This is a genomic window from Reyranella aquatilis (assembly GCF_020880995.1).
Lineage (GTDB): Bacteria > Pseudomonadota > Alphaproteobacteria > Reyranellales > Reyranellaceae > Reyranella > Reyranella aquatilis.
In genome coordinates this window covers 57672-113414 of the sequence record NZ_JAJISD010000011.1, presented here as the reverse complement: position 1 = coordinate 113414, position 55743 = coordinate 57672, and the positions used below count along the sequence as shown (strand labels likewise).

56 protein-coding genes (2 of these 56 running past the window's edge) are annotated in these 55743 nt (G+C 66.7%); 37 read left to right on the top strand and 19 right to left on the bottom strand.

Features of this window, described 5'->3' with window-relative positions; translation table 11 throughout:
- Nucleotides 1–201, top strand: partial view of a hypothetical protein gene (locus LJ725_RS22575; RefSeq protein ID WP_230553207.1) — the 3' portion only. The gene continues 393 nt to the left of window position 1, outside the view; 201 of the gene's 594 nt are visible here — the last part of the coding sequence; its start codon lies beyond the left edge, outside the window; the stop codon is at nucleotides 199–201.
- A 3-nt stretch (nucleotides 202–204) separates the two neighbouring features.
- On the opposite strand, the gene LJ725_RS22570 is transcribed toward LJ725_RS22575, so the two are convergent.
- The 4 genes from LJ725_RS22570 to LJ725_RS22555 all read right to left on the bottom strand — a co-directional run bounded on the left by LJ725_RS22570 (nucleotide 205) and on the right by LJ725_RS22555 (nucleotide 2735).
- Nucleotides 205–969 (bottom strand): glucose 1-dehydrogenase, encoded by a 765-nt coding sequence (locus tag LJ725_RS22570; protein WP_230553206.1) that lies wholly within the window; start codon nucleotides 967–969, stop codon nucleotides 205–207.
- 261 nt (nucleotides 970–1230) lie between these two features.
- A complete protein-coding gene (locus LJ725_RS22565; protein ID WP_230553205.1) occupies nucleotides 1231–1461 on the bottom strand; it encodes a NepR family anti-sigma factor in 231 nt (76 codons plus the stop codon).
- Between the two features lie 116 nt (nucleotides 1462–1577).
- On the bottom strand, nucleotides 1578–2228 hold the full coding sequence (locus tag LJ725_RS22560) for a sigma-70 family RNA polymerase sigma factor (RefSeq protein ID WP_230553204.1): 651 nt from the start codon (nucleotides 2226–2228) through the stop codon (nucleotides 1578–1580).
- A 42-nt stretch (nucleotides 2229–2270) separates the two neighbouring features.
- On the bottom strand, nucleotides 2271–2735 hold the full coding sequence (locus tag LJ725_RS22555; RefSeq protein WP_230553203.1) for a sigma-70 family RNA polymerase sigma factor: 465 nt from the start codon (nucleotides 2733–2735) through the stop codon (nucleotides 2271–2273).
- Between the two features lie 364 nt (nucleotides 2736–3099).
- Here LJ725_RS22555 and LJ725_RS22550 point away from each other — a divergent pair, with 364 nt between their 5' ends.
- The 9 genes from LJ725_RS22550 (at nucleotide 3100) to LJ725_RS22510 (ending at nucleotide 11892) form a co-directional block, all read left to right on the top strand.
- Nucleotides 3100–3243, top strand: a complete 144-nt coding sequence (locus tag LJ725_RS22550) for a YMGG-like glycine zipper-containing protein (protein ID WP_230553202.1) — start codon at nucleotides 3100–3102, stop codon at nucleotides 3241–3243.
- A 198-nt stretch (nucleotides 3244–3441) separates the two neighbouring features.
- Nucleotides 3442–4245, top strand: a complete 804-nt coding sequence (locus LJ725_RS22545) for a response regulator (protein WP_230553201.1) — start codon at nucleotides 3442–3444, stop codon at nucleotides 4243–4245.
- A gap of 13 nt (nucleotides 4246–4258) precedes the next feature.
- Nucleotides 4259–5980, top strand: coding sequence for a sensor histidine kinase (locus tag LJ725_RS29240; RefSeq protein ID WP_230553200.1), 1722 nt, complete (start codon nucleotides 4259–4261; stop codon nucleotides 5978–5980).
- Complete coding sequence (locus LJ725_RS22535) at nucleotides 5973–8537, top strand: response regulator (RefSeq protein WP_230553199.1); 2565 nt, start codon at nucleotides 5973–5975, stop codon at nucleotides 8535–8537. The genes LJ725_RS29240 and LJ725_RS22535 overlap by 8 nt, the downstream gene beginning before the upstream one ends.
- 102 nt (nucleotides 8538–8639) lie before the next feature.
- Nucleotides 8640–8789, top strand: coding sequence for a hypothetical protein (locus LJ725_RS22530; RefSeq protein ID WP_230553198.1), 150 nt, complete (start codon nucleotides 8640–8642; stop codon nucleotides 8787–8789).
- Between the two features lie 194 nt (nucleotides 8790–8983).
- Nucleotides 8984–9190, top strand: a complete 207-nt coding sequence (locus LJ725_RS22525; RefSeq protein ID WP_230553323.1) for a CsbD family protein — start codon at nucleotides 8984–8986, stop codon at nucleotides 9188–9190.
- A gap of 12 nt (nucleotides 9191–9202) precedes the next feature.
- A complete protein-coding gene (locus tag LJ725_RS22520) occupies nucleotides 9203–9793 on the top strand; it encodes a hypothetical protein (RefSeq protein WP_230553197.1) in 591 nt (196 codons plus the stop codon).
- 111 nt (nucleotides 9794–9904) lie between these two features.
- Nucleotides 9905–11476 (top strand): ABC transporter substrate-binding protein, encoded by a 1572-nt coding sequence (locus LJ725_RS22515; RefSeq protein WP_230553196.1) that lies wholly within the window; start codon nucleotides 9905–9907, stop codon nucleotides 11474–11476.
- A gap of 146 nt (nucleotides 11477–11622) precedes the next feature.
- Nucleotides 11623–11892, top strand: coding sequence for a GNAT family N-acetyltransferase (locus LJ725_RS22510; RefSeq protein ID WP_230553195.1), 270 nt, complete (start codon nucleotides 11623–11625; stop codon nucleotides 11890–11892).
- Here the strand turns inward: LJ725_RS22510 and LJ725_RS22505 are convergent, their stop codons facing one another.
- Both LJ725_RS22505 and LJ725_RS22500 read right to left on the bottom strand, forming a co-directional pair.
- On the bottom strand, nucleotides 11893–12288 hold the full coding sequence (locus LJ725_RS22505; RefSeq protein ID WP_230553194.1) for a DUF2177 family protein: 396 nt from the start codon (nucleotides 12286–12288) through the stop codon (nucleotides 11893–11895).
- 14 nt (nucleotides 12289–12302) lie between these two features.
- The gene (locus tag LJ725_RS22500) at nucleotides 12303–12440 is read right to left on the bottom strand and encodes a hypothetical protein (RefSeq protein WP_230553193.1); all 138 of its coding nucleotides are present in this window, start codon (nucleotides 12438–12440) and stop codon (nucleotides 12303–12305) included.
- A gap of 153 nt (nucleotides 12441–12593) precedes the next feature.
- Here LJ725_RS22500 and LJ725_RS22495 point away from each other — a divergent pair, with 153 nt between their 5' ends.
- A complete protein-coding gene (locus LJ725_RS22495) occupies nucleotides 12594–12761 on the top strand; it encodes a DUF1328 domain-containing protein (RefSeq protein WP_230553192.1) in 168 nt (55 codons plus the stop codon).
- A 12-nt stretch (nucleotides 12762–12773) separates the two neighbouring features.
- Here LJ725_RS22495 and LJ725_RS22490 read toward each other — a convergent pair whose 3' ends face one another.
- Nucleotides 12774–13676 carry a hypothetical protein gene (locus tag LJ725_RS22490; protein ID WP_230553191.1) on the bottom strand — a complete coding sequence of 301 codons (903 nt, stop codon included), beginning with the start codon at nucleotides 13674–13676 and terminating at the stop codon, nucleotides 12774–12776.
- A 102-nt stretch (nucleotides 13677–13778) separates the two neighbouring features.
- Here LJ725_RS22490 and egtB point away from each other — a divergent pair, with 102 nt between their 5' ends.
- Nucleotides 13779–14963 carry an ergothioneine biosynthesis protein EgtB gene (gene egtB, locus LJ725_RS22485; protein WP_230553190.1) on the top strand — a complete coding sequence of 395 codons (1185 nt, stop codon included), beginning with the start codon at nucleotides 13779–13781 and terminating at the stop codon, nucleotides 14961–14963.
- Nucleotides 14960–15919 carry an L-histidine N(alpha)-methyltransferase gene (gene egtD, locus LJ725_RS22480; RefSeq protein WP_230553189.1) on the top strand — a complete coding sequence of 320 codons (960 nt, stop codon included), beginning with the start codon at nucleotides 14960–14962 and terminating at the stop codon, nucleotides 15917–15919. Before egtB ends, egtD begins: the two co-directional genes overlap by 4 nt.
- A 223-nt stretch (nucleotides 15920–16142) precedes the next feature.
- Here egtD and LJ725_RS22475 read toward each other — a convergent pair whose 3' ends face one another.
- Complete coding sequence (locus LJ725_RS22475; RefSeq protein ID WP_230553188.1) at nucleotides 16143–17270, bottom strand: amidohydrolase/deacetylase family metallohydrolase; 1128 nt, start codon at nucleotides 17268–17270, stop codon at nucleotides 16143–16145.
- 25 nt (nucleotides 17271–17295) lie between these two features.
- Nucleotides 17296–18507, bottom strand: a complete 1212-nt coding sequence (locus LJ725_RS22470; RefSeq protein WP_230553187.1) for a winged helix-turn-helix domain-containing protein — start codon at nucleotides 18505–18507, stop codon at nucleotides 17296–17298.
- Between the two features lie 185 nt (nucleotides 18508–18692).
- On the opposite strand from LJ725_RS22470, the gene LJ725_RS22465 reads away from it, so the two are divergent.
- Nucleotides 18693–19088: a VOC family protein gene (locus LJ725_RS22465; protein ID WP_230553322.1), complete on the top strand. Its 396-nt coding sequence runs from the start codon at nucleotides 18693–18695 to the stop codon at nucleotides 19086–19088.
- Between the two features lie 2 nt (nucleotides 19089–19090).
- Here LJ725_RS22465 and LJ725_RS22460 read toward each other — a convergent pair whose 3' ends face one another.
- From LJ725_RS22460 to LJ725_RS22440, 5 genes are all read right to left on the bottom strand, one after another.
- Complete coding sequence (locus tag LJ725_RS22460) at nucleotides 19091–20146, bottom strand: SGNH/GDSL hydrolase family protein (protein WP_230553186.1); 1056 nt, start codon at nucleotides 20144–20146, stop codon at nucleotides 19091–19093.
- A gap of 77 nt (nucleotides 20147–20223) precedes the next feature.
- Nucleotides 20224–20484: a hypothetical protein gene (locus LJ725_RS22455; RefSeq protein WP_230553185.1), complete on the bottom strand. Its 261-nt coding sequence runs from the start codon at nucleotides 20482–20484 to the stop codon at nucleotides 20224–20226.
- Nucleotides 20475–21308 (bottom strand): aldo/keto reductase, encoded by an 834-nt coding sequence (locus LJ725_RS22450; protein ID WP_230553184.1) that lies wholly within the window; start codon nucleotides 21306–21308, stop codon nucleotides 20475–20477. The genes LJ725_RS22455 and LJ725_RS22450 overlap by 10 nt, the downstream gene beginning before the upstream one ends.
- Complete coding sequence (locus tag LJ725_RS22445) at nucleotides 21305–22195, bottom strand: hypothetical protein (RefSeq protein ID WP_230553183.1); 891 nt, start codon at nucleotides 22193–22195, stop codon at nucleotides 21305–21307. Before LJ725_RS22445 ends, LJ725_RS22450 begins: the two co-directional genes overlap by 4 nt.
- A 29-nt stretch (nucleotides 22196–22224) precedes the next feature.
- Nucleotides 22225–23595 (bottom strand): amidase, encoded by a 1371-nt coding sequence (locus tag LJ725_RS22440; protein WP_230553182.1) that lies wholly within the window; start codon nucleotides 23593–23595, stop codon nucleotides 22225–22227.
- 50 nt (nucleotides 23596–23645) lie between these two features.
- Here LJ725_RS22440 and LJ725_RS22435 point away from each other — a divergent pair, with 50 nt between their 5' ends.
- The gene (locus LJ725_RS22435; RefSeq protein WP_230553181.1) at nucleotides 23646–24296 is read left to right on the top strand and encodes a DUF2161 domain-containing phosphodiesterase; all 651 of its coding nucleotides are present in this window, start codon (nucleotides 23646–23648) and stop codon (nucleotides 24294–24296) included.
- Entirely contained in the window at nucleotides 24297–25094 is a 798-nt protein-coding gene (locus LJ725_RS22430; protein WP_230553180.1) for a phosphodiesterase, read from the top strand.
- Here LJ725_RS22430 and LJ725_RS22425 read toward each other — a convergent pair.
- Nucleotides 25079–26167, bottom strand: coding sequence for an amidohydrolase family protein (locus LJ725_RS22425; protein ID WP_230553179.1), 1089 nt, complete (start codon nucleotides 26165–26167; stop codon nucleotides 25079–25081). The genes LJ725_RS22430 and LJ725_RS22425 overlap by 16 nt on opposite strands.
- Nucleotides 26168–26246: 79 nt before the next feature.
- Between LJ725_RS22425 and LJ725_RS22420 the strand changes: the two genes are divergently transcribed.
- From LJ725_RS22420 to LJ725_RS22350, 15 genes are all read left to right on the top strand, one after another.
- Complete coding sequence (locus LJ725_RS22420) at nucleotides 26247–27305, top strand: transglutaminase family protein (protein WP_230553178.1); 1059 nt, start codon at nucleotides 26247–26249, stop codon at nucleotides 27303–27305.
- A gap of 93 nt (nucleotides 27306–27398) precedes the next feature.
- Complete coding sequence (locus tag LJ725_RS22415) at nucleotides 27399–28085, top strand: hypothetical protein (RefSeq protein WP_230553177.1); 687 nt, start codon at nucleotides 27399–27401, stop codon at nucleotides 28083–28085.
- Nucleotides 28082–29557 (top strand): O-antigen ligase family protein, encoded by a 1476-nt coding sequence (locus tag LJ725_RS22410; RefSeq protein WP_230553176.1) that lies wholly within the window; start codon nucleotides 28082–28084, stop codon nucleotides 29555–29557. Before LJ725_RS22415 ends, LJ725_RS22410 begins: the two co-directional genes overlap by 4 nt.
- 141 nt (nucleotides 29558–29698) lie before the next feature.
- Entirely contained in the window at nucleotides 29699–30982 is a 1284-nt protein-coding gene (locus LJ725_RS22405) for a sugar transferase (protein WP_230553175.1), read from the top strand.
- A 16-nt stretch (nucleotides 30983–30998) separates the two neighbouring features.
- Complete coding sequence (gene asnB, locus LJ725_RS22400; protein ID WP_230553174.1) at nucleotides 30999–32834, top strand: asparagine synthase (glutamine-hydrolyzing); 1836 nt, start codon at nucleotides 30999–31001, stop codon at nucleotides 32832–32834.
- A gap of 8 nt (nucleotides 32835–32842) precedes the next feature.
- The gene (locus LJ725_RS22395) at nucleotides 32843–33943 is read left to right on the top strand and encodes a glycosyltransferase family 4 protein (RefSeq protein ID WP_230553173.1); all 1101 of its coding nucleotides are present in this window, start codon (nucleotides 32843–32845) and stop codon (nucleotides 33941–33943) included.
- Nucleotides 33940–34782, top strand: coding sequence for an ABC transporter permease (locus LJ725_RS22390; protein ID WP_230553172.1), 843 nt, complete (start codon nucleotides 33940–33942; stop codon nucleotides 34780–34782). Before LJ725_RS22395 ends, LJ725_RS22390 begins: the two co-directional genes overlap by 4 nt.
- 2 nt (nucleotides 34783–34784) lie before the next feature.
- A complete protein-coding gene (locus tag LJ725_RS22385; RefSeq protein WP_230553171.1) occupies nucleotides 34785–36074 on the top strand; it encodes an ABC transporter ATP-binding protein in 1290 nt (429 codons plus the stop codon).
- An 11-nt stretch (nucleotides 36075–36085) separates the two neighbouring features.
- Entirely contained in the window at nucleotides 36086–37327 is a 1242-nt protein-coding gene (locus LJ725_RS22380; protein WP_230553170.1) for a glycosyltransferase family protein, read from the top strand.
- Nucleotides 37327–38379 carry a glycosyltransferase gene (locus LJ725_RS22375; RefSeq protein ID WP_230553169.1) on the top strand — a complete coding sequence of 351 codons (1053 nt, stop codon included), beginning with the start codon at nucleotides 37327–37329 and terminating at the stop codon, nucleotides 38377–38379. Before LJ725_RS22380 ends, LJ725_RS22375 begins: the two co-directional genes overlap by 1 nt.
- Nucleotides 38380–38389: 10 nt before the next feature.
- On the top strand, nucleotides 38390–39682 hold the full coding sequence (locus LJ725_RS22370) for a glycosyltransferase family protein (protein WP_230553168.1): 1293 nt from the start codon (nucleotides 38390–38392) through the stop codon (nucleotides 39680–39682).
- Nucleotides 39679–40848: a glycosyltransferase family 4 protein gene (locus LJ725_RS22365; RefSeq protein ID WP_230553167.1), complete on the top strand. Its 1170-nt coding sequence runs from the start codon at nucleotides 39679–39681 to the stop codon at nucleotides 40846–40848. Before LJ725_RS22370 ends, LJ725_RS22365 begins: the two co-directional genes overlap by 4 nt.
- Nucleotides 40849–40853: 5 nt before the next feature.
- Nucleotides 40854–41777 (top strand): glycosyltransferase family 2 protein, encoded by a 924-nt coding sequence (locus LJ725_RS22360; protein WP_230553166.1) that lies wholly within the window; start codon nucleotides 40854–40856, stop codon nucleotides 41775–41777.
- Nucleotides 41778–41827: 50 nt separating this feature from the next.
- Nucleotides 41828–43159, top strand: coding sequence for a glycosyltransferase (locus tag LJ725_RS22355; protein ID WP_230553165.1), 1332 nt, complete (start codon nucleotides 41828–41830; stop codon nucleotides 43157–43159).
- Between the two features lie 2 nt (nucleotides 43160–43161).
- Nucleotides 43162–44154, top strand: coding sequence for a glycosyltransferase family protein (locus LJ725_RS22350; protein ID WP_230553164.1), 993 nt, complete (start codon nucleotides 43162–43164; stop codon nucleotides 44152–44154).
- A 7-nt stretch (nucleotides 44155–44161) separates the two neighbouring features.
- On the opposite strand, the gene LJ725_RS22345 is transcribed toward LJ725_RS22350, so the two are convergent.
- Genes LJ725_RS22345 through LJ725_RS22335 form a run of 3 tightly spaced genes read right to left on the bottom strand, consistent with a single transcriptional unit; the run spans nucleotide 44162 to nucleotide 47117 of the window.
- The gene (locus LJ725_RS22345; protein ID WP_230553163.1) at nucleotides 44162–45274 is read right to left on the bottom strand and encodes a GNAT family N-acetyltransferase; all 1113 of its coding nucleotides are present in this window, start codon (nucleotides 45272–45274) and stop codon (nucleotides 44162–44164) included.
- Between the two features lie 2 nt (nucleotides 45275–45276).
- Nucleotides 45277–46077 carry a class I SAM-dependent methyltransferase gene (locus tag LJ725_RS22340; protein ID WP_230553162.1) on the bottom strand — a complete coding sequence of 267 codons (801 nt, stop codon included), beginning with the start codon at nucleotides 46075–46077 and terminating at the stop codon, nucleotides 45277–45279.
- Nucleotides 46074–47117: a PIG-L deacetylase family protein gene (locus LJ725_RS22335; protein WP_230553161.1), complete on the bottom strand. Its 1044-nt coding sequence runs from the start codon at nucleotides 47115–47117 to the stop codon at nucleotides 46074–46076. The genes LJ725_RS22340 and LJ725_RS22335 overlap by 4 nt, the downstream gene beginning before the upstream one ends.
- Nucleotides 47118–47200: 83 nt before the next feature.
- Here LJ725_RS22335 and LJ725_RS22330 point away from each other — a divergent pair, with 83 nt between their 5' ends.
- From LJ725_RS22330 to LJ725_RS22305, 6 genes are all read left to right on the top strand, one after another.
- Entirely contained in the window at nucleotides 47201–48385 is a 1185-nt protein-coding gene (locus tag LJ725_RS22330) for a glycosyltransferase (protein WP_230553160.1), read from the top strand.
- Entirely contained in the window at nucleotides 48382–49539 is a 1158-nt protein-coding gene (locus LJ725_RS22325; RefSeq protein ID WP_230553159.1) for a glycosyltransferase, read from the top strand. Before LJ725_RS22330 ends, LJ725_RS22325 begins: the two co-directional genes overlap by 4 nt.
- 413 nt (nucleotides 49540–49952) lie before the next feature.
- A complete protein-coding gene (locus LJ725_RS22320; protein WP_230553158.1) occupies nucleotides 49953–50615 on the top strand; it encodes a hypothetical protein in 663 nt (220 codons plus the stop codon).
- Nucleotides 50616–50688: 73 nt separating this feature from the next.
- Nucleotides 50689–52032: an outer membrane beta-barrel protein gene (locus tag LJ725_RS22315; RefSeq protein WP_230553157.1), complete on the top strand. Its 1344-nt coding sequence runs from the start codon at nucleotides 50689–50691 to the stop codon at nucleotides 52030–52032.
- A gap of 4 nt (nucleotides 52033–52036) precedes the next feature.
- Nucleotides 52037–52642: a polysaccharide biosynthesis/export family protein gene (locus LJ725_RS22310; protein WP_230553156.1), complete on the top strand. Its 606-nt coding sequence runs from the start codon at nucleotides 52037–52039 to the stop codon at nucleotides 52640–52642.
- Nucleotides 52643–52866: 224 nt separating this feature from the next.
- Complete coding sequence (locus LJ725_RS22305; protein WP_230553155.1) at nucleotides 52867–55203, top strand: GumC family protein; 2337 nt, start codon at nucleotides 52867–52869, stop codon at nucleotides 55201–55203.
- Between the two features lie 108 nt (nucleotides 55204–55311).
- On the opposite strand, the gene LJ725_RS22300 is transcribed toward LJ725_RS22305, so the two are convergent.
- On the bottom strand, nucleotides 55312–55743 hold the 3' portion of the coding sequence (locus LJ725_RS22300) for a nucleotide sugar dehydrogenase (protein ID WP_230553154.1). The gene runs 852 nt beyond the window's last position; 432 of the gene's 1284 nt are visible here — the last part of the coding sequence; its start codon lies off the right edge, out of view; it ends in the stop codon at nucleotides 55312–55314.

Here is a 55743-nt window from a genome sequence, read left to right as displayed (position 1 = left end):
GTGCTCTACGTCGACAACAACAGCGCGGGCACGCTGGCTCCGATGATCGATTGCCGCTTCACCAACGCCGGCAAGCTGGTCGAGGACACGCGGGTGCTGATGCCGGGCATCGGCGCGGGCGTGCGAGGCGGCATCACGATCTACGGGCCGAAGACCGACCTGTTCGTCGATCGCGCCAACTGCCGGATCGTCTCGCCCTGATGTCTATCCCTGGACCGAGTATCCGCCGTCGACCGTGATGGCGGCGCCGGTCACATAGTCCGATGCTTCGGCGGCCAGGAAAACGGCGATGCCGGCGAAATCCTCCGGCGTGCCCCACCGCCCGGCAGGCGTGCGCTTTAGCACCGAGTCATGCAGCGCCGGCACGTCGCGGCGCGCCCGCTGGGTCAGCGCGGTGTCGATCCAACCGGGCAGGATCGAGTTCACCTGGATGTTGTCCTTCGCCCAGGCGGTCGCCATGGCCTTGGTCATCTGCACGATCCCGCCCTTGCTGGCGGCATAGGCGGTGGTGAAGGAGGCGCCGAAGATCGACATCATCGAGCCGATGTTGATCATCTTTCCGCGCCCGCCCTTCTTCATCTCGGGATAGGCGGCATGGCTGCACAGGAAGGCGCTCGTCAGGTTGCTGTCGAGCACCTGGTGCCATTCGGACAGCGTGTATTCCTGAGGCTGCTTGCGGATGTTGATGCCCGCATTGTTGACCAGGATGTCGAGGCGTCCATGGGCCTTCACGGTGTTGGAAATGAGCGCGCGGCACGATGCCTCCTGGAGAACGTCGACCGCGATGGCGCTGGCCGCTGCGCCGAGCGCCTTCAACTCCGCGACGGCCGCGTCGTTCTTCTCGGCGTTGCGGCCCGCCACGACCACGGTCGCGCCGGCCAGTGCCATGCCCTTGGCCATGCCGAGACCGATCCCGCCATTGCCGCCGGTGACGATCGCCACCCGTCCCGAAAGATCGAACAGTTTCATCGCGTTGCCTCCCCTTTTCGTACCGCCTCTATAGCCGAGCAAAGGAACCGCCAACAGGTCAGCGCCGTTAGCCCGACGTCATGCTTACGAGTTCGCGGGACGCTGGCCGGGCTGACCGGCGTACTGCGGACAAGGGTGGCGGCGGTCGCGAGACCGCCGCCATTTTGTTTGCGCGTTCCGCGACCATTGCACTTCACCCAAAACAAAACCGCCCCGGGGCGGGGCGGTTTAAAGGCCGGCTGCGATACGATCCGTCTGCGGCTATTTCTTCGGGGGCTCGTCCGCAGAAGAGCCCTTCTTTCCACTCGTCGCCGCGTCCTTGTCGATCAGGTTGAGCAGATCCTCGGGCAGCGGCTCGCTGGCGATTTCGTCATACATCGCGTGCAGCTGCTTGTGCAGCCACATGTCGAAGGGGCGATCTGTTCCCTTGGGCTTGGCTCGCGCCGCTTTCTCGGCGCGACCGCCCTCCGGCTTGTCGTCATTGGTCGCCATAACACTCTCCCCGGAGGCGGCAATCCTCTCCGCGGGATCCTGTTCGACCCATCCAAATCTCCCCCTGGGACCGCTCATCACTATGTCGCACTCAAACGCGAGACTGAAAAGGGGCCTTAGTGGGCAGAAGCGTGCTTGTCTTCGTTGCGCCGCTCCACCGAAGCGCGAGCCGGTTCCGTTGGCCGCCGGGTCTCGCCCTCGAGAAGCAGGCGCTCGAGCGTATCGCGGGCGCGCGAGATGCGGCTCTTCACCGTGCCGACGGAGACGCCGGTATGTTCGGCGATCGTCTCATAGGGAAGACCTTCCAGGACGGCGAGGAGAAGAGCCTCACGCTGGGCGGCCGCGAGCTTACCGAATGCCGACATGAACTCGCGCATAACCAACCCGCTGTCCTGATGAGGGGGATGAGAGAGAGTCTCCGCGATCGCGGTGTCGACGGGAACGGTCGGACGGCGACGGCGCAGGCCGGAGATGAACTCGTTGCGTTGGATGCGGAACAGCCAGGCCGCCAGGTTGGTCCCGGGCTGAAAGCTGTTGCGGCCCGTGAGTGCCTTGATGACGGTATCATGGACCAGATCGTCCGCCTGGTCCCGGTCACGCGTCAGCGAAAGGGCATAGATACGCAGGCGGGGCAGGATCGTCTTCAGCTGTTCGTGGAAATCGCCGGCGTCCTGGGTCTGCGTGGTCATTTTGTTGTCTCCCGAGAAGTTGCGTCGTCTGGTGAACCAATGTCTGGCGGGCAGTTTGGTTACAGCAGGTTGTCGCAATTTTTATAACCCTTTGAAAAACAACGAAAAAAGATACGAATTTTATTGCAACTTCTCGGAAAGAAACTTGCGGGCGCGCGATACCCTGGCCTTGAGGGTTCCGACCGAACAACCACAAAGGCTGGCCGCCTCCTCGTAGGAGAAGCCGCCGGCGCCGACGAGGACCAGAGCCTCCCGCGATTGCGGGTTGAGCTTCCACAGTTCCGAAGACAGTTCCTTTAGGGCGAGGGTGGCCTCGGGGTTGTCGACGGCGGGCAGTGGCGTGGCGGCTTCATTGTCGATCGTCAGGGGACGCCGTCGCTGCGTACGCAGGTCCGAGTAGAACCTGTTGCGCATGATCGTGAACAGCCAACCCTTCAGGTTCGTGCCGGGTGTGAACTGTTGCTGCTTGTCGAGCGCGGCCAGGATGGTGTTCTGCACAAGGTCGTCGGCGGCCTCGCGTTCGCGGCACATGAAGCGTGCAAACGCACGCAGGTCAGGGAGAAGCGCGACGATCTCGTCCTTCATCACGCACTCACTTGGGGATCACGGCGCCAACCCGAAAGGGCAAATCGTCATCGATAACCACATATGGGAGCCGTACGTCGGGAATGCACACCGGGAATCGTTGCCGCAGGGAACCGAGCGTCCCGTCGAGCGTTGTTGGGCCGACCAATCCACCATCTTTTGCGACATGCGGGGAGGATCGTATGGGACGTGCAGCCATCCTGTGGTTTCTTGGCGTGCCAATACCCGTGCTTCTGCTGATGTGGGTACTGGGCTGGCTTCACTAGCGCTTGCTCGGGGAAACGGGGGAGTCATGAAACTACCAATATCGATAGCGTGTTTTTCGATGGTCGCGCTCGCGACGGCGGCGTGCGGCAATCGTCCCGTGGACAGGGCGTTGACGGGCGGCGCGATCGGCGCAGGCACCGGCGCCGTCGTGGGCTCTACGGTGGGCAATCCGGTCGCGGGGGCCGTGATCGGCGGCGCGGCGGGAGCAACGATCGGCGCGGTGACGGCTCCCGAGCGATAGCGTACGAGCCAGGCGGTCGGGCGGGGATGCGAGACCGCGCGGAGCGGCAATCCGACCCGTCCGCAGTCTAGTGCGGCCGATCTGCGCGGGCATTGCCTCTCCGTTGACGAGTTGTCTACGCGCCCACACGGCGTAGTGTAGGGGCTCCGACAGGACGGGCAGTCGGCGCGACGAATTTCGAGTGATGAGGAGAGCGAAGTGGCTGAAGAGCAGGTGGCATCGAAGAAAGTGTCGGAGGCGATCACCAGGACGCTTCCTTTCCTGCGTCGGTACGCCCGCGCCGTGACCGGCTCGCAGCAGCAGGGAGACGAATGGGTTCGCCTGTGCGCGGAGGTTGCGGTCCAGCAGCCCGAACTCATCGCTGCGGCCGAGGACACCAAGGTTGGCGTGTTCGCGCTCTTCCATCGGTTGCGCCAGCCGTTCGGGGAGATCGAAGAGGCGGCGTCCGGCGGCGAGAGCGTTCGCGGGCGCCTCAAGGAATCATTGACGGACATGGCACCCATGCAGCGCCAGGTGCTGCTCCTGACGGTGCTCGAGGGTTTCACCGTGGCAGATGCGGCCCACATCCTGGGCGTGAGTGCCGACGAAGCGGAGCGGAGCCTCGAGGAAGCCCGCCGCGAATTGCAGCGCGTCGCTTCCGTTCGCATCCTCGTGATCGAGGACGAGGCCGTCATCGCACTCGACGTCGCCGACATCGTTCGCAACGCCGGCCACGAGGTGGTGGGCATCGCCGCAACCGAAAAAACCGCCGTCGAGCTCGCCAAGAAGCACTCGCCGCATCTCGTGCTGGCGGACATCCAGCTTCGTGGCTCCGACAGCGGCATCTCTGCGGTCAACCAGATCATGAAGTCGATGTCCGTACCGGTGATTTTCGTCACGGGCTTCCCGGAACGGCTCCTCACGGGTAAGCAGGTCGAGCCGGCCTTCGTGATCTCCAAGCCGTTCGACCCCGATCTGCTTCGTGCGGCGATCGCCCAGGCGCTCGATACCGTATCGATCTGAAACGAGTCGGTTCGTGGCGCGATGGTCGCTTCGCTCCAAGCTCGTCACGCTCGTTGCGCTGGCGTTGCTGCCCGTCCTCGGGCTGGCGGCTTGGCAGGCTGAGAAGGAGGAGGCAGCCGGCATTGACCGACGGGCGGCTGCCCTCGGGGCGGTCGCTGACATGTCCGTAGCCCGCTACAGCGGCCTTTTCGAAGCCTCGCAGAGGATGCTCGCGGCGGCATGTGCCGACGAATCGATCGAGAGAGCGGCCAGTGGCGAGGCCGCAGCCGCCGGCCGATGCGACGGCTATCTGACCCGGATTCTTGCCGCCTATCCCGATCAGTATTCCACGGCGTTGGTGACCGACGATCAGGGTGTCGCGCGTTGCGCGACCGCTCCGACGGCCATAGGCATGAGCTTCGGCGACCGCGACGTCTTCCAGAAGGTCCGATCGGCCAAGGGCTTCGTCGCCGGCGACACAATCGTGGGCCGCGTCGCCTCCCGGGCGATCGTCCCCATTGCGTTGCCGGTCATGCGGGATGGCGCCTTCAGGGGCATGTGTGTGGTCGGCATCACGCTCAAGGCGCTGGCCGAGACTGCCGCCCAGGTGGGAGGCCCTTCGGGCATCGGCGTGGCGGTGGTCGACCGATCCGGTGCGGCGATCGGCGGCGACCCGCAGTCGATGCGGCGCTTGCCGGTGCCGGCGCGGCTTGCGGAAGTGCTGATCGGCGGCCGGGTTGCCTTCTCGGACGTGGGGCAGGACGCGTCCTTCTACGAGTTCCGGGTGAGACCTGTCGGTGGTAGCGCGCTTTTTGTCGTGGTGTCGGCGCCGAGCAAGGAAGGTGCGGTACCCTTGTCCGCGGCCTGGGCCAATTTCCTCCTTATTGTACTAGCGGCGATCGTCGTCCTGCTGGTGATCTGGTTCGGAGCGGACCGCTGGTGCGTGCAGCCGCTGCGCTACATCCAGGACTTCGCCGACAAGGTGGCGCGGGGAGAGAATATCGTGCTGTCGCCGTCGCGGCCCTGGTCGCCGGAGATGGCTTCGGTGGCCGCCGGTGTGAGCGCGATGGCGGAAGCGATCGCCAGCCGCGAGGCCGCGCTGCGCGCGAATGTCGAGCAGCGCGACCACATGCTTCGTGAGATCCATCACAGGGTGAAGAACAATCTCCAGATGATTTCGAGTCTGCTCAACCTGCAGGCCGGAGAGATCAGGTCTCCGCGCATCCGGCGCTTCTTCGGCGACGCACAGAACCGCGTGCTCACCCTGTCGATCCTGCATCGCCACCTGTACGAGCGGTCGAGTTGGTCGCTGGTCGACTTCCAGCAATTCATCAGCGACTTGGTGCGGCAGATCTCGGTGGGCCGCATTCCCCAGGGCCGCCAGGCACCGCGGTATCATATCCGTGCGCCCATCATGGCGGTGGGCCCGGATACGGCGATCCCGATTGGCCTGATCGTGACCGAGGCCGTGAGCATCGCCCTCAGCCACGATTTCAGCCGGACGCCGATGCCCGAGATTCGCATCGAAACCAGCGAGCATGGTGAGGAAGTCCAGCTGGTGATCGAGGACAATGGCGTGGCGCGCGACATCGGGATGCCCGTGCCCGAGGGAAGGGGCGGTTTCGCTCTCACGCTGATCCGCGGCCTGGCGATGCAGCTTGGCGGCGAGGTCAGCATCGAGCGCAAGCCCGATGGCGGCAACCGGGTCGTGGTGACGTTCCCGACACCGGCGGCGGACGATCCGGCCAATGCCTAGCCTTTTGCGATCCGCCCGATCGACCGGCGTGATCGCGGGCATCACGCTGGCGGTGCTGATAGCGACCGGCCTCATGCTGGCCTTCACCCACTCCAAGTCCGCCGCCCGCCAGCAGCGGCTCGTCGTCGCGAACTACGAGACGATGGGGCTGATGCGCGAGATGGTGATCGCGGTGCAGGACGCCGAGATCGGCATCCGCGGCTTTCTCCTGACCGGCGACGTCACCAGCCTCGAACCCTACGAGCGCGCGCGGCTGCGCATCGAATCGAACATGCGATTGCTCGAGGACATGGTGGCGGGGGACCCCGACACGACGCGCCAGTTCCAGGAGTTCCGCAGCGTCACGGCGCAGAAGTTCGAACAGCTCAACGCGACGGTCAACGCCCATCAGGTCAACGGCCGCGAAGCCGCGCTGGCGCTCGATCGTACCGGCGCGGGGCGGGCGATGCTCGGTCAGGTCCGGCTGCTGGGTGATGCATTGGTCGAAGGGCAACGGCTCCTGCTGGCCAGGCGCGTGACGGCGCTTCGGTCGGAGCAGGAACAGGCCGATATCGCTGGGCTGCTCGTCATGGGCGGCGCCTTCGTCTGCCTGATCGTGGGCATCTACATCGTCGTGAGCAGTGCGACGCGGCTGGAGCGCAGCCAGGTTGCCCTGGCGGGGCGCTCGCAGCTGCTTCAGGCGACCCTGGAGAGCTTGCGCGATCCGATTTTCGCAATCGACGACGAGCATCGGGTGGTGGCCTGGAACGAGGCCTTCGCCGGGCTGGCCCAGTGGGAGCCGGGCAAGCAGGCGCCGCCGACCCTCGATCAGCTCCTGTCGGACCGCTCGCCCGCGACGCAGGCGCTGCTGCGGCCGCTCGATCTCGGTGCAGCGTCGTCCAACGGCTCCGCGGTCATCCGCGTCGCGCATGGCGGCCACGACTACGAGATCTATCGCGGCGAGATGTCGGGCGGCGGTGCCGTGGTGCGTTGCGTCGACATCACCGAGAAGCTGCATGACGAGGCGGCGCTCCGTCAGGGCCAGAAGATGGAGGCCACCGGGCAGCTCACCGGCGGCATGGCGCACGACTTCAACAACATCCTCCAGGTGATCCGGGCCAACCTCGACCTGCTGAAGGGGGAGGTCGGAGACAACGCCGCCATGGCCTCGCGCGTTCAGAGCGCGACGGCCGCGGCCGACCGTGGCGCGCGTCTGACCCAGCAGCTGCTTGCCTTCGCGCGCCGCCAGCCCCTGACTCCGCAGCCGACGAACGTGGCACGGCTGGTCGGCGACCTGACCGATCTGATGCGACACTCACTGGGCGAGCGCATCGCCATCGAGCTCAGGGTCGCCGACGATCCGTGGAACGCGAAGATCGATGCGGGCCAGCTCGAGAACGCGATCCTCAACCTGTCCATCAATGCGCGGGACGCCATGCCCGATGGAGGTACTGTCCGGGTCGAGGTTTCGAACGCCACGCTCGACCGCCGCTATGCCGCGCTGCATCGCGACGTCACCCCGGGGCCCTACGTGCTGGTGGATGTAAGCGACACGGGCACCGGCATGCCGCCCGAGGTCGCCGCCCAGGCATTCGATCCCTTTTTCACGACCAAGGGAGACGGCAAGGGCACTGGCCTGGGGCTCAGCATGGTCTACGGCTTCGTGCGCCAGTCGAACGGTCATATCCGCATCGACAGCGCGATCGGCCAGGGGACGAGCGTCAAACTCTATCTTCCGAAGACCGAAGATCCGGTTGCCGAGGAAAGATCCGATCAGGGCAGTGCGGTGAGCGGCACCGAGCGGATTTTGGTCGTCGAGGACAGCGAGGACGTCCGGCGTGCGGTGGTCGACATGCTAACGGGCTGGGGCTACCGGGTCGAGGCGGCGGAGGATCCCGATGTCGCGGCGGCCATCCTGGAGAAGGACCCGGCCTTCGACCTGCTATTCACTGACATCGTGATGCCCGGAACGATAACCGCGGTCGAACTGGCGCAGCTGGCGCAACGACTGCAGCCTGGTATCGGCGTTCTCCTGACGTCCGGCTTCGCCCGCGGGCTCATCCCCGACCACACCCGTTCCGGCTATCCGATGATCGCCAAGCCCTACAGCAGCGACGCCCTTTCGGCAAAGTTGCGCGGTGTCCTGGCCAACCGGCGTCCGGTGCCGCCACCGCCGCTCCGGTCGCCGTCCGAGGAGGCCGGTTCGTCACCGGAACCGCACCGGCCGCGGCGCGTGCTCTTCGTCGAGGACGAGGTTGTGCTGCGCATGTCCACGACGGACATGCTGGAAAGACTTGGCTGCTCGGTGTCCGGCGTCGGCAGCGGGGAGGCGGCGCTGGACCTTCTTGCCCGCGAACCGGGCTTCGACCTGCTGCTGACGGATGTCGGGCTGCCCGGCATGAGTGGCGAAGAACTCGCAGCAAAAGTGAGGGAAGAGTATCCCGCGCTGCCGGTCGTCATCGCCAGCGGCTACGGACGCTCGGGGACGCAGGCCGAGCGCACGCAGTTCATCTCGAAGCCCTATTCCTCGGTGGACCTTCAACAGGCCCTGGACCACGCCGTCCGAAGCGCTTCCTGAAGTTCTCCACCGGCCTACTCGACGAATCACGCGCGACTGCTGCAACCGGGCACGATTTTGCGGCGTTCATCTGGCGAGCGTGGGGCAATCGTGGAGGGAAAGATGAAGTCCAAGCAGGTGCCCGAAGCGTCGAACATGGTTACGCCGGACCAGTCCGATCACAGTCCGCTGGCTGGCGAGCTGATGGATCTCTACGCGGCGATGCTGATCGTGATTCCGGTCGCATTCCTCCTGAAATCCTTCTGGGTCTAGCCGACCGACCGCCCCGTCGGTCGGCCGGCAACCTCCGCCGGCCGGGGTCGTTATCAGCTCCCATCCAGGAGGACATTCACATGCGTTCACTCGCCATGCTCGCGGCCTGCGCGGGCCTCACCGCCGTTTCCCTGCCACTGGTCGCCAGCGCGCAGACGACGGGCCAGACCACGACCCAGAGCGATGCCAAGACGATCTGGGAAAAATTCAAGGGCAGCTGGGGCCAGACAAAGGGCGCCGTGAAGGAGCAGTGGGGGAAGCTCACGGATGACGACCTGCTCGCCATCGAGGGCCGGCGCGATCAACTCGTAGGCAAGATCCAGACTCGCTACGGCATCTCCAAGGAGGAAGCCGAGGTCCAGGTCGGCCAGTGGGAGCAGCGTCGCTTCCGCGACATGTAGGGAGTGCTCACCATGATCAGAGCCTTCATCCTCGCTACTCTGGCCAGCGGCGCCGCAATGGCCTCTGCAACCGCGTTCGCGCAGGCGCCCGGAACCGTTGGTGCTGGCGTGTCCGCGAACGGCCTGACGCAGTTCAAGGACGAGCGCACCGGCAAGGTTTGGACGCCGGAGAACGTCAGCAAGGACAATCAGACCCTGCAGCAGCAGGCGGCAACGCCCCAGACGCCCGCCGACAAGGCCTTCGACCCGAACAGCCAGACGGTCGGCACACAGGTCGTCGTTCAGCGTCCGAGGGGTAGCCTGATGGGTACCGTCCCCATCACCGCAGGCCCGACGGTGCCGGTGATGGTAATCGACAGCCCCTGGCTGCAGGCCGTTCCGCAGCAGAATTGGCTGTCCGTCCTCTACGTGACGAACAACAGCGCCAATGTGGTCGAAGGCGTGGTGGGCTGCACGTTCACGAACGGCGGCCGGCCGGTGCAGGACACGCGGGTCGTGCTGCAGCCGTCGGGGCCGGGTGAACGTTGGGGCTTCCCCGTCTACGGTCCGCCGGTCACCACTTTCGTGGATCGTGTGACCTGCAGGCCTCTCTCACCCGGCTGACCGTCCTCCGTTTCGACTGTCGCGGGCCGGCCTTCCGAAAGGAGGGCCGGCCCGTTTCGCTTACAGTGAAAGACGGCTACGGTGCGCGTCCGGGGCTTAAGGGAACCTGACATGCGTAACACTGTATTGGGACGTCGGACGGCACTGGCAGGCGGTGTCGCCCTGGCGAGTGCGTCGTTGATTCGGCCGCGCGAGGCGAGGGCGGCCAAGGGGCTGACGGTCGTCCTCGAGTCCGAGGTGACGATCCTCGACCCGCACGCGACCACAGCGGCCATCACGCGGACCTTCGGCACGCACGTCTTTGACACGCTCTTCGCCATGAACGACAAGGGCGAGATCAAGCCGCAGATGGTCGAGAGTTTCGACAGCAGTCCCGACAAGCTGACCTGGACCTTCGTGCTGCGCGACGGGCTGAAGTGGCACGACGGCAACCCGGTGACGGCCGAGGATTGCGTCGCGTCCCTCAAGCGCTGGTCGGTGCGCGATCCGCTGGGCAAGATGCTGATGGCGGATACCGAGACGCTGGAGGCCAGCAATCCCAAGACCATCAAGTTCGTCCTGAAGCAGCCGTTTCCTCTCTTGCTGGACGTGCTGGGCAAGCCCAACGCGCCGCTTCCGGTGATGATGCCTGCCCGCCTGGCCGCAACGCCAGCCGACCAGCGCATTCCCGAGCCCATCGGCTCGGGCCCGTTCCGCTTCGTCAAGGACCAGTGGCGGCCCGGCAATGCCATGATCCTGGAGCGCAATGCCGCTTATGTGCCGCGCAGGGAGGCCCCGGATTTCCTGACGGGCGGCAAGAACGTGAAGATCGACCAGCTCACCTTGCGCGTGATGCCCGACCAGTCGACCGGCGCCAACGCGCTGATCGCCGGCGAGATCGATTACATGCAATACCTGCCGTTCGACATGCTGCCGGTCCTCGAGAAGGAGAAGAGCGTCAAGCTGCTGGGCCTGGGAGGCATACACCAGTTCCAGGGCAACTTCCGCCTGAACCATGCCTTCCCGCCGTTCGACAATCCGGCGGTGCGCAAGGTGATGTGGAAGCTGGTCGATCAGAACGCGACGCTCACTGCCATCGGCGTCCCCGACAAGTACCAGACCAAGGACTGCCCCTCCTTCTGGATGTGCGGCACGCCGCTCAGCACGGATGCCGGCGCCGGCGGGGCCAAGTTGGACCTGGCGGCGGCGCGCGCAGAGCTCAAGGCCGCCGGCTACAAGAACGAGCCGGTGATTGTGCTCGAGGTCGCCGGCTCGATCAGCCAGACCGCATCGCGCGTCCTGGTGCAGAACATGAAGGACGTCGGCTTCAACGTGGAGCAGCAGCCGCGCGACTGGCCAACTGTGCTCGCGCGCCGCGCCAAGAAGGACGGCTGGTCGATGTTCCCGGTCTACTCCAACGGCACGGACATGTACTCGCCGCTCACGCACTTCTATGTGGCCGCGACCTGCAACGACTTCCCCGGCTGGTCCTGCGACAACCGAATTCCCGAGCTGCTGAAATCCTACACGCGGGCGAGCACGCTGGAGGAGCGCAAGAAGATCGCGACGGAGATCCAGGTCATCGCGTATGAACTCGTGCCCTCGCTCATGTGGGGCCAGTTCACCATCCCGGCGGGCTTCCGCTCGGATCTGAAAGGACTGATCCAGTCGTCCTATCCCATGTTCTGGGAAGTCGACCGGTAGGCAACCTGACATGCGACCCGGCGTTACCCGCCAACGGGACCGGAGGGTGTCCGTCGGCCCTTCAACGCCGGGTCGTTTTGTGGATGACCGCCGCATGGCAGACCGGGAGCGCGATGCCCGGCTCCTGCTCGCCATTAGGAGAGGGAATGAGCGTCACTCATAACGCTGCCGAGAGCCGCTACGAGATGAAGGCGGATCATGGTCTCGCTATTGCGGTCTATCGCCAGCAGGGCGATGCGCGCATCTTCACCCATACCGAGGTTCCGCCCGAGGATGAGGGCAAGGGGTTGGGGGCCAAGCTGGTTAGGGCGGCACTCGACGATACCCGCAAGCAGGGTTTCAAGATCTTACCGGCCTGTAGCTTCGTCGTGGCCTACCTGCGCCGCCACCCCGAGTTCGACGACAGCCGGTCCTGATCAGGGCCTGACGACGAGATAGGTCACGAGCGTCGTCACGGCCGTCGCTACCGTACCCCATGCAAGGTCGACGGCGCTGACCGCCATCGGCCACCCGCGCAGGGTCGCCAGGTTGGTGATGTCGTAGGCTGCGTAGACGCAGAAGCCGAACAGCCCGCCATAAAGCAAGGCGCTGGTCCAGGTGCCCGCACTCAAGGCCGGGGGGACGGCAAAGACTGCGATGCCGGCAGCGTGAATCAGATAGAAGAGAATGGCGACGCTCCAGATCGGCTGATCGAGGAGCATGTGGCCGAGGCGCGCCTTGTAGAATTCGCGACTGACGACCCCCAGCCAGATTCCATCGACGATGGCCAGCACGACGAGCGCCACGAGATAGCTGACCGCCAGTGTTTTCATGGCACCAGTCTAGCCTATCCGTGCGGGATAATCAGGTACCAGGCGAGCGCCATCGCGGCGATGGCGCCGATCGAGGATAGGGCCAGAACGAGAAAGACGCGTCCGGTGACGACGCCGCTGCGGGCTTCGGTAGGGGTGACTTCGGGCGCCATGGTCATCTCCAGCGTGTACGGATACGGGCGAGGGCGACACCTCGTTGATCGCTTCACCAACGACATTCGGCGCAGCGGGGTTGCCCGCTGGAACCGAGGCTCTCTTTCCCGCGTTAGCTGCACGACAACTGCCAATGCCGAAGGAGCGCACACATGTTGTATTGGGCCCTGATGTTTCTCGTGATTGCCCTGGTGGCCGGAATCTTTGGCTTCGGCGGCATCGCCTCCACCGCGACCGGCATCGCGCAGATCCTGTTCGTGATCGCGCTGGTCCTCTTCGTCGTCAGCCTGCTGACGGGTTTCGTCCGCCGCAATTCCTAGGCGGCGCGCCTCTCAGGAGGCGAAGTGTTGGCGGAGCAGGGAACGGGCTTCGTTCCCTGCGTCGCGATCCCAGCAATTGATGATGGCCACACGGAAGCCGCCGGGGGGCATGGCATGGCGATCCGGCGCGATCTCTTCGTGAAAGGTAATCTGGACGCTCGATATGGCCGGCATGCACTCGACCCTCCGCAGCAGCGCCTGAGGCGGATGCCGGTAGCGCCCGCCATGCGGCATGAAGAGGACGACGCTGAAGCCGGTCCGTCGTTCGCGATCCGCGAAGTTCCACTGGCCGTTCCGGTAGAGCTCCACCAGCGCATCGACCCAGCCCTCACCGTAGAGATCGGGCCATTGGTCGGCGAAGCGCAGATGCACTTCGATGATGCGTCCGCCGATCGTCTCGAGGTTGGCCATGCCGCTGTAACCGGACAGATGTTGCCGGCACCAGTCGCCGGCCCAGTCTTCCACGCCCGGCTCCGACAGCGCGCCGATCTCCCAGTAGTCGAAGGTACCGTCGCCCGACGAGATACCGCGCGCGTGCCGCCACCAGCGCGGCACGCCGTCAACCAGCGCCACGTCGCTGCTGATGTGATCGCCTTCGAGCAACGGCATCCACATATGCCCCGGCTGGTACGCGGCTTCGTAGTCCTGTGACGATCGTAGAGTGCGGCTGCCCACGCCCATGCCCTTGAGGTTGTAGATGGGCTTGGAGAAGACGGGATAGGCGGAGGGTGCGATGCCATGCGGCGCAGCGTCGAGCCCCTGGCGGCACGCCACCGCGAGCTTGTCGTAGACCCAGCGATAATCGGGGTTCCAGAGCCACGCGTCCGAGTCCTCAGTCGGTATGAATACGTCGGCCGGACACACCACTCTCTCGAAATATTGTTTGCGCCAGGGGTCGATCTCGCAAATCGGCACTTGCTTGCCTCATGGAGACGGGCGGACCTTCACAGGGTGACCGCGGGGCGCCGACCTTGCAACCGATCCACGCGGCACCACGTTAGGCCGTGCGGAGGTCCAGTGCCCAATCTCACGTTGCCGTCCGTGCTGGCGCACGGCCTCGATCGGTTCCAGACAGTACGTTCGCGCACCGAGGAACTCGCCGCACCCTTGTCGGCCGAGGACCAGACGGTGCAGTCGATGCCCGATGCCAGCCCGACCAAATGGCATCTCGCGCACACGACATGGTTTTTCGAGACCTTCGTCCTGCGCCCGCACGCGACGGGTTACCGGCCATTCGATCCGGCCTTCGATTATCTCTTCAATTCTTACTACGAGGCCGTCGGCCCGCGACATCCTCGGCCGCAACGTGGGATGATCACCCGGCCGGGTGTTGAGGAGGTGATGGCCTATCGCCGGCACGTCACCGGCGCCATGCTGGAATTCCTCGCGGGTGAGCATGACGCTCATGGACTGATCGAACTCGGCCTGCAACACGAACAGCAGCATCAGGAACTGATCCTGATGGACATCAAGCATGCGCTGTCCATGAACCCTCTGCGGCCAGCCTATCGTCCGGCGAAGCCGCCGGACTTGCGGGCGGCTGAACCGCTGGCCTGGCGCGAGTTCGAAGGCGGGTTGGTGGAGATCGGCTATGACGGTCGAGGCTTCGCCTTCGACAACGAAGGGCCGCGTCATCGCTGCTGGCTGGATTCCTTTGCCATCGCGATGCGCCCCGTGAACTGCGGCGAGTATCTCGCCTTCATGAAAGAGGGCGGCTATCGCCGCGCCGAGTTCTGGCTGTCGGCCGGATGGGATTGCGTCAACCGTAATGGCTGGGAAGCGCCGCTCTACTGGGAGCAGAAGGACGGCGCCTGGTGCGTCTTCACCCTGTCGGGACTGGAGCCGGTCGATCCCGCGCGTCCGGTCTGTCACGTCAGCGCCTTCGAGGCGGCGGCCTTCGCCAAGTGGGCAGGCAAGCGGCTGCCACGCGAGGCCGAATGGGAGACCGCGGCCGATGCCCTGCCAGAATGCGGCGCAGTCTGGGAATGGACCGCCAGCCCCTACGTCGCCTATCCGGGTTATCGCGAGCCGCCCGGCGCGATCGGCGAATACAACGGCAAGTTCATGGCCAGCCAGATGGTGCTGCGCGGCGGCTGCAGCGCCACGCCCGAGGGGCATGTCCGGCCAACCTATCGCAACTTCTTCCCGCCCGACGCGCGCTGGATGTTCGGGGGAATTCGTCTGGCGGAGGACCTTCGATGAACGTGCCGCTTTTCGCACTCGACGACCGCATGCTGGCCGATCGCGAGGACTTTCGCCGCGCCGTTCTGACGGGTCTGGGTCGCGTGCCGCGCGCCATACCGGCGAAGTATCTCTACGATGCCCGCGGATCGGCCCTGTTCGACGAGATCTGCGACTTGCCCGAGTACTATCCGACGCGGACCGAGGCGGCGATTCTTCGCGAGTGCGCGGACGAGATCGCCCGGCTTGCCGGCCCGGGATGTGCACTGGTGGAGTACGGCAGCGGCTCCAGCGTCAAGACACGCATCCTGCTCGATGCGATGCGCGACCTGCACGCCTATGTGCCGATCGACATATCGCGGGAACATCTCGATGCGACGGCGGCTCGCCTGCGCAAGGATTATCCGGGACTTCGGGTCGATCCGGTGACCGGCGACTACATGCAACTCGCTTCGTTGCCGCCGGCGATCGACGGTGGCCGGCGGATCGGCTTCTTCCCCGGATCGACCATCGGCAACCTGATGCCGGAGGAGGCGGTACAGTTCCTCAGGCGCGCGCGTCGCGTCCTGAGGGGCGACGGCGCCTTGGTGCTCGGAGTGGATCTCAGGAAGGATCCGAAACGGCTGCACGACGCCTACAACGACTCCGCCGGCGTCACTGCCCGATTCACCCTCAACCTGCTGCGGCGCATGAACCGGGAACTGGATGCCACCTTCGACCTCTCCGCCTTCTCCCACGACGCGTTCTATAACGAGGCCGAGGGACGGATCGAGATCTATGCCCGCAGCCTGCGGTACCAGTCCGTGAGGGTGGCGGGCCAACGCTTCGCCTTCACCAAGGGCGAACGCATCCACACCGAGTATTCATACAAGTACGATGAGGCGGGTATCGCTGCCTTGGCGGATCAGGGAGGGTTCGCCATCCAGGCCCTCTGGAAGGATCCTGACGACCTCTTCGCGGTCGCGTTGCTGCGCTAGAGCCCGCAAACAGGCAGCCCGCCCCTGACGGATCAGGAGCGGGCTTGGAGTAGGGCCAGACGGGGAGAGAGGCACTGCTGAGCGGGGGCAGAGGCAGCGCCAGTTATCCGGCCATGAAAATTGAACGCCGTCGCCCGGCGAAAGTTGCAAGCCGCCGGGAAAGAATTTTGTCGGCAGTTAAGTCCTTGATTTCCTTGAAAATCAGGGAGCGTCGCCGAGCCGTTCAGGTGGGATGCCACCATCGACCGCCCAGCACGACGCCGGCCGACAGGAGCCGCTTGTCGCCGATCAGTGTTTCGCCGATCGAATCGGCATAGTCGAAGCGGCCGGTCGCCTGATCGATGACCGTGGCGTCGCCCACGGCACCGACCTTCAGGGTCCCGAGTTCCGGCCGCTTGATCGCGGCCGCGGCATTCACGGTCGCGAGCTTGATGACAGTCGCCAGATCGACACCTAGGCACAGGAACTTCGACATGGTCGTCAGCAGGTCGAAGGCCGGGCCCTCGATCGAGATCGCGTGCACGTCGGACGAGATCACGTCGGGCAGGAAGCCGCCCGCCAGCATCTTGCGCGTCGTGCCGAAGCCGAAAGAGCCGCCACCATGGCCGATGTCGAAAATGACGCCACGCGCGCGCGCCGCGAGGATCTCCTCACGCACATCCCCGCCGGGTGTGACCGGGGCGTTGGGGAAGGGGCGAAAGCAATGTGTGAGAATGTCGCCTGGACGCAGGCGGCTCACGACCTCGAGACGCGACGGCGGCGGCGAGTCGAGATGCGCCATCAGCGGCAGCCCGGTCTCCTCGGCGACGTCGAGGGCGATGTCGAGCGGCATGATCCCTGAATCGCCGCTCGCCGACTTGCCGACGCGCACCTTCACGCCGAGCACGAGGTCCTTGTGCTCGCGCGCCACGCGCACGGCCTCGCGCGCGTTGAGCAGCCTCATGTCTGCCGCTTCCCCCACCATCACCGTCTTGGAGAAGGCGAAGATGCCCGGGAAGGAGATGTTGAGGAACGGCAGGATGCGGACCGGCGAGGTCTCGATCACGTGCCGGCGGAAGCCATGGAAGTTGCCGGGCCCGGCACTCCCGGCATCGATGAACGTCGTGACGCCGCCGGTGCGGGCGACCAGTTCGGCTTCGACACCGAGCGAGGTGCCGCCCCAGTAGACATGCGTGTGCAGGTCGATCAGGCCGGGGGAGACGATCCTGCCGGAGACGTCGCGCGTGTCCTTGCCCGCGAGGCCGTCTCCAATGGCGGCGACCGTGTCGCCGGCGAATGCGATGTCGGTCACCCGGTCGATCCCCTGCGAGGGATCGATCACGCGGCCCCCCTTGAGCACCAGATCGTTCATTTGCGTTTCTTCCTTCCGACGCGTGTCACTTCTTCATCCTAGCCCACTCGCGGCCCAATGCCCCGGCGGTCGGCAATTCCAGCCCGTCTAGTCCGAGCCAGTCGGCCATCAGCCGGAGTTCCTCGCGCATCGGCGCCGCGACCTCACGCGCCTCGATCCCCTGTTCGAGATGGGCGGCCGGCACCACCAGTTTCGAGCGGGCGCGGTCGGATTTCAGGTCGACGCGGCCGACCAGCCGGTCGTCCAGCAGGAAGGGCAGCACGTAGTAGCCGTGCTTGCGCTTGGCGACGGGCGTGTAGATTTCGATGCGATAGAAGAAGTCGAAGATCCGCTCGGTACGGTCGCGCTCCCAGATCAGCGGGTCGAAGGGCGCCAGCAGCGCCCGCGCCTCGATGCGCCGCGGTTGACGTGCCGTGGGGTCGAGATAGGCGGGTCGGTTCCAGCCTTCGACCTCGACCGGCAGCAGGTCGCCCGCCTCGACGAGTTCAGCGAGCCGGGCCTTCGTATCGGCGACGGGCAGCCTGAAATAGTCGCGCAGGTCGAATTCGGTGGCGACTCCCAGAGCGCGGGCTGCGATGCGCAGCAGCTCGCGCTGCGCTTCCTCGGGCGACGGCGTGGGCAGAGCCTGGATCTCCGCCGGCAGGACGCGTTCGGTGAGGTCGTAGACCCGCTCGAAGGTGCCGCGCCGCGTCGCCGTGGTGACGACGCCGGCAAAGAAGAGCCATTCGAGCGCGAGCTTGCCGTCGTTCCATCCCCACCAGGGCCCGCGCCGGGGCCCGCCATCGGCAAGCTCGGAGGCTGCGATCGCTCCGCGGTCCTCGACCTCGCGGCGGACCTCCTCGATGTACGCGGCCTTCTCTCGGCCGAACCTCTGCAGGCTGCCCTTGCTGGCGCCCTCGGCGGCGCGCGCCATGCGCCAGCGCAGCAGCGGCTGCGAGGCGAGCGGAAGCAGCGACGCTTCGTGCGCCCAGAACTCGAACAGCCCGCGACGGCTCTTGCGGCCCCAGGCGAGGCCGTCGAGTTGCGCGCTGTCGTAGTTTCCGAGCCGTGAGAAGAGCGGCAGATAGTGCGCCCGAGCGAGCACGTTGACGGAGTCGATCTGCAGCAGGCCGAGCCGGTCGATGACACGCTTAAGATGCCCGAGATTGCCGGAGCCATCGGGCCGCTGGCTGCCGAACCCCTGTCCCGCCAGTGCGATGCGCCGCGCCGCGGCCGCCGAAACTCTCTGACGCTTCACGGAGCTGCCTCTAATGCTTGGACACCGGTTTACCGAGTCCGGCCGGCGTCTCCTACTGCTTCGTGGCGAAGGTTATCAACCGGCCGCGCGAGCGGTGCCAGCCATGCCAGCACGCGCGGTTCGACGGCGAGCAACGGCGGAGCGCCGGGGGCGTTTACGGCGGCTCTGGAATGGGAGGGCAGGTTATGAATATTCATCGCGGCCGGCTGATCGATCACCTCCACCTGAAAGTAAACGATCTCGATGCGTCCAAGCGCTTCTACAAGGCGGCGCTCGCGGCCCTCGAAATTCCCCTCGTCGAGGGGGACGGTCACTTCTTTGCCGATGAGTTGTGGGTCGATGTCGGTCCCGCGATCGCTCACGTGCACTTCGCCTTCCAGGCGAAGGACCGCGCCATGGTCGATCGCTTCCATGCAGCGGTTCTTGCGGCCGGCGGGCGGGACAACGGCGCGCCAGGGGAGCGGCACTACCATCCGGGCTACTACGCGGCTTTTGCGCTTGATCCCGACGGCAACAATGTCGAAGCGGTGTATCACGGGCCGCACGAGCGCTCTGCCGCCAGCGTCCGCATCGCCTGGTAGGTTCAGTTCGGCTTGACCATCGCCTTCAGTGCCTGCTCGTCGATGAACTTGGCCAGCAGCTCGGCACCGAGCGCCGACCAGTGCGCGCCGGTGGGCGAGAAGAGGTCCGCCTTGTTGCCCTTGTAGCTGTTGACCAGGTCCATGGAGTCGATCACGGGCACGCCCATCTCGCGCGCCACGGCGGCCCCCTCGCGGGAGTACCGCAGCAGTAGCCGGTTCTGCCCGATCTCGTGGATGCCGCCCATGATCACGTACAGCGGCTTGGCGCCGTTCTTGCGGATCAGGTCGATGAATTCGCGCAGGGTGCGGTTGAAGTTTTCCCGGATCTCCGGAACGATCGGATACTCCGGCACCGGCGCGGGGTTGGGCGGCGGGGCGAACAGGTTCAGGTACTCGAAGTAGCGCACGATCATCGAGTTGCGCTTCAGCCAGCGCGATTGGTCGAGGTTGGTCGCGAACAGTCCGTGCCGGCCGGCATCGACCGCCTCCTTGAGGCTGATGCCTTCCTCGGCGAGGTGGCCGGCGTTGGCTTCCTCGTTGAGGCCCGAATAGATGATCACGACGTCGGGCTTCAGTCGCGGCAGGTCGCGCTTGGCGCGGGCCAGTTCCTGGCCGATCGACCAGACGATCGCTCCGGCATTGAGGACCTGCGACTTCGGACCGGCGTACTTCCGCAGCTCTTCCTGCAGGCGGATCGGCCAGGCCTGGTCGGTTTCGAGGTTGAAGCAGAAGGTGGTCGAGCCGCCATAGGCGATCACGCGGATCGAATTCGGCGGCTTGGGCTCGAACACGTCCTCCTTGTTGCGGAAGCCGTAGTTGTTCGTCTCGGAGTTCGAGTTGTAGGCGTTGGTCGAATGGATGGCGCCCAGCTCGGCATCGTAGCTCCACAGGCCGTAGGTCTTGCCCGGCACGCCATACTTGAAGTGCATCACCGCGTAACCGGCGCCTTCGATCGCCAGGACGATTGCGACGGGAAATCCGACGATCAGAATCAGGCTGAAGAGTATCTTCTTCCAGAGGGGCAAGTTGGCTGTCGTCGTCTTCGCCGTCTGCGTCATGCGCTTCGTCCCCACGCTCCCCCGATGCGTCGAGACTATCGGTTAGCGGCTGCCGGCATTCAACAAGCGATGCCGCGCTACTTGCCCTCGATCCGTTTCAGCGCCTTCTCCACCGCCTCGGCCTGCCGGTTGGAGACGTGTCCGTTGGCCTTGAACTCGAGAACGACCTTTTTCAGGAACGCACTGCGTTCGGTGTGAAGCTCGGCCCGCTTCATGAGGGCCTCGTGAATATGGGCAGGGCCGCGGGCGCGGGCATCGCGTCGCAGGCGAAACATCCGAACGACGATCGCGACGACCAGCGCCGTGACGATGACAATGAGAATTTCCGTCAGCTGCATGATTTCCAGGCGGCCACGTTGGCGGTGAGATGGTCGGCCCCGAACATCGAGCAGACGAGCGCCTCGCAGCGGCACGCGTCCCCGAGTGCGGGCAGAAGGGCGGCCAGGCTGGTCAACGGCGCGTCCGTCTCTTGCTGACGGCGCATGAAGCCGAAGGGCGAATGGGCAATGAACCGGACGCCGCGCCATTCCCGCGGCAGGTCGAGCAACGTCTGGCTGACGGGGACCTGCACGATCGCGTCGGCGAGCAGGCCCTCCGCGGCCAAATGTTCGAGTCCCCGCAGAAGATCGCCCTCCACCGAGAAGCCGAAGCGGCGGATCGTGCCGGCGCGCTGAAGATCCCTGAACCAGGCGCCGACTTCCTGCAGCCCCGGCCGGTCGGGCATGTAGTTGTGAAGCAGCAGATCGTCGATGTAGGAGACGCCCAGTTCGGCGAGGCTCGTCTTCAGGCTGCCGGCCAGACTCTCGATCTCGTAGGTCCGGACCGGCTGGAAGCTTCCCGAGCTGGCAACGCGGCGCACCTGCGCCTTGAGCCCGGGCGCAAAGGCAAGCAGCGACCGTGCAACGGACTTCGCGAGACCAAGCAAGGGCGTGTTGCGCACCGGCAGGATGCCGCACTTGGTGACGATGCGAAGGTTTTGGCGGCGATGGCCGCGCAGTGCCATGCCGACGACGCGCTCGGCCTCGCCCCAGCCGTAGGACCGGGCGGTGTCGAAATGACGGACGCCCGCGGCGAGCGCGCGTTCGAGCGCGGCGGTGCCGGCACGCCGGGAGACCCGTCCCATGATGGCGGCGGTGCCGAAGCCGAGGGCCGGGATGGTCATTGGTAGCGCAACTGCAGCATCAGCCGGTCGCCGTCTTCCGGCGGCAGCGCCTTGTGATAGCAGGACGCATCTTCGAGGAAGCCGAAGCCCGCCGGACCCTCCAGGGTGCGCTCCGATTCGGGCCCATAGGTTCGAAGCGCCTCGACATCGTCGAGGCGCGCACCGCCCAGCAGGTGGCTCGGGCGCTTGTGCCGGCTGCTGGCCGCGATCAACGCATGCGCCCCATTCCGCGCGGTCGTGTCGAGCAAATAGAAGTTCGCGTACATGAAGTTGAAGCCGTCGACATCGTAGTGATAGTCGATGGTTTGGGAGGCCTGCCGTCTCTGCGCGGCGGAAAGCTGATTGGCCAGGCTCCAGAAGAGCCAGCTCGATACCTGTCGCGGCCGGTAGCCCAGGAACAGCGACGCGGCTTCGTAGAGATAGGCGTCGCCGGCGATCACACGCACCAGCTCCAGCCTCGACGAGTCCTGCACCGTCACAATCGCGAACTTGCCCCGCGATTCGGAGAGCGTGGTGTAGGTGCCGACCGGCTTGTCGTTGACGTGAAGAGGCAGGCTCCGTGCCTGTTCCTGCAAGGTGGCCACGGCTGCACCATCGAGACGTGGCCCCAGCGAGTAGGACTGGCGCTGCATCTCCTCGACCTGCTCGGCGGCGCGCCGCGACGACAGGACATGATCGCAGCGAACGACGTCGATCGTCCCATGGGTCGGCTTGTAGAGATCGCCGATCCGCAGCGGCGTGGTCGGGACGATCACGTCCTTCAGGCGGTTGAGAGCCGAATAGGTGTCACGCACGGTCGCAAACCGGCCCAGAGCATAGTGGGGTTCGCGCACCACTTTGCCCGCCAGACGCCTGACGCGGTCGAACTGTGAGCCGAAACCTGCCATGCCGCTCACTATGGTCCCTGCGCCCGCCGTCAGGCGAGCGCCATCTCCGCGCGCTGGGCCATCGCCAGCAGCGGCCGGTCGTGCAGGCGAGGGGCGACGATCTGCATTCCGACCGGCAGGCCGTCGCGGCCGGTGCCGCAGGGTATGGAAATGCCGGGCACGAGGGCGAGGTTGAACAGCGGCGTGAAGGCGGCGTGACCGCGCGGCCCGACTTCCCGGTTCTCGATGACCTTGGGATAGACCTGTTCCACCGGCCAGGAGACGCAGGTCGTCGTCGGTGTCAGCAGATAGTCGTACTCGGTGAAGAACTGCGCCACCGAGCGGGCGCAGGCGTCGGCGAACCGGAAGGCGGCGACAACGTCGGTGCCCGGCACCGACCGCCCGCGTTCGATCAGGCCCGAGATGTTATCGCCGAACAACTCGCCGTCGGCGGCCTGGTGCCGACCATAGAGGAGGGCGGACGCCGAGCTGTTGACCGCCGCGAAGGCGGTCTCGCTGGTCTCTTCGGGCCAGGCGACGTCGGCTTCCTCGATCCGCCAGCCGGCGGCGCGCAGCCTGGCGACGGCTGCCTCGAACGCCGCCATCACGTCGGGATCGACGGCCACGCCGAGGCCGAGGCGCGGACTGACGGCGACGCGCGGGCTGGCGGGCGGCGGTATGTCGAGCAGCGCCACCGAATGGGGATCGCGGCGGTCGGGACCGGCCATCACTTCGAATGCCACCTTCGAATCGGCGACGGTGCGGCCCATCGGCGCCGTCACACCGTACAGCGGGCCGTAGGCGCCGCCGAAGCCGAAGGGCGAAGGGATGGCGCCGGCGGACGTCTTCAGTCCCACGACACCGCAATGCGAGGCTGGCCGGCGGCCCGAGCCGCCGCCGTCGGTGCCGAGTGCGATCGGCGAGAAGCCGGCCGCGAGCGCCGCGGCCGCACCGCCCGAGGAGCCGCCCGGCGTCAAGGCGGGGTTCATCGGATGGCGCGACGGTCCGTAGACCTTGTTCTCCGTATGGCCCTTGGCCGCCATCTCCGGCGTGTTGGTCATGCCGAGGAAGATGCCGCCCGCTGCCTTGAGCCGCTCGACCGCGACGGCGTCGCGTGGCGGCTTGAAGTCCTTATAGAGCAGCGAGCCGTTAGTGACGGTACGGCCCTGCACCCAGGTCGTGTCCTTCACCGTGTAGGGCACGCCGAGGATGGCGCCGTCGAACCCCTGCTTGCGCCGCGCATCGACGGCATCGGCAGAGGCGCGAGCCTCGGCGGGATCGAAGTCGACGATGGCGGTGAGCTGGCCGTTTCGCGCCTCGACGCGCGCGATGGCCATTTCCGCCACGTCGCGGGCCCTGGTCTTGCCCGTCCGCACGGCCGCGGCGATGGCGGCGGCGCCCTGATCCAGCAACTCGGTCATCTGCTTTTCCCCGAACCTTGAACTTCCTTAGCATGATAGCGTGCGCCGCCATGACGTTGGAGAGCGACCTCTATGCGCCGGTGAAGGCGCTCCTCGAAGGACAGGGCTATGTCGTCAAGGGCGAGGTGCGCGGTTGCGACGTGGTGGCGGTCCGCGGCAACGAGCCGCCCGTCGTCGTCGAGCTGAAGCGGACCTTCGGGCTGGGGCTGGTGCTGCAGGGCGTCGACCGGCTGGCGCTCACCGATCTCGTCTATCTGGCCGTCGGCCAATGGCCCAAGCAGATGAAGAACGTGAAGAAGCTCTGTCGACGCGTGGGACTGGGCTTCATCGTGGTCAGCCAGGACAAGGCCGACGTCGTTCTCGACCCCGCGCCCTACGTGCCGCGGCAGAACAAGCGCAAGGCGGGTCGCCTGCTGGGAGAACATGCGCGCCGCGTCGGCGATCCCAATCTCGGCGGCCAGGCGATGCGCGCGCCGTTGATGACCGCCTATCGCCAGGAGGCGCTGCGCTGTGCCGAACTGTTGGCGGCGAAGGGACCGATGAAGGTGGCGGCTTTGCGTGCGGCCTGCGACGCGCCGAAAGCGGCCCAGATCCTGCAACAGGATGTCTATGGCTGGTTCGAGAGAGTGGAGCGCGGTGTCTATGCGATCACGCCCAAGGGGCGGGAGGGGCTCGAGCGGTTCGACCGCAAGCCGGGCTGAATGCTGATCGCGCAGCTTTCCGATCCGCATGTGCGGCCGCGCGGCGAACTCTACCAGGGTGTGGTCGATTCGAACGCGCAGTTCGCGGCGGCGATCGCGCAGGTCAATGCGCTGGATCCACGACCCGACCTCGTGCTGTTGAGCGGCGATCTGGTCGATCACGGCCACGCCGACGAATATGCGATGCTCGGCCGGCTGCTGGCCGATCTCACGGTTCCGGTAAGGGCCATTCCGGGCAATCATGACGAGCGCGACGCCTTCAGGAGAGCCTTCGCCGGCCAGCGCTGGCTGCCGGCGAACGGTCCCGTCGACTACGTGTCCGGCGATCTCGGGCCCGTTCGGATCGTCGCCCTCGACGTCACCTTGCCCGGACTGCACCACGGCGTGGTGAGCGAGGAAGGCGCGGCCTGGCTGGATGGCGTACTGTCGGCCGAGCCCGCACGGCCCACCATCGTCATGATGCACCAGCCGCCGTTCGATACCGGCATTCCCTACATGGATCCCTATTCGTGCCGAGAGGGTCACCGGCTCGCCGAGGTGCTGGCGCGGCATCCGCAGGTCGAACGCCTCCTGTGCGGCCACGTCCATCGTGTCATGCAGCTTCGTTTCGGCGGCACCACGCTCTGCACCGCTCCTTCGACGACGACCGCGATCGCCCTGCAGCTGCGGGCCGATGCCAGGCCCGCCTCGCATGTCGAGCCGCCGGGGATGCTGCTGCACCATTGGCGGCAGGGGACCGGCCTGATCACACACTACGTGCCGATCGGGACATTCCCCGGGCCTTACCCCTTCGCCTGAGCCTTGCGGCGGCCTCCGAGCTTGAGAAGCTTCGCGGCGTTGCCGCCGAGGATCGCCTGCCTGTCGGCGGCGGTGAGCTTGGCGCCCGAAACGAACTCGATCGGTTGGTACATGCCCATGTCGAATGGATAGTCGGTGCCCATCAGGATGTGATCGCTGCCGTATGTCTTCACGAGGTACTCGAGCTGGCTCTCCTCGAACACGATCGTGTCGAAGTACATCTTCCTCAGGTACCAGCTCGGCTTCCGCTTGATGCAAAGCCGACAGTCGGAGCGTGCGCCATGGGCATGGTCCATGCGGCCGGCATAGGCCGGCAGGAAGCCGCCGCCATGCGCGACGCAGATCTTCAGCTTCGGATGCGCGTCGAGCACGCCTCCGAAGATGAGGTGGCTGACGGCCATGGTCGAATCGAGCGGATTGCCGATCACGTTGCTGAAATAATGCTCCGAGAACCGGCGGCCATCGGGGAAGCCGTTGGGGTGCAGGAAGACCAGGACACCGAGTTCTTCGGCCTTGGCGAAGACCGGCCGGAACCTCTCCTCGGAAAGATCGGCGCCGGCGACGTTGGTGCAGAGCTCGACGCCGCGCAGGCCGAGCGTCTTCACCGCGCGCTCCAGCTCCGCCACCGCAAATTCGGGGGCCTGCATCGGCACCGTGCCGAGGCCGACGAGTCGGTCGGGGTGCCTGGCGACCGTTGCGGCAATGTTGTCGTTGATCAGGCGCGCCGCGTCGCGGCCGAGCTCGGGCGGCGTCCAGTAGAAATACTGCGGCGGAGCGGGGGAGATCGCCTGGATGTCGACGCCCATGCGGTCCATGTCGGCGATGCGACGCTCGACCGAGGTGAGCATCGGCCGCACGGTTTCGGTCTGGGCCTTCTGGACCGCGCGCGTGGCCTCGTTGGAGAAACGGCCCATCGGCTCGTCTGGCGCGATGCCCGAGGCCGCCACCAGCGCAGCCGCCTCGGGCGAGACGATATGGCAATGAATGTCGATGACCGGACCCGACGTCTTTCTTGCGCCCCGCTTCGTTGCGGTGGCCTGGCGGTGTGGCTTCGGTGCGCAGGTGTAGAGCATGACGGCGATCCTCCGGTGCTGAGGCAACGATAGTCCCATCGGGACCAATCCGCGTCATCCGGGCAGGATGTCGACCGGCATGGATGCAACCCCGGGCCCGTTCGGGCATTATCCCGCCCTGATGCGCACCCTCGAGATCGTCCACCGCACTCGTTACGAGTATTCCGAGCCGGTCACCCTGGGGGATCACAGGCTGATGTTCCGGCCGCGCGACAGCCATGACCTGCGCCTGCTGCACACCGGCCTGGCCATCGAGCCGGCCGCGCAGGTGCGGTGGATTCACGACCCTTTCGGCAACTCCATCGCCATCGCATCGTTCGATGGTCCCACCCAGGTCCTCGAACTGGTCAGCACGATCCAGCTGGAGCATTTCGGCGTGCCGCCGGAGCTGCCGCCGATCGAGGAGTTCGCCCGCACACTGCCCTTCAGCTATGCCGCCGAGGAAGCGCCCGACCTCGCCCGCTATGTCGAGCGTTCCTATCCCGACCCCAGCTCGATCGTCGGTCCCTGGACGAAGCAGTTCATGGAGGGCGAGGGCGGCAACGACACATTCGAACTGCTGAAGCGGCTTTGCATGGGCATCCAGCAGAAGCTGAAGTATGCGATGCGCTTCGAGATCGGGACGCAGGTGCCGGCCGTAACCCTGGAATCCGGTGGCGGCACCTGCCGCGACTACGCGCTTCTCATGATCGAATGCTGCCGTTCGCTCGGTCTCGCGGCGCGGTTCATCACCGGCTACCTGTACGATCCCGCACTGGATGCGGCCCCGGGCGAGGCGACGACCCATGCCTATCCGCATGCCTGGATGGAAGTATATCTTCCCGGCGCGGGCTGGGTGGAATTCGACCCGACCAACGGCATCATCGGCAGCGAACGGCTGATCCGGGTGGCGGTGGGCCGCGATCCCGAGCAGGCCATGCCGATCAAGGGCACATTCACAGGGCCGCCGGAAGTCACCGTCAATGCGTCCGTCGACGTCCAGGTTCACACCCTGTCCCCGGCGCCGCTGCCCGATCCGGCCGTCCCCCTGCAAACCGACCTGCAGGCGCCGGTACCGGCGTCGCCTCCCGCACTCGCCCCGATGGCGCCGCAGGCCGATCCGTCGGCCGCCGAGCCGGTCCCTGCCCAAGCCCTTTGACATCGCCCGACGACAGCGGTTGAGTGGGGCAAACGGCGGTTTACGCCGGGTGCACTCGGGGGCTGCGTTCTGGCTATTTCAATCGACGGGGTGGTGAGGGCGCTCCTTGGTCTGGGCGGAGCTCTGCTCGTCTGGCTGGCCTGGCCGGTGGCGCGGAGCGCTTGGCAGGCCCAGCAGGCCGACCGGGCGACGACGGCCCTTCGCCTCAACTACGAACTCAAGCTGCCCGATCTGTTGACTGCGATCGATGCGCTGGACCGGGCGGTCGTGTCCGATCCGATTGCCAGCCGCTATCTTCAGCGGTCCGAGCTTCTTGTCGGCGCGGCGCTTTCCCCCAATTTCGCGCCGTCGGCGCAGCAGCGCACGGAGTGGCTTAAGCGGGCCCAGGAGGATCTCGACATCGGCCTGGGCCGCGATCCGGCGCGCGGCGTTGCGTGGGCTCGCCTGTCCGCCGTGCGGTACGTGCTGGAGGGACCCTCGCAGCGGACGGTCGCTCCCCTGCTGATGTCCATTGATACGTCGCCGATGCTGCTGCCGCTGTGGCCCGCGCGCCTGACCCTGATCCTCGACAACTGGCAGGTCCTGACCGTCGCCCAGCGCGAGAAGATCGCGGTGTACGTGGCGCGCACCTGGCAGCTCTCGCCGCGGCGCGACTGGTTCGCCGATGCCATCCGCAGCCCGGTCGACGAGCTCTTCGTCCGCTACTTCGTGCGCAACGAGCCGGGCGCCCAGGACGAAATCTCGCGCATGCTGGCGGAACGCCGGAAGCGCAAGCCATGACCGAATGGACGGAGAAGGGCCACGAGCCCGGCGTCGTTGTCCTGCGCGACTGGCGCTGGTTTGCCCGCCGCGCGGTCGATCGTGCGGCGGTGTTCTTCTTCTTCGCGATGGTGACCCTGGCGGCCCTGCCGATGGGCGCCAACCGCGACTGGGCATGGGCGCCGCTCTGCGTCATGCTCGGGCTGATCGCTATTCCCATCGCGCTGGACATCGGTCCCCGCGGCGGGCACGCCGTGGGCAGCGTCGAGCGACTGCCCTTGCTGGGCCTGATCGGCTGCTGGGTTTTCGTCGCGCTCTTCGCGGTCTGGCAGACGACGACGTGGACGCCGCTCACCGCCGATGCGTGGCTGTTCCAGCGGGCGGCCGAGATCCTGGGCAGTGCCCGCGAGCCGATTCCGGCGATCGCCGCCGATGCGGCCCGAAACTCCCTCCTGAAGTGCATTGCCTGCGCCCTGATCTTCCTGATCGCCCGCGCGGTCTGCCGCGACCGCGACAATGCCCGCTGGTTCCTGATGGCGCTGGTGATCAGCGGCGTGCTGGTGGTGGCCTATGGAATCGCCATGCAGATGGCGACGAACTCCTGCTACCTCGGCAGTTACCTGCGAAAGCAGTTCGAGCTGACGTCGACCGATCGGTGCCCGATGGGTGGCACGTTCGTGAACAGCAACTCGTTTGCCTGCTACATGGGAATGGCGATCCTGGCCGCGGTCGCCCTGGTGTTCAGCAAGCATCGCTCGCGCGATTCGATGAACGTGCCCTACGGCTACGACGACGAAGACGAGGAGGTCGGCCTCATCGACTGGTTCACCGGTCCCCGGGTCGTGCTCCTCGCCGTTTCCCTGCTGATGCTGGGTGGCATGATGATGTCGGCCTCGCGCGCCGGGTTCGGCGCCACGGCGGTGAGCCTGCTGGCGTTGGGACTGCTGCTCATGCGGGGCCGCTGGCGGTCGCGGCCGGAACTCGGCCGGGTCTTCCTGGCAGGGGCGGTGCTGTTCGTGCTGGTCGCGATCGTCGCCGGCAGCGCGCTTTTGTCCAAGTTCGCCGTCTCGGCCGACGATTCGTCACGGCTGCGCATCTGGTCGGCGGCGTTCCAGGCGATCGGCCTGTCGCCTTGGATGGGTTGGGGCCTGGGCAGCTTCGGCGACGTCTTTTCGCTCTTCCAGCCGGCAAACAGCCTGCAACCCAACGACATCGCCCACTCGACGCCGCTCGAAACGGTGGTCGAATTCGGGGTGATCGCCTCGATCCCGGCGATGGCGATCGTTTTACTGCCCTGGGCGGTCTGTTTCCGCGGCGCGCTGAGGCGCCGGGTCGACAATCGCTATCTTCCCGCCGCCGCCTTCGCCATCGCGGCCGTTCCGATCCTGCATTCGCTGATCGACTTCAGCCTGCAGATGCCGGCGATCGGCTTCGTGACGGCAGCCCTGCTGGGAATGGGTTGGGCGCAGGCGTTCCGCCGCAGCGAAAGATGAGGCGGCGCTTTACGCCCCTGCGGCCGCCATTCTATAATCATCGTAAGTGCAACTATGCGTTTCGTTCCGCAGACTGAATGACGGGCTTGGGTGTGCACCGGGGGGACGTGGGTGCGGAAAGCGATCGTCACGGGAGTAGACATGCCGTCCGATGAGGGGGCGTCGGCGCGGACCCCGCGCATGCGTTCGGCGCCGCAGCGGTTCATCGAGACATGGGTCGACGCCGTTCTCGGTTTCCTGTTTTGCGTCGTGCTGCCGATCCCGCTCTATGCCAACGACGAGCCGTTCGTCGGTCCGTTCGACGCCTCCGAACTGACGATCGTCACCACGGCCATCGCCTATGCGATCGTCTGGTACTGCGGCCGCCGGCTGGACGCTTTTCCCGGCGCCGGTCTCAACGTCGCGCAGGTCGCGCCGGTGGCCATCATCACCTACGCGCTGATCGCGGCGGTCCTGCTGCTCCTTCGCCTCGACTATTCGCGCGTGCAGTTGTTCGGCAGCGGTCTCCTTACCGTGTTGTGGATGGCCGTGATCGCCCAGATGCGCGGCCGCTACCTGGTGCGCAACTACGGCGTGACGCCGCATGCCGCGATCGACGCGCTGCCGAGGCTTCCGACCTGCCGCTGGCTCGATTTCGACGACGTCCGCCAGCGGCGGCTGCGCGTCGATGCCATCGTGGCCGATCTGAGCGGGGAGCTCGGCAAGGGCCAGCTGGCGGCTTTGGCCGATGCCGCCATCGCCGGCGTGCCTGTACTCGACCGTCGCTACGTCGTTGAGAACATGACCGGCCGGACGCCGCTCAGCGGCCTTTCGCCCAACGAATTCGGCTCCCTGCTGCCGTCGCGCCAGTATCTCGTCGTCCGCCGCGTCATCGAATTGGGATTCACGGTCGTCTTCCTGCCGTTGCTGTTGCCGATCCTGGCGGTCGTCGCACTCATCGTGCGGTTCGACAGCCCAGGTCCGGTGTTTTTCCTGCAGACACGCATCGGACGCCGCGGCCAGCCCTTCCGGATGATCAAGTTCCGCACGATGTTCGTCGGCGTGCCCGGTCCGAGCTTCACGACGTCGGCCGATCCCCGCATCACGCGCACCGGGCATTTCCTCCGGCGCTGCCGTCTCGACGAACTGCCCCAGCTGTTCAACATCCTGAAGGGCGACATGAGCTGGGTCGGCCCGCGGCCCGAGGCGGCGTCGCTGGAGCAGGGCTATGTGCGCGACATCGAGCATTTCGCGCTGCGCGGCATCGTTCGGCCGGGGGTCACGGGCTGGGCGCAGATCAACCAGGGTTATGCCCACGAGGCCGACGCGATGCGCTCGAAGCTCGAATACGACCTCTACTACCTCAAGCACTGCTCCCTGTGGCTCGATCTGGTGATCGTGCTCAGGACTTTTGCCGTGGTGTTCCGCGGCACCGGCGCACGCTAGTCTCCGGCGCGACATCATGTGCGGCATAGCAGGCATCCACGCCTATCTCGACGTCGCGCCGCGGGTCGACCGCGGCGAACTCGTTCGCATGAACGAGCGCATGGTCGCGCGCGGGCCCGACGGCAGCGGCCTGTGGCTCGCCGACGACGGCCGCACGGGCTTCGGCCATCTGCGGCTCGCGATCATCGACCTGTCTGAGGGCGGCGCGCAGCCGATGCATACGAATGACGGCCGGCTCACCATCACGTTCAACGGCGAGATCTACAATTACCGTGAACTGCGCACGGAGCTGCAGGCGAGGGGGCGCACGTTCCGCAGCGGGTCGGACACCGAGGTGCTGCTGCAGCTCTATGCCGAGTACGGCACGGCCATGGTCGCGCGCCTGCGCGGCATGTTCGCGTTCGGCATCTGGGATGCCGACCGGCGCACCCTGCTGCTGGCGCGCGATCCGCTAGGGATCAAGCCGCTCTACTGGGCCGACGATGGCTGGACGGTTCGCTTCGCCTCGCAGGCCAAGGCGTTGCTGGCGGGCGGCGCGGTCTCGCGCGATCCCGATCCCGCCGGCATCGTCGGCTTCCATCTGTTCGGGAGCGTGCCGGAGCCCTTCACCGTCTGGCGCGGCATCCAGTCCCTGCCGGCGGGAACGACGCTGACGGTCGATGCGGCCGGCCCCGGGCTGCCGCAGCGCTACTACGATGTCGCGACGGCGCTGGCCGAGCGCGCGAACACTGGCGCGACGGAGCCCGATTCGCGGCGGCGAGTCGCTGCCGCGGTTCGCGAATCGGTGCGCTATCACCTCGAGGCCGACGTGCCGGTTGCGGTGTTCCTGTCGGCGGGCATCGATTCGGGCGCGTTGCTGGGAACGATGGCGGGGCTCGGCGTCGGCGACATCACCGCCGTGACGCTGGGCTTCCAGGAATTCCAGGGACTGCCGCTCGACGAGGCGCCGCTCGCGGCCGAGGTCGCGGCGCGCTACGGCGCCCGTCATATCGTCCGCACGGTCGACCGCGCCGAGTTCGAGCGCGACCTGCCGGCGCTGCTGGACGCGATGGATCTGCCAACCGTCGACGGTATCAACACCTGGTTCGTCGCCAAGGCGGCGCACGAAGCCGGGATCAAGGTGGCATTGAGCGGGCTTGGGGCCGACGAATGCTTCGGCGGCTACCCGTCCTTCAGCGATGTGCCGCGCAGCGTCCATTGGCTGCGGTCCGTTTCCTGGATCCCCGGCCTCGGCGCGCTGGCGCGGCGCGCCTTGACCGGCGCCATGTCCGCGGGGCTCAGGCTGCATCCCAAGGCGGCGGGCGTGCTTCAGTACGGTGGCGACTGGGCTGGTGCGTATCTCCTGCGCCGCAGCGTCTACATGCCGTGGGAACTCGACGAGGTACTCGACCCGGCGCTGGTCGAGGACGGATTGCGCCGGCTTGCGCCGCTCAGCCACATTGCCGCGGCGATCCGCACGGGGGGGCCGCTCGGCGATTTCGACCGGGTGGCTACACTCGAGACCTCGCTCTACATGCGCAACCAGCTTCTGCGCGATTCCGACTGGGCGGGCATGTCCCACGGGGTCGAGATCCGCGTCCCCTTCGTCGACCCATTCTTCCTCGCGGCCCTGCCGCCCGGGCCGGTGCTGGCCGCCATGAACGCCAAGGACGCCATCGCCGAGGTGCCCGAACCGCCCTTGCCCGACAGCGTTCGCCATCGACGCAAGACTGGCTTCTCGACGCCGGTGGGTCGCTGGTTGCGCGAAGCCTCGGGTGCACCCCGGCAGCAGGGCATCGATCTCTCCGCCGCCTCGCGCGCCTGGGCACTCGATGTCTGGCGTGCCGGCTGGGCCGGCCCGGCGGCGGCCTAAGCGGCGCGATGGCTTCCCGTATCCTCGCCCTCGTGGGGGATTGCTACGGCGCGCGCGGGGGCATCGCCCGGTACAATCAGGACCTGTTCGACGCGCTGGCCGACGGCAGCGTCGAGATCCTGATCCTGCCACGTCATGGCGATGCCAGCGGAATTTCGCTGCCGGCGGGTGTCCGCCAGAACCGTCCCATCTTCGGCCGGCTGCGCTTCTCACTGGCCGCGATCTCGGCGGCGTGGCGCTTCCGTCCCGTCGATGCGGTCTTCTGCGGGCATGTCTTCATGGCGCCGCTCGGGTACCTGCTCGCACGGCTTCTGGGCGCGCGCTACTGGATCCAGGCACATGGCACCGACGTGTGGAAGGACCGCCGCGGCCTGGTGCGGCAGCTGATCGGCCGCGCGGATCTCGTGAGCACCGTCAGCCGCGAGACGCGGCGCATCCTTCTCGACTGGGTCGATCTCGCGCCCGAACGAGTGCGCGTTCTGCCCGACACGGTGCAGGACGTGTTCACGCCGGGCCCTGCGTCCGACGCCCTGCGGTCGCAACTTGGGCTCGGGCCGGGGCCGATCCTGCTCACCGTCGGGCGGCTTGCCGCGAGCGAGCGCTACAAGGGCCACGAGCCGGTCTTCTCGGTGCTTTCGCGCCTGCGGGAGAAGTATCCGAACCTGATTCATGTGGTCGCGGGGGATGGGGACGACCGGGCCCGCCTCGAACGCGTGGCGGCCGAACTGGCGCCGGGGATGGTGCGGTTCCTGGGCTTCGTGCCTGACGCCGATCTGCCCGACCTCTACCGGCTGGCGGACCTGTACGTGATGCCCAGTACCGAAGAAGGTTTCGGCATTGTCTATCTCGAAGCCGCGGCCTGCGGTCTGCGGGTCGTCGGTGGCAAGGGCGGCGGTACCGCCGATGCCATTCCGGACGAGCGCGTGGGTGTGATCGTGGACCCGGCCGATCGCGACGCGCTCGCGCACGCGATCGAGCGGCAACTGCAAATGGGCCGCGCCGACCCGGAGGCGGTGGAACCCTATCGTCGCTCGCACTTTGTCGCCGCGGCGCGTGCACTCTACGCTCGCCTTTCGGGCCAGCCGCGTCGTATGACTCCGGGCCCATGATTTCCAGCGATCGCCCTTCGCAGCGGCTCATCCTTGAGGCCGGACGTGCCGATCGTCAGTACTGGCGCGATCTGTGGCGGTATCGCGAGCTGTTCTTTATCCTCGCCTGGCGCGACGTGGCGGTACGCTACAAGCAGACGGTGATCGGTCTGGCCTGGGCATTCGTGCGGCCGTTCATTACCATGGTCGTGTTCACGATCGTTTTCGGCAAGCTCGCCAAGCTGCCGACGGAGGGGGCCGCACCCTATGCGGTGCTGGTGTTCGCGGGGCTGCTGCCCTGGACGCTCGCTTCGTCGATCCTGAGCGACGCGTCGGGCAGCGTGCTCACCAACTCCCAACTGGTGAGCAAGGTCTATTTCCCGCGCATCATCATCCCGTTCGCAACGGTGATGGTCGGACTGGTCGATTTCTGCGTGAGCCTCGTCATCCTGGCGGGGGTCATGCTGTGGTATGGCGTCGTGCCCGACTGGCACATCCTCATGCTGCCGTTGTTCGTCGCGCTGGCGGTGCTGGTCGCGATCGGGCCGGCCCTGTGGGCGGCGGCGATCGTCGTCAAGTACCGGGACTTCCGCTTCGTCATCCCCTTCGTCGTGCAGATCGGCCTCTATGTCTCGCCGGTCGGCTTTTCGGCCAAGGTGGTGCCGCCGGAATGGCAGCTGCTCTACAGCATCAATCCGATGGTCGGCGTGATCGACGGGTTCCGTTGGGCCATCCTGGGTGGAGACAGTCCGCTCTACCTTCCGGGGTTCGCCGTCAGCCTGCTGGTCACGGCCTTCATGCTCTGGCTGGGCATCCGCACCTTCCGCCGCACCGAGCGCGGCTTCGCGGACCTGATCTGACCATGTCCGACACAGTCATCCGCGCCGACAAGCTCGGCAAGAAATTCATCATCGGCCACAAGGTCCAGTATGGGGGAATCCTCGGCGAGGCACTGGTGCGCAGTGCCCGCGGCCTGGTGAGGCGGGGCGCCGACATGCTGCACGGGCGCGCGGTCGTCGAGGGCGACGAGGTCGAGGAATTCTGGGCGTTGCGCGACGTCGATTTCGAGATCAAGCGCGGCGAGGTCGTCAGCATCATCGGCCACAACGGCGCCGGCAAGACGACGCTGCTCAAGATCCTGTCGCGCATCCTCGAGCCGACCCTTGGCCGGGTCGAGCTGAACGGCCGCGTCGCTAGCCTGCTCGAGGTCGGCACCGGCTTCCACCAGGAGCTGACCGGGCGCGAGAACATCTTCCTGAACGGCGCGATCCTCGGTATGACGCGCAGGGAAGTGCAGGCGCGCTTCGACCAGATCGTCGACTTCTCGGGCGTGGAGAAGTTCATCGACACGCCGGTGAAGCGCTACTCCGTGGGCATGTACGCGAGGCTGGCCTTCGCGGTGGCCGCGCATCTCGAGACCGAGATCCTGTTCGTCGACGAGGTGCTTGCGGTCGGCGATTCGGAGTTCCAGAAGCGCTGCCTCGACCGCATGTCGGCGGTCGCGAACGAGGGCCGCACCGTGCTGTTCGTCAGCCACAATCTTGCGGCCGTGGCGGCGCTCACCAAGCGCGGCATCGTGCTGAAGGGAGGGCAGCTGCTGTTCGACGGGCCGATCGACGCCGCCATCTCCCGCTACTCCGCCTCGCTCAGCAAGGGCAAGGCCGATCGGGACTGGGGACGTGGTCATCATTCGGCGATCGTTTCGGCCGACCTTCTCGATGCCCAGGGCATGCCGACTGATACCTACGAGCCGGGCACGCCGTTCAACCTGCGTGTCGAGGTGGAAACCACCAACATGCCGGGTCTCGGCCTCGAGCTTCAGTTGCGCGACGCCAACAACCTGCCGGTCGGCTTCTATTCCTCCAGCATCTTCTCGCAGGTTGCGCTGCCCAGCGAGCCCGGCCGGCACGTCTTCACACTGAGCCTGCAGCCGCTGTTCCTCGCGTCGGGCGACTACAGTTTCGACATCGCGACGAACTCCCTGACCATCGTCGTCGACCATGGCGTGTCCAACGCCATACCGTTCAACGTGGCGGCGTCGAGTCCGGGCGGCATCGCCTACGACTTCAAGCAGAGCCTCGGCAACGGCGTGGTCGCCCTGCAGCTCGCCGCGCCTCTGCGCATCGAGCGCAAAGAGCGCGAGCCGGCCTGACCGCCGAAGCCATGGCACGCGCGGTCTGCATCGTCAGTCCCGGCAATCTCGCCTCCAACCCGCGGGTGCTCAAGGAAGCGGATGCGCTGCACGGCGCGGGCTACGACGTCACTGCCATCGTCTGCAACTACAACGCCGCGCTGCGGGAAGCCGACGACGAGATCGAGGCGACGGCGCCATGGAAGGTGATGCGCGTTCCGCGCTCGGCCGACGAAGGGGTGACCGCGCGGGCCGCCGCGGCTCTGGCCAAGGGACTTTCGGCCATGGGGCTGGACGTTCCACTTGGTGTGGCGGCGCGCAGCGCCCGAGCGCCGGTCTCCGCGCTCCTGCGCCGGGCGCGCGACGTGAAGGCCGATCTCTACATCGCCCACTATGTTGCAGCCCTTCCGGCCGCCGCGGAGGCGGCCCGCCGGCACGGCGCGCTGCTGGGGTTCGATGCCGAGGATTTCCATTCGGGCGAAGGCACCGGCAGTGCCGACGATGCCTTCCGCATGCGCATGATCGGCATCGTCGAAGGCGCGATCCTGCCTTCGTGCGCCTGCCTGACCGCCGCCTCGCCGCTGATCGGCAAGGCCTATGTGGAGCGCTACGGGATCGCCCAGCCAGCCACCGTCCTGAACGTCTTTCCCCTGTCGATGGCGCCGATCGTCCCGCGGATGCGGGACGAGGGGACAGGGCTGCGCGCCTACTGGTTCTCGCAGACGATCGGGCCGGATCGCGGCCTGCAGGCCTTCATCCAGGCGATGGCGCAGACCACGGCGCGCGTGACGCTCGACATCAGAGGCAGCAACCGCTGGGGGCATGGCGATGCGCTGCTGGCGCTGGCGGCGTCGCTCGGCATCGGTGACCGTGTGAAGCTCCTGCCGATGGCGCCGCCGTCCGAGATGGTGCGGCTCGCCGCCGAGTACGACATCGGCCTGTCGCTGGAGACCGATGTCAGCGAGAACCGCCGGATCTGCCTCACCAACAAGGTCTTCACCTACCTGCTGGCGGGGGTGCCGGTCATCATGAGCGACACGCCGGCCCAGAAGCTTTTGGCCGCCGATCTCTGGCGCGCGGCCAGGCTCTGCTCGTTGTCCGACCCGGTGGGCCTCGCCCAGACGCTCGACGTGCTTGCGTCACCGCCCATCCTCGCCGAGTCTGCGGAGATGGCGTGGCGGCTGGGTCGCGAGCGCTACAATTGGGACAGGGAGCAGGACGTGCTGCTGCAATCGGTGGCGGCCGCCTTCGCGCGGCAGGAGACGGCACGCTGATGCGCCTGTTGCTGACCGCCGATCCGGAGATCGAGGTTCCGCCGCGGCTCTATGGCGGTATCGAGCGTATCGTCGACGTACTCGTGCGCCGCCTGCGGCTGGCGGGCCACACGGTCGGGCTGGTGGCGCGTCCCGGCTCCGAGTGTCCAAACGATGCGTTCTTTCCCTGGCCGGGGCTGAGTTCGCTGTCGCGGCGGGACACGGTGCGCAACACGCTGGCGCTGTCGCGGGCGGTGAAGTCCTTCAGGCCCGACGTGGTGCACAGCTTTTCGCGCATCGCCTATCTGCTGCCGCACCTGCGCGGACGCATTCCGCTGATCATGTCCTTCCAGCGCGAACCGACGCATCGCACCGTCAGGCTCGCCGTCCGGCTCGCGGCGCCGGGGCGCATCACCTTCACCGGCTGCAGCGAATACATCGCGCGGCGCGGCCGGCCGGCCGGCGGTGAATGGCACGGCATTCCTAACTTCGCCGACACCGAGGGGCTGACGCTCGGCGCGACCTCCGTGCCCGACGACGCGCCCTTGGTGTTCCTGAGCCGGGTCGAGGAGATCAAGGGCGCGCACTGGGCGATCGAGATCGCGCGCCGCACCGGCCGCCGCCTGATCATCGCCGGCAATCATTCCGATCGCGACGATCCGGAAGGCCGGTTCTGGCGCGAGAAGATTGCGCCGGAGATCGGCAAGGGCGGCATCGAATATGTCGGTCCGGTCGACGACGTGCAGAAGAACGCGCTGCTGGGCCAGGCGAGAGCCATGCTGGTGCCGATCCAGTGGGATGAGCCGTTCGGCATCGTGTTCGCCGAATCGCTGGCCTGCGGCGCGCCGGTGATTTCCTGCCCGCGCGGCGCGCTGCCGGAGATCGTGCGCCCCGGCGTCGATGGCTTCCTGATCAAGTCGATCGAGGAGGGCTGCGAGGCGGTGGAGCGGGTGGGTCCGCTCGACCGCGCCGAATGTCGCCGCCGCGCCGTCGATCACTTCTCCGCCGACGCCGTGGTCGCGCGCTACATCGATCTCTACGGCAAGGTGCGCGCCCGTCTGGCGCGCTCATGACCTGCCGCCGATGACCCGCCGTCTCGCCCTGGTCAGCGGACACTTCCCGCCGAGCAATCTCGTGGGCGCGCAGCGGGCGCGGCTGTGGTCGCGCTATCTCCCGGAGTTCGGCTGGGAGCCGGTCGTCGTCACGGGCGATCCGGCCGAGTACGAGGAGCGTCCAGACCCGGATCTCGAGCTGCTGGTCGCACCGGGATTGAGGATCGTCCATGCGGCGACACTGTCGACCCGTCCGGTGCGCCTCGTTGGCGATATCGGGATCCGGTCGTTCTGGGGCTGCTATCGTGCGCTTTCGCGGATGGCGAGGGCGCGCGAGATCGACTTCGTGATGGTGACGATCCCGTCCAATTTCCTGGCGCCGGTCGGACGGCTCGTGCATCTGCGCCACGGCCTGCCGTTCGGGATCGATTATCAGGATCCCTGGGTCAATCGCTGGACGGGAGCTGAAAGACGCTTCAGCCGGGCCTGGACCTCGAACAGGCTGGCCGAGATCCTCGAACCCTGGTCGGTACGCGACGCCGCGCTGATCACCGGCATGGCGCCGGGCTATGTGGCCGGCATGCTGGAGCGAAATCCCGCGGTCGCGTCGAAGTCGGTGCTGGCCTACATGCCGATGGGCACGGCTCCGGAGGACTATGCGCTGGTGCAAGGGCTCGGCCGCGCGCCCTTCCTGTTCGATCCGAGGGATGGCAATTTCCATATGATCTATGCCGGTGCGTTGCTGCCGGCGGGCTTCGTCGTGCTCGACGCCTTCCTCGCCGGCTTGCGCACCCTGCGGCAGCGCGCGCCGCACGTGGCGTCACGACTGCGGGTCCACTTCGTCGGCACCGGCAGTTCGCCCGACGATCCGCAGGGCCATCGCGTGCTGCCGCGCGCACAGGCGGCGGGTGTGGCAGAGATGGTGGACGAGCATCCCCATCGAATCGGCTACGTCGATACGCTCAATCATCTGATGCACAGCAGCGCCGTGCTGGTGCTCGGCTCGACCGAGCCTCACTACACGCCGTCCAAGGTCTTCCAGGCGATGCTGTCGCAGCGGCCGGTCTTCGCGCTGCTTCATCGCGACAGCACGGCGGTGTCGATGATCCGCTCTGCCCATGTCGGTGAGGTGCTGACCCTGGCGGAGGGCGACCTGCCGTCACCGGACGGCGTGGCGACCTCGCTGCAGGCCTTCATCGAGCATCCCGCCTACGACGCGGCGTCGGTCGATCGCGGCGTCTTCGAGGGCTACTCGGCGCGCGAGTCGACGCGCCAGTTCGCAGAGGCGCTGGATAGGGCCTGCGCGGCGGGGCCTCGTCCATGAAGCGGCGCATCGGCTTCCTGGTCAGCCATCCGATCCAGTACTACGCGCCGATCTTCCGCGAACTCGCGCGGCGCTGCGACCTCACCGTCTTCTTCGCCCACAGGCAGGATGCAGCCGGGCAGGGCAAGGCGGGCTACGGGGTCGCCTTCGACTGGGACGTGGATCTCCTGTCTGGCTACGAGAGCCGGTTCCTGAGAAACGTGGCGCGCGTGCCCTCGACGCAGACCTTCGCCGGCTGCAATACGCCGGAGATCGCGGAGATCATCACGGAGGGCCGCTTCGACGCCTTCGTCGTGCCGGGCTGGTCGCTGCGCTCCTACTGGCAGGCGGTGCGGGCCTGCCGGCGCGCTCGCGTGCCCGTCATGGTCCGTGGGGATTCCCAGCTTGCCGGCCAGCGTGGCGGTGCGGTCGGCAAGGTCAAGGGCGTGGTCTTTCCCCACATGTTGAAGCAGTTCGACGCCTGCCTGTATGTGGGGCAGCGCAATCGCGAGTACCTCCAGCACTATGGTGTGGCGTCCAGTCGACTGTTCTTCTCGCCGCACTGCGTGGACAACGACGCCTTCAGGCAAGCGAGCGACGCCGCGCGGGGCGCGGGTGGAGGGCGCGCGGGCGGGCGCCGCCGGCACGTGCTGTTCGTCGGCCGCCTGGTCGGCAGCAAGCGGCCGATGGACGTGGTGCAGGCGGTCGCGCGGCTGACGTCGAGCGGGCAGCCCGTCGACCTCGTGATCGCGGGGGCTGGGGAGCTTCAGGGCAGCATGGAGGAGGCGGCTCGCGCCGCCGGTTTGGATGCGCAGTTCCTGGGATTCGTGAACCAGAGCCGACTGCCGTCCGTCTATGCCTCTTCCGACGTGGTCGTCCTGCCCTCGATCGCCATCGAAACCTGGGGCCTCGTCGTCAACGAGGCGATGGCTTGCGGCGTGCCCGCAGTCGTATCCGATGCGGTGGGCTGCGGTCCCGACTTGATCCAGCCGGGGGCGACCGGTGCGGTCGCTCCGCTCGGCGACGTGCCCGCGCTCGCAACGTCCATCGCCTCCGTGCTGGCGTTCGATCCCAGCCTGACCCGGCGGGCACTGGCCGAGCGCATGGAGATTTATTCACCGGCGCGCGCCGCCGGCGGTGTACTGGAAGCCGCCGATGCACTGGCGGCCAGTACTGGGTTAAGGTGAGTCGCGTGAGCGATATCTCCATCGTCATCCCGACTTTCAATCGGCTGTGGGCCCTCCCGCAGGCCGTGGAATCGTGCCGGTCGACCGGCATACGCACGGAGATCGTGGTCGTCGACGACGGCAGCACCGACGGCACCTGGGACTGGCTGCAGGCCCAACGGGACATCGTGGCGATTCGGACCGACAACTGGGGCAAGGACTGGGCGGTCGAAACGGCCCTCGCCGCCGCGACGGGCGAATATGTGCGTTTCCTCGATTCCGATGACTGGCTCAGCGAGGACGCCAACGCCGATCAACTCGCGCTCGCGCGGGAAAAGGCGGCCGATATCGTCGTCGCGGGCTATGAGGATTACGACGAGGAGAGCGGCGAGCGGCGCGTCAACGCCTGGGACGATTGCGACGACTTCATCGCCCAGCAGCTCGGCGAGGGCTGGGCGTCTCACTATTCCGCCTTCCTGTTCCGCCGTGACCTGATCCGCGGCATCCCGCACCGGCAGGACTTCGCGCTGCGCGACGATCGGCTGTTCATCCTCGAGGTCGCGATGCGCCATCCGCGGCTCGCCGTCTATCGGAAGCCGGCCTTCGTGCACCGACGCCATGCCGGCGACCGGTTGCAGCACACCTCGGGCTTCAAGCGCGACCTGCGCTATTGGATGCACATCTCGATCTATCGCAAGGTGCTTGGGCTGCTCGAGCAGCGCGGGGAGTTGACTTCGCGCCGCAAGCAGGCGGCCATCCAAACCCTGTGGCCCAATGTGCGATCCTTTGCCCGGGCCTATCCGCGAGAGGCGGCGGAAGTCGTGGACTGGATCTACAGCCTGGATCCAGGGTTCGTGCCGCCGGTGCGGCCCGCGCTGGCGCTGGCCTACAGGCTGCTGGGATTCGCCACGACCGAGCGCCTGCTGCGTTTCCGGTCCCTGCCGCAATGATGCCGCCGGATGCCACTGACCCCGGGAAGCCGGGCAGGCGGCTGCGGGTCGTGCACTGCGTCGGTTTCTATTTTCCCGACTCGACCGGTGGCACCGAGGTCTATGTACGTGACCTCGTGACGGCCCTGTCCGCCCACGCCATCGACAGCACCATCATCGCCGCGACGGACGGTTCCTACAATCGCTACACGTGGAACGGCGTCGAGGTCGTGCGCTATCCCATCGATGCGACCGAGATTCCGAAGGTCCGCGACAGGAGCGTTCGCAAGCGTCGGACCATGTTCCAGGAACTGGTGGAATCGGCGAGCCCGGACCTGTTCCATCTCCATTCCTGGACCAGCGGCGCCGGCCTGCGGCACCTTCGGCAGGTCGCGCGCATGGACATTCCCAGCGTCGTCACGATGCACGTGCCATCGCCGATCTGCATGCGCGGCACCATGCTCCTGAACGACGAGAAGCCCTGCGACGGGTTGATCGACGACCGGCGCTGCGCGCAGTGCTGGGCCTTGGATCGTGGCCTGCCGGCGCCGGCCGCCTATCTCCTGTCGCGGCTGCCGCGCTGGGACGTGAGCGACAGCGTCATTAGCCGCATTTCGCAGAGAGCCGCGACCATGCTGTCGGCACGGGCAGCGGCGGCCACCAAGGCCCGGCAGCTTCGTTCGATGGCGACACTCAGCGAGCGCATCGTGGCGCCCAGCGAATGGGTGCGGGCTGCGCTCGCCGAAAATGCCATTCCGCCCGAGAAGATGGTCGTGTCGGGCCAGTCGGCCAGCGCCGAGTTCTCCGACCGCAAGCCACGCCCCCTGGAAGGGGCGAACCGGCGTGAGATCGTTATCGGTTTCCTCGGGCGGCTCGAACGCTACAAGGGCGCGGACATGCTGGTGCGCGCCCTCGAGCTGCTCCCGCCGGACCTGCCGGTGCATCTGAGGATCGCCGGTGTCGGCCAGGACGCGCGATTTGCGAGGCGCATGGAAAGGGCTGCGGCCAAGGATCCGCGGATCCGCCTGATGGGGCTGGTCCGGCACGAGGAGGTGCCCCAGTTCCTGGCCGACATCGACGTGCTGGCCGTGCCCTCGCGCTACATGGAAACCGGGCCGATCGTCGTGCAGGAGGCGAGGGCGCTCGGCATCCCCGTGATGGGTGCGGACCTGGGCGGCATCTCGGAGCGCGTCCATCATGGCGTGGATGGCTGGCTGCTGCCGTTCGACGACCCGCGGCCGTGGGCGGAGGCGATCCGGGTGGCCGCCACCGACCGCGCGGAGGTCGCGCGCCTGTCGGGCAACATGCGGCGCACGCGATCGATCGACGACGTCGCCGACGACATGGCAAGGCTCTATCGCGAAATCATGGCCGACCGTTCGGTGGCGGCCCGGGGCGGCTGAGAATGCCTTTGCGCGCGCCTCTCAACCTCTTCTACGAGGAACCCGATTCGGACCGATGGGCGCCATTCGACCGCTATCCGCGCCGGCTCGTGCGCTGGGCGCTGCGCGGACCGAAGCAGCCCGGCGGCACGATGCGCGTCTATCTCAACCTGTGTGCCGGCCTCGACCGGCTGAACGTGCCGTACCGCATCAACGATTACCGCCACATCCGCGAGAACCCGCATGAACTGGCCTGCGTCATCGGCCAGCCGCATGTCCTGGCGAAGCTGCCCCAGGAGACGCCCATCCTGTTCGGCACCTCAATCTACAACCATCCCAGTGACGATCCCGACCTCCTCTGCCGTCGCCGGATCCGTCGCGTCCTGGTACCGAGCCCGTGGGTCGAGAAGATGTTCTCCGCGGTGTGGCCGGAGCGCATCAGCGTCTGGCCGTCGGGCATCGACACCGACCGCTGGTCGCCGTCGCGTCGCGCCAACAAGGATGTGGACGTTCTGATCTACGACAAGATCGTGCGGCATCGCAGCCGGTACATGCGCACCATCGTCGAGCCCATCGTCGCTGAATTGCGGCGCCGGCGGCTCAGCGTGGAAGTGCTGCGCTACGGCTTCTACCGCGAGGAGCGGCTGCACGATCTCAGCCGGCGCACGCGCGCGATGATCTATCTCAGTCATCACGAGACGCAGGGGTTGGCTGCGCAGCAGATGCTGGCGTCCGACGTGCCGCTGTTCGCCTGGGATCATGGCGGGCTGTGGAAGGACCCGAAGTATGCGCCGCATCTCGTGCGCTTCGGGCCGGTCACCTCGGTGCCCTATTGGGACGAGCGGTGCGGCATGAAGTTCAGGGGCAGCGGCGACCTGCTGGCGGGCTTCGACCGGTTCTGGTTCGGCGTCGAGGCGGGCCTCTACGCCCCGCGCGAGATGATCGCGGAAAGGTTCACGCTGGAGAGCCAGGCCATGGCGTATCTGTCGTTGGTCGATCTCTACGGCACCGGCTAGAGGACTTTCAGCTTCGTCCGCGTCCAAGGCGGCGCAGCAGGGCGCGCGGCAGGCCGAGTTCGAGCAGGAAGCGCCGGGTCACGTCGAATATGCCGTAGGCCAGCGCCCTGACACTCGAATTGCGATGGATGACGATGCGAAGGTTCATGTCGATCGTGTCGGTGTACCAGCTCTTGTAGCGCCCAAGGGTGCGCATGAAGTCGAACAAGGTGCGCGACCGGGCATGGTGCTGGACGAGCGCGAACAGCAGTGCGGCGCCGACCCTCTCGTTGTGGAACGACCGGTCGCGCGCCGGCATGTAGTAATAGGCTTTACGCGCATCGACGAAGCCGAAATGCCCGGCCACGACTCGCCCGTCGAGCAGCAGGAGCGAGAGGTCGAGATGCTCGCGCATGCCTTCGCTCGCGACCAGCGCGTCGAAGAATTTCCCTTCCTTGTCGCGGCCGAGCGGGCTGCCCGGCCAGGTGCTGACATGCAGCGCGCGGAAGGTCGGCCAGTCCGCCGCGAAGTCTTCGCAGCTCAGTCGAAGGTCGCCCCCGCGCGCTTGCAGCGCCGCCAGGCGGCTGCGCACGCGACGAAGGCGGCCGACATCTTCCGTGGCGTGGCCGGGACGCAGGTCGCGTACGGCCACCGGAGTCAGGATGTGGGTACGCACCGTCCAGTCGTGTCGTGACTGCGCGGCGTTCACCATCTGGAAGGTCGTGGGATCGCGGCTGCAGAATTGCTGCAGGTCGAGCACGTCCCAGCGGTCGGCCCGGTCAGCGAGAAAGGCGAGGATCTCATCGACGGCACGACCGCGGTGGATTCCTTCGCGCACCAGGATGTTCTGGTAGTCGGCGAGGCCCGCGACGATGGTTTCGGCCACCTTCACCGCGATCCCGAGCGACCGGGTGCGCCGGATACAGAGCGGGGCGATGGCCGCGACCGCACCGCCCGGTGCCTCGCGGGCTACGATGATGAAGAGTTCGTCGTCCGGCCGGCAGTGCCGGAAGAAGAGGAAGCTCCATTCCCAGCGATAGAAGATCTCCGGGAGCTCCATGCGCTCGGCGAGCTCGTTCCACGTCGGTCGCAACCGCTCGAAGTCCTCGACCGTGGTCACGAGTTCGAGGGCGAGCGTCATCGTCAGGTGCGCTCCGGCTTGCGCGACACGTAGTAGATCCAGGGATTGGGATCGTGCGCCAGGCCGGGATCGTCGCCCGGCACGAAATCCCGGCTCTCGTTGCCGGCGCATGAGATGTCGACCATGCCGAGCCGGCGCAATTCCGCGACGCCGAGATCGGGTCGGATGTAGTAGAGCGCAGAGGAGCGAAAGGAGTGCGTCCCGTCATGGACGCGGCCCGCGGCCAGCGGCATGCGGTACTGCAGAAGTCCGTTCTTCGCCCAGAACACGCTCGACCATTTGAGCGACCGCAGCGTCTCGCGCAGGTTTGAATGGATGCGGAAGCGGAAGCGCTCGATGATCGCCGGAAGGTAGTTCGCGTTGTGGCTCGAGTAGACCATCAGCCCGCCCGGCCGCAGGACCCTCCTCATCTCGCCGAGCGCCATTCCGCGCTCGTGCACGTCGAGATGGTCGATGCCGTTGTAGCTGAAGAGCACCAGGTCGCAGCTCTCGTCCAGCACAGGTTCGAGGCGGCGTGCATCGGCCACGGCGAAGCGGAATGCGGGAAACTCCTCGTGGCATCGCGCGATCATCGCCGAGGAGTAGTCGACGCCGAGATACGAGCGGACGAGAGGGGCGAAGTGACGGGTGGTTCGGCCGCCGCCTACGCCAATGTCGAGCATGTCCATCGAACCGAGCGACGGGCGCAGCCACGACAGCAACGTCTCCTCCGGTTTCTGCAGCCCGTCGGGACGGGCGTAGAGCGCAACGATATCAGGAGACTCGTAGGTGGCGTGGGTGAGATCCGAGGCGAAGCCGTTCATGCCCGGCCCCATTCGGAATCCCAGTCGGTGATCGTGCCCATGCGGCCGATCGTGCCGAGCTGTACCGGAAACAACCGGTCGACGAGGCGCGGGGGAAGTCGCCGGCGCAGCGCCAGCACGAAACGGAGATAGGAACGGTCGAAGTCGAAGGGGCGGCTATGCGGCCGGTGACCGACCCGTGCGATCAGCCGGTCGGGATAGCTGCGGGTCACCATGAGCGAGGGTGCGTTCTGGCTGGCGAAGGCACCCAGCATGCGTCTCTTGTCGGCGAGTTCGGATGGCGCCATCCGAAGCTTCAGGATCGGCCGGCCATCGACGCCGTCGGGCGGCCCGTTGTAGGCGACCAGGCCGAACAGCCAGCGGGCGCAGAGCGCGAGGACACGGTGCGGCGTGTGGAGCAGGGAAACGCAGGGGCTGTACTCGGGCGCCTCGAACACCGCGAAACGGTCGGCAGGCGTCACCAGCAGATCGACGAGCGCGGCGACCATGTCGTGATGAACGTGCCCGCCCTCGAACGCCGGCATGACGATGGCCGTCGGCTGGAAGTCGTCGATGATGGCGCGCAAGACGATCGAGGCGGCGCGCAGCTTGGCGGGATCGCGCTTCTCCAGCGGCGGCATCAGGTCGAGGAACAGGAGGTCTGTCCCACCAAGTCCCGCGATGCTCCAGGCCGCGCGCGCCTCGGCTTCGCGCCGCTCCGGCAAGGCCGGCGTCTCGTCACGGGCGAGGTAGACGACGCGGGTGACGCCGCCCAGCCGGCTGTTGCGAAGTCCAAGGCCGCCGGCCGAGATCACGCAGTCGTCCTCGTGCGGCGCGAGGATCAGCAGGCGCCCCGGCGCATCCCACGCCATCCAGCGCTCGATCGTGCGGAGGCGCAGCAATGCCAGCGCGGCAATGGCCAGCAGCACGGAGTAGAAGAGGGCGAAGGGCAGAGCGATCCAGGAGAGACCGGGCACTCCGGTCGCCAGCCAGAACAGGAGGGCGGCGGCGGCCAGCAGCGCCACCACGATCGACGGCCGGAAGTCGATGCGGAGCTTCATTCGATCGCGGAGCCCATTCCTGCAATACCTATGCTATCAATCGCCCCGTTACATCAAGCCCTTGCCTGGTCACTGGATACGCCTTGCGCCTTCTTCACGTCGTTCCGACCTATCTGCCGGCCACCCGATATGGCGGCCCGATCCGGTCGGTCCATGCATTGTGCCGTGAGCTGGCGGCGGCCGGGCATGACGTGCAGGTCTTCACCACCAGCGTCGATGGTCCTGGCGACAGCGATGTGCCGCACGAGGTGCCGGTCGATGTGGAGGGCGTGAAGGTCACCTATTTCCCGAGTCGGGTGCTGCGCCGCCTCTACTGGTCGCCGCCGATGGGGAGAGCGCTGGCCCGGGACACTGCCGGCTATGACGCCGTTCACCTGCACTCGGTTTTCCTGTGGCCGATTCTGGCGGGCGCCCGTGCCGCGCAACGGGCCGGCGTGCCCTATGTGATCTCGCCTCGCGGCATGCTGGTGCCGGAGCTGATCCGCCGGAAGAGCCGCTGGGTGAAGGAAGGGTGGATCCGTCTGATCGACCGGCCCAACCTCGAGCATGCTGCGGCCGTGCATGCGACCTCGGCCATCGAGGCGCAGCATATCGCGAGCTTCGGCTGGCGCCTGCCGCCCATCGCCATGATCCCGCACGGCGTCGACGATCCGCCGCCGCCTTCGTCAAAACCTCTGTCGCCGGATATCGTGGCGGCCCTCGCGGACGGCCCGATGGTCCTCTCCTTCGGCCGGCTGAGCTGGGAGAAGGGCCTCGACCGGGTGATCGCGGCGCTTGCGGAGGCGCCCGGGGTGCGCGCCGTCATAGCGGGCGACGACGCGGATGGTCATGCCGCGTATCTCGCGTCGGAGGCCGCGCGGCACGGCGTGACCGATCGGGTGACGGTCATCGCGCGCCATGTATCCGGTGCGGACAAGGAAGCGCTGTTCGCGGCCGCGCGACTGTTCGCGATGACGTCCCTGTCGGAAAACTTCGGTATTGCCGCCTTCGAGGCGATGCGCCGCGGGGTGCCGGTGCTCGCGACACCCGATGTCGGCATGTCGGAAATCGTCCGCGAGACACAGGCAGGCCTGGTCGTCGAGGCCACGCCGATCGCCATCGCGGCCGGGCTGCGGGCGATGTTCGCGGATGCCGATCTCTGCCGCCGCCAGGGCCAGGCCGGCCAACGCCACGTCATCGATCACTATGGCTGGCCGGCCGTGGCGCGCCGCATGGCGGAGCTCTACCGCTCGATCGCCGAGGAAGCACAGCGGGGCGCGGCAGCATGATGCAACTGCTGGAGCAGAGCCCATTCGATCCGGCCAAGGAACCGCGAATCGTCATCATCGCGGACTGGTTGCCGCCCGATTTCGGCGCGGTGGGGCAATACATGTTGATGCGGGCGCAGGCGCTGGCGGAGCAGGGACACGATGTGACGCTGGTCGGCCTGTCGACCGCGCGGGGCTCGACGATCCGGAAAATGAGGGGCCGCGGCCAACTGGCGGAGATCCGTCTTTCGGCGCGCCCCGTCCCGCGCGGTTCCCTTGTCGGGCGCATGGTGTGGACGATCGAGACCAACCTCCGCCTCATCTTTGCAGCGTTCGGCGCGCTGCGTGCCGCCGATGGAATCCTGTTCACGGGCTCTCCGCCGTTCCTCATCCATCTGCTGGTGCCGCTCAAGCCGCTCTGGCGTGCGAAGCTGGTTTACCGGATCACCGATTTCCATCCCGAGTGCCTGATCGCTGCCCGCGACCGGCCGTCCCGCGCGCTGGGGGCGCTTCTGGGACTGACGAATTTCTGGCGCCGCCGGGTCGAGGGGTTCGAGGTGCTCGGGGAGGATCAACGCCGCCGCCTCGCAGAGACGGGTGTTCCGGCCGATCGGATCGTGCTGGTCCGGGACGGCTCGCCCGTCGAGTTTCCCGCCGATGCGCCCGTCGAACCCCTGCCTGTCGAATTGGCCGGCCGGTGCGTGCTGCTGTACTCGGGCAACTACGGCGTAGCCCACGAGGTGGACACCGTTGCGCGGGGCTACGAGCGCCATCACCGGCAGGGAACCGGCCGGGTCCGCCTGTGGCTTAGTGCCACAGGTGGAGGGGCGGAGGATCTCGCCGCCCGGTTCGCCGCCGCGGGCCTGCCATTTCATCGCTCCTCGCCGGTTCCGCTGGAGCGCCTCTCAGGTCTCCTGCGTGCGCCTGCCGCTCATCTGGTCACGCTTCGCGACGCGTTCGTTGGGTACGTCATGCCGTCCAAAATTTACGCATGCATCGAATCGGGCAAGCCGGTGCTCTTCGTCGGGTCAGCCGCTTCGGATGTCGATCTGCTGGCGCGGAACTCCCCGGCCGGTTACTGGCGAGTGCCTTGCGGCGACGCCGTCGGGTTCGCCGCAGCGCTGGAGGATCTGGCCGACCGTTGCGCGGCGGGCAGCGTTGAAATTGCGTCTTAGCTGCTAATAACGCCTTGAAAAAGCCTGATCCGGCAGCGAACACACGCTGGAGGAAGGTCGCAAGTTTTGGCACCCCGCGTTTAATCCCCTTCACGTATGGGTGTACCGCAGGGGCGGCCCTTGGCTTTCTGCATACAGTTCGCTATTTTGTTTATCGACTTGGGTGGGACCGAACCGGGGTTGTCGGGGCGGGCCAAGTGGGTGGTGCTTCCAAAAAATGATCATGAAGTCCATTCGGGCTCATGATCGGGTTGGGTCGAATGTTCAAAATTGCACTTCGGACGCAGGGTTTAGCGGCGGTGTCGGTCCTAGTGTGGGCCGCGGTTGCCGGCGCGCAGGTCGGCCCCGAAGTCGCCCAGGCGCCTCCCGGACCGTCGCAGCCCAGCGGTGGACCGAGCCAGGGAACAGGTCCCATGCAGGGCGCCGGTCCGATGCAGGGTGCGGGTCCCGGTGGCCCGGCCGGCGGTGGGCCGGGTGGCCCCGCCAGCGACCCCCAGCAGGCGCAGCAGGGTCCGCAGCAGGGTGGCGGACCGCTCCAGAATGCCGGTCCCTTGCAGGGTGCGGGCCCGGTCCAGACGGCCGGCCCCCTTCAGAGTGCCGGTCCGCTCCAGAGTGCCGGACCGCTGCAGAGCGCAGGTCCCCTTCAGACCAATGGCCCGCTGCAGAACGCCGGTCCGTTGCAGCCGGCCGCTCCGCTCCAGAACACGGCGCCTGACGGCGGCCCGCCGGGCGGACTCGAAAGCCTGACGAACACGGGCTCGCCTCTGATTCCGCCGCCGGACAACAACCCGGTGAACTTCGGAGGCGTGCCGTTCGGCCCGGCGGGTGGGCCGACGATGCAGCAACTCATTGCTCAGATGCTTGGCGCTCCAGACGGGACGTCCTCTACGACGCTCGTTTCGATGGTCAACACGCTGTCTCCCCCGGGGGCACCGCCACCCGGCACATCTCCGGGTGCGCCGCCGTTTCCGCCCATCACCACTCCGCTGCCGCCTGCTCCTCCGATATTGGTGCCGGTCATTCTTCCCCCGGTCATCTATGATCCGTCGACGTCGCAGCAGCAGAGCCAGAGGTAGCGCGCCGAAGCGTCTGGGTGGAAATTTCTTCCAGCCGACTCTAGGACCGCTTCCCGGATGGCCCTCGGAACCCATGCGAATTAGCGCGAATCGATCGCAGCTGACCTGGTCGCCTGTTCTCGGCTGGGTTCTGCTTGCCTGCGCAACGTCGGCGGCGCAGGCCCAGACCGAGACCTCGTCTCCGGCTGCCCAGATCCTGCTCGAGCAGGCACCGGTGATCGACATTCCCGATGTGCCTGTTTCGGTCACGGGTGCCTTCAATGCGCCCGGCGAGGTCGGCATCGCGATCGGTGCCTTCACCCTCTATCCGTCGATCGAGGTTCAGGCCGGATACGACAGCAACGTCTATGCGACGTCCGCGCCCACGGTAGGGTCCCCCTACACTTTGATCCGGCCGGTGGTGGAGTTGAAGTCCGACTGGCTCAACCACTCGTTCCGGATCTCGGCAGGGGCGGGTGTCGGCATCTACGCCAACGCCAGCACACAGAATTACTGGAACGGTTTCGTCCAGATGGATGGCCGCCTCGACATCCGGGAGGACTTCTACGCCACCGGCCTGGTCGCGGTGCGGCGCCAGACCGAAGCGCTCGGCACGCCGAACGCGCTGGTGGCGACGTCGCCGACGGTCGTGGACACGATCCCGGTCGAGGTCGGCCTCTATCAGCGGTTCAACCGCTTTTTCTACGACTTCAAGGCGGCCGCGACCCGTTACAACTATACCGACAACAGCATCGTGAGCTCCGGCGGATTGCCGGCGGCCAGCCGAAATCGCATGGAGTACGACGAGCGGGTCCGGCTGGGCTACGAAGTGGCCGACGGGCTTGACGTGTGGGTGGCGCCCGGGCTCAACCAGCGCATCTACGATCAGTTCGTGAATGCCTTCGGTCAGCAGCGCGATTCGACCGGCTGGAACGTCAATTTCGGTGCGACCTTCAAGTTGACGACGAAGAGCATCCTGGAAGGCTATGTCGGCTACTCGACCCAGACCTACATCGCCGATGGCACAACCACCCCGGCTTTCACGTTCGGTCTTTCGGGAAGCTGGAACGGCTATGATCCGCTGACGATCCGGCCCTCCTTCATCCGGACCATCAACGAATCGCCTTACAGCAACTACACGAACTACGTGTCCACCGTGCTCGGCATCGATTTCACCTACGATATCCACGATGCCTGGCAGATGGTCGGCGGCACGGGTATCAACATTGCCGATTTCACCCCGGCGCCCGGCTCGGGTGCAGGACCGCGCACCGATTACTACTGGCGCGCGTCCCTCGGATTGCTGTATGCACTGCGACCGCAGATACAGCTTGGGCCGCTTTACGAGCACACGACCGGCTGGTCGACCAACGTGCCTGCCGGCGGCCCGTCGTATACCCGTGAAGTGATCTCTCTCAGGCTTGTTGCAAGACGGTGATCTGGTGAACTTGCGTCCTTTCCTCTCCCGTTGCCTCGGGCCGCTTCTGGTGGCGATCGCGCTGACCGTGAGTGCCTGCGATCCGCAGCCGCCCGCCTCGACGATGACCATCCAGCAGCCGTCGCAGGGCACCCAGAACCTGCGGCTCGGCGAGTACCGCGTGGCGCCGGGCGACCGGCTGCGCGTCGTGGTGCTGTCCGACACCGAGCTGTCGGGGGAGTACGAAGTCGATTCGACGGGCATGATCTCGCCGCGCATGGCCGGCCGCGTCGTGGTGCTGGGCATGTCGATGCCGGAGATCGAGGCGATGCTGGCCGACCGCTATCGCTCGGGCGGCTACCTGCGCAATCCACGCATCAGCGTCGATCTGGTTTCGCGCCGTCCGTTCTACATCGTCGGCGAGATCGGCCGGCCGGGATCGTTCCCCTACGTGTCGGGGATCAACGTCCTGCAGGCGGTCGCCATCGCCGGCGGATACACGCGTCGCGCGTCCAAGACGCGCATCACGATCCAGCGCTTCAACGCGCAGCAGGGTCAGGAAGAGACGGTAACGGAGGACTCACCGGTGGGGCCGGGCGACATCATCCGTGTGCCGGAGCGTTGGTTCTAGGTTTGGTTTGCGTACGGCGTAGTCAGTAGAGCGTTCTTGGGGATGGGCGATGTGGGATCGCCCGTCGGGTGGGGTTACGTGCGGCGGCAGTTCCGGTAGCGGACTGCCGTGGTTCGAAACTCGAATGGGTGTCGTCGCGAGTTTTCTTTTTCGCGGAGTGTTGTGGGATGGGATCGTTACCGAGGGCGGACCACATTGTGGATGAGCCCAACCAGAATCGTGTCGTGGCAGCGCCTGACGCCGGGGCACTCGCGCCCGTCCGTCCGGTCGAATCGCCGAACGAACTTTGGGAGTGGCTTCGCCTGCTCAATCGCCGCAAGGCATTGATCCTGGGGTGCGGCCTCATCGCCACGGCACTGATGGCGCTGATGATCGCGCAGGCCACGCCGCTCTACAAAGCGTCCTCGCGCATCATGCTCGATACGCGGACGTTCAAGGTGGTCAGCACCGAGGCGGCGCTATCGGGTGTCGACACGCTGAACATGGGCGCCATTCAGAGCGAACTGGAAGTCATCCAGTCCGAGTTCCTGATTGGCCGCGTCGTCGACAAGCTCGGGCTCGCCAACAATCCCGAATTCAACGGCACCAAGCCGCCGGGCTTCATCGACAATGCGCTGCAGCCATTGCGTGACCTCTGGAGCACCGGCATCTCGACGCTGCTGGCGCCGCCGCCCAAGCCGCAGCAGGCCAGCGCCGCGCCGGCGCCCGCGCGCACCGGCCGTCCTGCCGAGGACAGCGACCCGCGCCGCCGCGCCGCGATCGGCGCGGTCGCCGGCCGCCTCAGCGTCACGCTGCTCGGCCGCACCTTCGTCATTCTGATCACCGTCGAGAGCCCGGACGGGACGATGTCGGCGCGCATCGCCAATGCGCTGGCAGAAGCCTACCTTGCCGATCAGATCGAGACCAAGAACGAGGCAAACCGGCGGGCTACCGAATGGCTCGAGCAGCGTCTCGCGGAACTGCGGCGCAACCTGCAGGTCGCGGAAGAGGCGGTCGCCGCCTATCGCCGCGACAAGGGTCTGGCCGGCAGCCCCGAAGGTGCCGTCTCGACCCAGACGCTTTCGGATCTGAACAGCCGCTACACCGCCGCCAAGGGGCGCCGGATCGAGCGCGAAGGCCGCCTGATCGCCCTCAGCAAGGCGAGCCTCAATCCGGGTGAACTCGCCAACATTCCGGAAGTGTCGGGCAACACGACCCTGGCCGCGCTGCGAATCCAGGACGTCGAACTGACCCGCAAGAGCGCCGAACTGTCGTCGCAGCTCGGAGAGAACCATCCGAAGATCCAGCAGGTCCGCAGCGAGCTGGCATCGATCCGCGCCCGCTTCATTACCGAGACGCAGCGCATCACGCTGGCGGTCCGCGCCGAACTCGACGCGGCCAAGTCGGAGGAAGACGAGCTGAAGGAACTGGTCGACAAGGCTTCGGTAGTTTCCGGTACGGCCAGCCAGTACGAGGCTGAGCTCAAGCAGCTGGAGCGGGAAGCGCAGTCCAACCGTACCCTGTACGAAGGCTTCCTGACCCGCTTCAAGGAACTGCGCGAGCAGCAGGACATCCAGCGCGCCGATGCCCGAATCCTCGCCTATGCCCATCCCTCCGGCGCGCCGTCGTCGCCGAACTACAAGACCGGCCTGATGGCGGCGTTCATCATCGGCTCGCTGCTCGGCATGGCCGGTGCGGTCGCCGCCGAGAAGCTCGACCGCGTGTTCCGCTCGGCCTCCCAGGTCGAGGAAGCCACCGGCGTGGGCGTGCTCGGCATGGTTCCGGAGGTCAAGGGCCCGGCGACCACGCGTTCCAACGTCGTCAGCCACGTGCTGGAGAACACGACGTCGCCGGCGGCGGAGTCGATACGAGCCGTGTTCACGGCGATCAGTCTCGGCAGCCTGGACCGGCCGCCGCGGATCATCGCGATCACGTCGTCGACGCCGAGCGAGGGCAAGACGACCTTCGTGGCGGCGCTCGGCGGCCTGCTGACGAAGATGAACGCCTCGCGGCGCGTGCTGATCGTCGATCTCGACCTCCGCCAGGCCCGCCTCTCGGCGGCGCTCGGCCTCAAGGACCGCGGCGGCACAATCGACGAGTACCTGATGGGCATCAAGACGTTGGAGGAGTGCACCCGGCGTCACGACCTCTCGGGCGTCGACTACATCTGCGCCCGCCCCAACACGCCGAACGCGCCAGAAATCCTCGAGTCTCATGCGATGAAGGCAGCGCTGGGCGTTTTCGCCGAGCGCTACGATCTCGTGATCCTCGACGGCCCGCCGGTCATGGCGGTGTCGGACGCGCGCATCATCTCGCGTCTGGCGGACTACACGGTGTTCATCGTGCAGTGGGCCAAGACGCCGCGCGAAGTCGTCAAGACGGCGATCTCGGCCCTGATGAACGTTACCAACCATGTCGGTGTCGTCATCAACCGCGTAAACCTGGCCAAGCATGCCCGCTACGGCTACGGCGACCACGGCGACTACTACTCGCGCTACCGCGGCTACTACGGCTCGGGTGCCGACATGGCGGCCAGCGCCGCCAACCGTCCGGCGCTCAAGCTGGCCTCGAAGAAGTCCTGAGGGCGCGTTTCGCGTCCCGGCGCAGTCGCCCCTCCCGCAAGGGAGGGGCGTTTCTTTTTGATCGAGGGGATTCGCAGTGCTTCGCGGCGGCGGCCGAGAAAAACGCGATCAGAGGCGCCAGAGCGTAATGCCTGCGGGTGTCGCCGACCGGTCGAGCAGTCCCGGGACGTCCGCGACGAAGCCACCCGGGCCGGCCTTCAGCAGGGGCCTCACGAGAGACCAGCCGCCCTCCCGGTACAGGCTGTGGGCGACGGCCAGCACCACGGCGTCGGCCGGCTGCAGGCGGTCGAGCGGCGTCAGCGCAAGGTCATATTCCTCACGCAGCAGGTCGCCGTCCGCCATAGGGTCGTGCAACTGAACGGCGATCCCGAAATCCTGCAGTTCCCTAACGATGTCGACGACCCGAGTGTTACGGATGTCGGGGACGTTTTCCTTGAAAGTGACACCCAGCACCGTGACGGTGGGGCGGCCGTTCCCGGCGTGCCGCATGACGCTTCGCACCACGCGGTTGGCGACATGGAGACCCATGCTGTCGTTGAC

What these genes read in the sequence shown, in the direction of transcription:
- LJ725_RS22570 (WP_230553206.1), bottom strand. Translation starts at nt 969, where the DNA reads ATGAAACTGTTCGATCTTTCGGGACGGGTGGCGATCGTCACCGGCGGC.
- LJ725_RS22565 (WP_230553205.1), bottom strand. Translation starts at nt 1,461, where the DNA reads ATGGCGACCAATGACGACAAGCCGGAGGGCGGTCGCGCCGAGAAAGCG.
- LJ725_RS22555 (WP_230553203.1), bottom strand. Translation starts at nt 2,735, where the DNA reads ATGAAGGACGAGATCGTCGCGCTTCTCCCTGACCTGCGTGCGTTTGCA.
- LJ725_RS22535 (WP_230553199.1), top strand. Translation starts at nt 5,973, where the DNA reads ATGCCTAGCCTTTTGCGATCCGCCCGATCGACCGGCGTGATCGCGGGC.
- LJ725_RS22530 (WP_230553198.1), top strand. Translation starts at nt 8,640, where the DNA reads ATGAAGTCCAAGCAGGTGCCCGAAGCGTCGAACATGGTTACGCCGGAC.
- LJ725_RS22520 (WP_230553197.1), top strand. Translation starts at nt 9,203, where the DNA reads ATGATCAGAGCCTTCATCCTCGCTACTCTGGCCAGCGGCGCCGCAATG.
- LJ725_RS22515 (WP_230553196.1), top strand. Translation starts at nt 9,905, where the DNA reads ATGCGTAACACTGTATTGGGACGTCGGACGGCACTGGCAGGCGGTGTC.
- LJ725_RS22510 (WP_230553195.1), top strand. Translation starts at nt 11,623, where the DNA reads ATGAGCGTCACTCATAACGCTGCCGAGAGCCGCTACGAGATGAAGGCG.
- LJ725_RS22505 (WP_230553194.1), bottom strand. Translation starts at nt 12,288, where the DNA reads ATGAAAACACTGGCGGTCAGCTATCTCGTGGCGCTCGTCGTGCTGGCC.
- LJ725_RS22500 (WP_230553193.1), bottom strand. Translation starts at nt 12,440, where the DNA reads ATGGCGCCCGAAGTCACCCCTACCGAAGCCCGCAGCGGCGTCGTCACC.
- LJ725_RS22495 (WP_230553192.1), top strand. Translation starts at nt 12,594, where the DNA reads ATGTTGTATTGGGCCCTGATGTTTCTCGTGATTGCCCTGGTGGCCGGA.
- egtD (WP_230553189.1), top strand. Translation starts at nt 14,960, where the DNA reads ATGAACGTGCCGCTTTTCGCACTCGACGACCGCATGCTGGCCGATCGC.
- LJ725_RS22475 (WP_230553188.1), bottom strand. Translation starts at nt 17,270, where the DNA reads ATGAACGATCTGGTGCTCAAGGGGGGCCGCGTGATCGATCCCTCGCAG.
- LJ725_RS22465 (WP_230553322.1), top strand. Translation starts at nt 18,693, where the DNA reads ATGAATATTCATCGCGGCCGGCTGATCGATCACCTCCACCTGAAAGTA.
- LJ725_RS22460 (WP_230553186.1), bottom strand. Translation starts at nt 20,146, where the DNA reads ATGACGCAGACGGCGAAGACGACGACAGCCAACTTGCCCCTCTGGAAG.
- LJ725_RS22455 (WP_230553185.1), bottom strand. Translation starts at nt 20,484, where the DNA reads ATGCAGCTGACGGAAATTCTCATTGTCATCGTCACGGCGCTGGTCGTC.
- LJ725_RS22450 (WP_230553184.1), bottom strand. Translation starts at nt 21,308, where the DNA reads ATGACCATCCCGGCCCTCGGCTTCGGCACCGCCGCCATCATGGGACGG.
- LJ725_RS22445 (WP_230553183.1), bottom strand. Translation starts at nt 22,195, where the DNA reads ATGGCAGGTTTCGGCTCACAGTTCGACCGCGTCAGGCGTCTGGCGGGC.
- LJ725_RS22440 (WP_230553182.1), bottom strand. Translation starts at nt 23,595, where the DNA reads ATGACCGAGTTGCTGGATCAGGGCGCCGCCGCCATCGCCGCGGCCGTG.
- LJ725_RS22435 (WP_230553181.1), top strand. Translation starts at nt 23,646, where the DNA reads ATGACGTTGGAGAGCGACCTCTATGCGCCGGTGAAGGCGCTCCTCGAA.
- LJ725_RS22430 (WP_230553180.1), top strand. Translation starts at nt 24,297, where the DNA reads ATGCTGATCGCGCAGCTTTCCGATCCGCATGTGCGGCCGCGCGGCGAA.
- LJ725_RS22425 (WP_230553179.1), bottom strand. Translation starts at nt 26,167, where the DNA reads ATGCTCTACACCTGCGCACCGAAGCCACACCGCCAGGCCACCGCAACG.
- LJ725_RS22420 (WP_230553178.1), top strand. Translation starts at nt 26,247, where the DNA reads ATGGATGCAACCCCGGGCCCGTTCGGGCATTATCCCGCCCTGATGCGC.
- LJ725_RS22410 (WP_230553176.1), top strand. Translation starts at nt 28,082, where the DNA reads ATGACCGAATGGACGGAGAAGGGCCACGAGCCCGGCGTCGTTGTCCTG.
- LJ725_RS22405 (WP_230553175.1), top strand. Translation starts at nt 29,699, where the DNA reads ATGCCGTCCGATGAGGGGGCGTCGGCGCGGACCCCGCGCATGCGTTCG.
- asnB (WP_230553174.1), top strand. Translation starts at nt 30,999, where the DNA reads ATGTGCGGCATAGCAGGCATCCACGCCTATCTCGACGTCGCGCCGCGG.
- LJ725_RS22395 (WP_230553173.1), top strand. Translation starts at nt 32,843, where the DNA reads ATGGCTTCCCGTATCCTCGCCCTCGTGGGGGATTGCTACGGCGCGCGC.
- LJ725_RS22390 (WP_230553172.1), top strand. Translation starts at nt 33,940, where the DNA reads ATGATTTCCAGCGATCGCCCTTCGCAGCGGCTCATCCTTGAGGCCGGA.
- LJ725_RS22385 (WP_230553171.1), top strand. Translation starts at nt 34,785, where the DNA reads ATGTCCGACACAGTCATCCGCGCCGACAAGCTCGGCAAGAAATTCATC.
- LJ725_RS22380 (WP_230553170.1), top strand. Translation starts at nt 36,086, where the DNA reads ATGGCACGCGCGGTCTGCATCGTCAGTCCCGGCAATCTCGCCTCCAAC.
- LJ725_RS22375 (WP_230553169.1), top strand. Translation starts at nt 37,327, where the DNA reads ATGCGCCTGTTGCTGACCGCCGATCCGGAGATCGAGGTTCCGCCGCGG.
- LJ725_RS22370 (WP_230553168.1), top strand. Translation starts at nt 38,390, where the DNA reads ATGACCCGCCGTCTCGCCCTGGTCAGCGGACACTTCCCGCCGAGCAAT.
- LJ725_RS22365 (WP_230553167.1), top strand. Translation starts at nt 39,679, where the DNA reads ATGAAGCGGCGCATCGGCTTCCTGGTCAGCCATCCGATCCAGTACTAC.
- LJ725_RS22350 (WP_230553164.1), top strand. Translation starts at nt 43,162, where the DNA reads ATGCCTTTGCGCGCGCCTCTCAACCTCTTCTACGAGGAACCCGATTCG.
- LJ725_RS22345 (WP_230553163.1), bottom strand. Translation starts at nt 45,274, where the DNA reads ATGACGCTCGCCCTCGAACTCGTGACCACGGTCGAGGACTTCGAGCGG.
- LJ725_RS22340 (WP_230553162.1), bottom strand. Translation starts at nt 46,077, where the DNA reads ATGAACGGCTTCGCCTCGGATCTCACCCACGCCACCTACGAGTCTCCT.
- LJ725_RS22335 (WP_230553161.1), bottom strand. Translation starts at nt 47,117, where the DNA reads ATGAAGCTCCGCATCGACTTCCGGCCGTCGATCGTGGTGGCGCTGCTG.
- LJ725_RS22325 (WP_230553159.1), top strand. Translation starts at nt 48,382, where the DNA reads ATGATGCAACTGCTGGAGCAGAGCCCATTCGATCCGGCCAAGGAACCG.
- LJ725_RS22320 (WP_230553158.1), top strand. Translation starts at nt 49,953, where the DNA reads ATGCAGGGCGCCGGTCCGATGCAGGGTGCGGGTCCCGGTGGCCCGGCC.
- LJ725_RS22315 (WP_230553157.1), top strand. Translation starts at nt 50,689, where the DNA reads ATGCGAATTAGCGCGAATCGATCGCAGCTGACCTGGTCGCCTGTTCTC.